This window comes from Streptomyces sp. NPDC048504, assembly GCF_043200035.1.
Lineage (GTDB): Bacteria > Actinomycetota > Actinomycetes > Streptomycetales > Streptomycetaceae > Streptomyces.
The window spans coordinates 95,318-136,402 of record NZ_JBICXA010000025.1 but is presented as its reverse complement, the minus strand read 5'-3'; the positions used below and the strand labels follow the sequence as shown (position 1 = coordinate 136,402).

General features: G+C 68.9%; 40 protein-coding genes. 22 read left to right on the top strand and 18 right to left on the bottom strand.

What is annotated here, in order from left to right:
• Positions 1-52 precede the first annotated feature (52 nt).
• Positions 53-793 carry an LAGLIDADG family homing endonuclease gene (locus ACGFY9_RS44950; protein WP_393764323.1) on the bottom strand — a complete coding sequence of 247 codons (741 nt, stop codon included), beginning with the start codon at positions 791-793 and terminating at the stop codon, positions 53-55.
• 421 nt (positions 794-1,214) lie between these two features.
• On the opposite strand from ACGFY9_RS44950, the gene ACGFY9_RS44945 reads away from it, so the two are divergent.
• The gene (locus ACGFY9_RS44945) at positions 1,215-2,582 is read left to right on the top strand and encodes a hypothetical protein (RefSeq protein ID WP_393764321.1); all 1,368 of its coding nucleotides are present in this window, start codon (positions 1,215-1,217) and stop codon (positions 2,580-2,582) included.
• Between the two features lie 26 nt (positions 2,583-2,608).
• On the opposite strand, the gene ACGFY9_RS44940 is transcribed toward ACGFY9_RS44945, so the two are convergent.
• From ACGFY9_RS44940 to ACGFY9_RS44930, 3 genes are all read right to left on the bottom strand, one after another.
• Positions 2,609-2,803 carry a hypothetical protein gene (locus tag ACGFY9_RS44940; protein WP_393764319.1) on the bottom strand — a complete coding sequence of 65 codons (195 nt, stop codon included), beginning with the start codon at positions 2,801-2,803 and terminating at the stop codon, positions 2,609-2,611.
• Positions 2,803-3,579: an SDR family NAD(P)-dependent oxidoreductase gene (locus ACGFY9_RS44935; protein ID WP_393764317.1), complete on the bottom strand. Its 777-nt coding sequence runs from the start codon at positions 3,577-3,579 to the stop codon at positions 2,803-2,805. The genes ACGFY9_RS44940 and ACGFY9_RS44935 overlap by 1 nt, the downstream gene beginning before the upstream one ends.
• A gap of 93 nt (positions 3,580-3,672) precedes the next feature.
• Positions 3,673-4,008 (bottom strand): YnfA family protein, encoded by a 336-nt coding sequence (locus ACGFY9_RS44930; protein ID WP_327402149.1) that lies wholly within the window; start codon positions 4,006-4,008, stop codon positions 3,673-3,675.
• Between the two features lie 125 nt (positions 4,009-4,133).
• Here ACGFY9_RS44930 and ACGFY9_RS44925 point away from each other — a divergent pair, with 125 nt between their 5' ends.
• From ACGFY9_RS44925 to ACGFY9_RS44915, 3 genes are all read left to right on the top strand, one after another.
• A complete protein-coding gene (locus ACGFY9_RS44925; protein WP_393764316.1) occupies positions 4,134-4,619 on the top strand; it encodes a hypothetical protein in 486 nt (161 codons plus the stop codon).
• A gap of 110 nt (positions 4,620-4,729) precedes the next feature.
• Complete coding sequence (locus tag ACGFY9_RS44920; protein WP_393764331.1) at positions 4,730-5,203, top strand: MarR family winged helix-turn-helix transcriptional regulator; 474 nt, start codon at positions 4,730-4,732, stop codon at positions 5,201-5,203.
• Positions 5,204-5,353: 150 nt separating this feature from the next.
• On the top strand, positions 5,354-5,902 hold the full coding sequence (locus ACGFY9_RS44915) for a hypothetical protein (protein WP_393764314.1): 549 nt from the start codon (positions 5,354-5,356) through the stop codon (positions 5,900-5,902).
• On the opposite strand, the gene ACGFY9_RS44910 is transcribed toward ACGFY9_RS44915, so the two are convergent.
• The 3 genes from ACGFY9_RS44910 to ACGFY9_RS44900 form a co-directional block, all read right to left on the bottom strand.
• Positions 5,871-6,569 carry a response regulator gene (locus tag ACGFY9_RS44910; protein ID WP_393764312.1) on the bottom strand — a complete coding sequence of 233 codons (699 nt, stop codon included), beginning with the start codon at positions 6,567-6,569 and terminating at the stop codon, positions 5,871-5,873. The two genes, ACGFY9_RS44915 and ACGFY9_RS44910, sit on opposite strands and share 32 nt — an antisense overlap.
• A complete protein-coding gene (locus ACGFY9_RS44905) occupies positions 6,566-7,741 on the bottom strand; it encodes a sensor histidine kinase (RefSeq protein ID WP_393764310.1) in 1,176 nt (391 codons plus the stop codon). Before ACGFY9_RS44905 ends, ACGFY9_RS44910 begins: the two co-directional genes overlap by 4 nt.
• Before the next feature lie 307 nt (positions 7,742-8,048).
• Positions 8,049-8,882 (bottom strand): DUF6597 domain-containing transcriptional factor, encoded by an 834-nt coding sequence (locus ACGFY9_RS44900; RefSeq protein ID WP_393764308.1) that lies wholly within the window; start codon positions 8,880-8,882, stop codon positions 8,049-8,051.
• 104 nt (positions 8,883-8,986) lie between these two features.
• Here ACGFY9_RS44900 and ACGFY9_RS44895 point away from each other — a divergent pair, with 104 nt between their 5' ends.
• The 4 genes from ACGFY9_RS44895 (at position 8,987) to ACGFY9_RS44880 (ending at position 13,096) form a co-directional block, all read left to right on the top strand.
• Complete coding sequence (locus tag ACGFY9_RS44895; RefSeq protein ID WP_393764306.1) at positions 8,987-10,108, top strand: LLM class flavin-dependent oxidoreductase; 1,122 nt, start codon at positions 8,987-8,989, stop codon at positions 10,106-10,108.
• Entirely contained in the window at positions 10,105-10,701 is a 597-nt protein-coding gene (locus ACGFY9_RS44890) for an FMN reductase (protein ID WP_393764304.1), read from the top strand. The genes ACGFY9_RS44895 and ACGFY9_RS44890 overlap by 4 nt, the downstream gene beginning before the upstream one ends.
• A gap of 196 nt (positions 10,702-10,897) precedes the next feature.
• Positions 10,898-11,650 carry a response regulator transcription factor gene (locus ACGFY9_RS44885; RefSeq protein ID WP_393764302.1) on the top strand — a complete coding sequence of 251 codons (753 nt, stop codon included), beginning with the start codon at positions 10,898-10,900 and terminating at the stop codon, positions 11,648-11,650.
• Entirely contained in the window at positions 11,651-13,096 is a 1,446-nt protein-coding gene (locus ACGFY9_RS44880; protein ID WP_393764300.1) for an ATP-binding protein, read from the top strand.
• A 41-nt stretch (positions 13,097-13,137) separates the two neighbouring features.
• Here the strand turns inward: ACGFY9_RS44880 and ACGFY9_RS44875 are convergent, their stop codons facing one another.
• The 3 genes from ACGFY9_RS44875 to ACGFY9_RS44865 form a co-directional block, all read right to left on the bottom strand.
• Entirely contained in the window at positions 13,138-14,517 is a 1,380-nt protein-coding gene (locus tag ACGFY9_RS44875) for a histidine-type phosphatase (RefSeq protein ID WP_393764298.1), read from the bottom strand.
• A 431-nt stretch (positions 14,518-14,948) separates the two neighbouring features.
• A complete protein-coding gene (locus tag ACGFY9_RS44870; RefSeq protein ID WP_393764296.1) occupies positions 14,949-15,770 on the bottom strand; it encodes an SAM-dependent methyltransferase in 822 nt (273 codons plus the stop codon).
• Between the two features lie 464 nt (positions 15,771-16,234).
• Complete coding sequence (locus tag ACGFY9_RS44865; protein WP_393764294.1) at positions 16,235-17,281, bottom strand: aldo/keto reductase; 1,047 nt, start codon at positions 17,279-17,281, stop codon at positions 16,235-16,237.
• A gap of 131 nt (positions 17,282-17,412) precedes the next feature.
• Between ACGFY9_RS44865 and ACGFY9_RS44860 the strand changes: the two genes are divergently transcribed.
• Positions 17,413-17,964, top strand: a complete 552-nt coding sequence (locus ACGFY9_RS44860) for a TetR/AcrR family transcriptional regulator (RefSeq protein ID WP_393764292.1) — start codon at positions 17,413-17,415, stop codon at positions 17,962-17,964.
• A gap of 19 nt (positions 17,965-17,983) precedes the next feature.
• Here the strand turns inward: ACGFY9_RS44860 and ACGFY9_RS44855 are convergent, their stop codons facing one another.
• Positions 17,984-19,036: a LacI family DNA-binding transcriptional regulator gene (locus ACGFY9_RS44855; protein WP_393764291.1), complete on the bottom strand. Its 1,053-nt coding sequence runs from the start codon at positions 19,034-19,036 to the stop codon at positions 17,984-17,986.
• A gap of 148 nt (positions 19,037-19,184) precedes the next feature.
• Between ACGFY9_RS44855 and ACGFY9_RS44850 the strand changes: the two genes are divergently transcribed.
• The 4 genes from ACGFY9_RS44850 (at position 19,185) to ACGFY9_RS44835 (ending at position 23,427) form a co-directional block, all read left to right on the top strand.
• Positions 19,185-20,303, top strand: a complete 1,119-nt coding sequence (locus ACGFY9_RS44850) for a substrate-binding domain-containing protein (protein ID WP_393764289.1) — start codon at positions 19,185-19,187, stop codon at positions 20,301-20,303.
• A gap of 111 nt (positions 20,304-20,414) precedes the next feature.
• A complete protein-coding gene (locus ACGFY9_RS44845) occupies positions 20,415-21,449 on the top strand; it encodes an ABC transporter permease (protein ID WP_393764287.1) in 1,035 nt (344 codons plus the stop codon).
• Positions 21,446-22,240 carry an ATP-binding cassette domain-containing protein gene (locus ACGFY9_RS44840; protein ID WP_393764285.1) on the top strand — a complete coding sequence of 265 codons (795 nt, stop codon included), beginning with the start codon at positions 21,446-21,448 and terminating at the stop codon, positions 22,238-22,240. Before ACGFY9_RS44845 ends, ACGFY9_RS44840 begins: the two co-directional genes overlap by 4 nt.
• 86 nt (positions 22,241-22,326) lie before the next feature.
• Complete coding sequence (locus ACGFY9_RS44835; protein WP_393764283.1) at positions 22,327-23,427, top strand: aldose 1-epimerase; 1,101 nt, start codon at positions 22,327-22,329, stop codon at positions 23,425-23,427.
• 525 nt (positions 23,428-23,952) lie between these two features.
• Here the strand turns inward: ACGFY9_RS44835 and ACGFY9_RS44830 are convergent.
• The 6 genes from ACGFY9_RS44830 to ACGFY9_RS44805 form a co-directional block, all read right to left on the bottom strand.
• Positions 23,953-24,468 (bottom strand): hypothetical protein, encoded by a 516-nt coding sequence (locus ACGFY9_RS44830; RefSeq protein WP_393764281.1) that lies wholly within the window; start codon positions 24,466-24,468, stop codon positions 23,953-23,955.
• A gap of 57 nt (positions 24,469-24,525) precedes the next feature.
• Positions 24,526-27,984 carry a type ISP restriction/modification enzyme gene (locus ACGFY9_RS44825; protein WP_393764280.1) on the bottom strand — a complete coding sequence of 1,153 codons (3,459 nt, stop codon included), beginning with the start codon at positions 27,982-27,984 and terminating at the stop codon, positions 24,526-24,528.
• A 206-nt stretch (positions 27,985-28,190) separates the two neighbouring features.
• Positions 28,191-28,544 carry an ASCH domain-containing protein gene (locus tag ACGFY9_RS44820; protein ID WP_393764278.1) on the bottom strand — a complete coding sequence of 118 codons (354 nt, stop codon included), beginning with the start codon at positions 28,542-28,544 and terminating at the stop codon, positions 28,191-28,193.
• Positions 28,541-29,662 carry a hypothetical protein gene (locus tag ACGFY9_RS44815; RefSeq protein WP_393764276.1) on the bottom strand — a complete coding sequence of 374 codons (1,122 nt, stop codon included), beginning with the start codon at positions 29,660-29,662 and terminating at the stop codon, positions 28,541-28,543. The genes ACGFY9_RS44820 and ACGFY9_RS44815 overlap by 4 nt, the downstream gene beginning before the upstream one ends.
• A gap of 67 nt (positions 29,663-29,729) precedes the next feature.
• Positions 29,730-30,158: a hypothetical protein gene (locus tag ACGFY9_RS44810; protein WP_393764274.1), complete on the bottom strand. Its 429-nt coding sequence runs from the start codon at positions 30,156-30,158 to the stop codon at positions 29,730-29,732.
• The gene (locus ACGFY9_RS44805; protein WP_393764272.1) at positions 30,158-30,574 is read right to left on the bottom strand and encodes a hypothetical protein; all 417 of its coding nucleotides are present in this window, start codon (positions 30,572-30,574) and stop codon (positions 30,158-30,160) included. The genes ACGFY9_RS44810 and ACGFY9_RS44805 overlap by 1 nt, the downstream gene beginning before the upstream one ends.
• A 179-nt stretch (positions 30,575-30,753) precedes the next feature.
• Between ACGFY9_RS44805 and ACGFY9_RS44800 the strand changes: the two genes are divergently transcribed.
• The 3 genes from ACGFY9_RS44800 to ACGFY9_RS44790 are packed head-to-tail and all read left to right on the top strand — an operon-like array spanning position 30,754 to position 33,189.
• Entirely contained in the window at positions 30,754-31,737 is a 984-nt protein-coding gene (locus tag ACGFY9_RS44800) for a hypothetical protein (RefSeq protein ID WP_393764270.1), read from the top strand.
• Positions 31,734-32,423 carry a YdcF family protein gene (locus ACGFY9_RS44795; RefSeq protein WP_393764268.1) on the top strand — a complete coding sequence of 230 codons (690 nt, stop codon included), beginning with the start codon at positions 31,734-31,736 and terminating at the stop codon, positions 32,421-32,423. The genes ACGFY9_RS44800 and ACGFY9_RS44795 overlap by 4 nt, the downstream gene beginning before the upstream one ends.
• Before the next feature lie 28 nt (positions 32,424-32,451).
• Positions 32,452-33,189: a WbqC family protein gene (locus ACGFY9_RS44790; RefSeq protein ID WP_393764266.1), complete on the top strand. Its 738-nt coding sequence runs from the start codon at positions 32,452-32,454 to the stop codon at positions 33,187-33,189.
• A gap of 66 nt (positions 33,190-33,255) precedes the next feature.
• Here ACGFY9_RS44790 and ACGFY9_RS44785 read toward each other — a convergent pair whose 3' ends face one another.
• Complete coding sequence (locus ACGFY9_RS44785; protein WP_019061278.1) at positions 33,256-33,693, bottom strand: hypothetical protein; 438 nt, start codon at positions 33,691-33,693, stop codon at positions 33,256-33,258.
• Between the two features lie 651 nt (positions 33,694-34,344).
• Between ACGFY9_RS44785 and hemL the strand changes: the two genes are divergently transcribed.
• The 6 genes from hemL to ACGFY9_RS44755 all read left to right on the top strand — a co-directional run.
• A complete protein-coding gene (hemL, locus tag ACGFY9_RS44780) occupies positions 34,345-35,652 on the top strand; it encodes a glutamate-1-semialdehyde 2,1-aminomutase (RefSeq protein ID WP_393764329.1) in 1,308 nt (435 codons plus the stop codon).
• Positions 35,649-36,335 carry a histidine phosphatase family protein gene (locus ACGFY9_RS44775; protein ID WP_393764264.1) on the top strand — a complete coding sequence of 229 codons (687 nt, stop codon included), beginning with the start codon at positions 35,649-35,651 and terminating at the stop codon, positions 36,333-36,335. The genes hemL and ACGFY9_RS44775 overlap by 4 nt, the downstream gene beginning before the upstream one ends.
• A gap of 147 nt (positions 36,336-36,482) precedes the next feature.
• Entirely contained in the window at positions 36,483-37,787 is a 1,305-nt protein-coding gene (locus tag ACGFY9_RS44770; protein WP_393764263.1) for a hypothetical protein, read from the top strand.
• An 89-nt stretch (positions 37,788-37,876) separates the two neighbouring features.
• Complete coding sequence (locus ACGFY9_RS44765) at positions 37,877-38,479, top strand: TlpA family protein disulfide reductase (RefSeq protein WP_393764262.1); 603 nt, start codon at positions 37,877-37,879, stop codon at positions 38,477-38,479.
• 6 nt (positions 38,480-38,485) lie between these two features.
• Complete coding sequence (locus tag ACGFY9_RS44760) at positions 38,486-39,247, top strand: cytochrome c biogenesis protein CcdA (protein WP_352111894.1); 762 nt, start codon at positions 38,486-38,488, stop codon at positions 39,245-39,247.
• A gap of 3 nt (positions 39,248-39,250) precedes the next feature.
• Positions 39,251-41,085 (top strand): cytochrome c biogenesis protein ResB (locus ACGFY9_RS44755; protein WP_393764260.1); only part of this gene is annotated, 1,835 nt, incomplete at its 3' end.

The window sequence follows — 41,085 nt, the reverse complement described above, 5'->3', positions numbered from 1 at the left end:
TTGAGACGTCAGACATCTCGATCAACAGCCCGGGGGCCTCGCTCGTTGCGCTTCACCGGCCATCACCTGATCGGTGGCCAACTCGAAGAAGCTCATTGTTCAGTTCGAGGAGTACTTGGTCTTCGTGAGCCGTCCAGCGGCGGCGGTCCGGTGCGACCCTCATGTCTGCTGGGCGCACCCAGTCGGCCAGGGAATTGGCTGCCGCCTGCTTGCGGTTCAACGACAGGCAGCCCGGGTAGTAGAGGTGTGCGCTCAGCGCTTGGGCCGCCTCCGTCCAGTAGAGGATGTTGTAGATGCCGTCGCGGGTGTTGCGCTTGATGGCTCGTTCGACGCCGGTGATCTTTCCTGCGTAGAAGCACAGGTAGGAGCCGATTTCGGTGCTGGCCGTGGTCAGGGACACGAAGGGTAAGCCCTTGCTCGTGTACCCGACTGATCCGTCGGCATCGATGATCCCCCGGAGGTAGTCGCGGTGCGAGAACGCGACATGGGGCGGGGTGATCGACTTGGACTTGCGGCCGTAGGACAAGCCAAGTTCGTTGAGCTTGGTCCGAGCCTCAAGAGAGCACAGAGTCCACGTGACCGAGTGGTGGGTCTCGGCGAAGTTCGTGGAACGGGTGCGCTCGGTGACGCTGCTGTTGTACGGCGTCAGCTTCTGGAACTCGCGCAGGAGATCAATGTCTCGGACGTTGATCTCGACGGACAACTTGCCCTTCTGCCCGACGCCTTGCTGTAGATGTCCATCCGCCTGCAGGAACCCGAACATGTACGCGTACTCAGGGGCCGTCAGGTCCATGAACTGGTGAGCGATAGGCTCGCAATCAGCCACAGGGAAGCTCCACTTCCGTGCTGGTCAGGCCCTCGTTCGGGATTGCCGTCCCGGGCGGGGGCCGTCGTGTTGATGTTGTGGCGCGAGCCTAGGTCGACTGTTCGAGCGCCGCGCGGGTGATCGACACGGTTCACCCGTGTGGGCTAACCGAGGGGGGTGTGGAAAGTCAAGGTGGCGGCCGCTCTGAGATCGCTCTGAGGTCTCTTTGATGCCGCTGTGAATTCGCCTCCTATTACTGGGAATTCCAGCCCACGTCGCACGTCAAAATGCATACGCCATTCGCGAAAGCATTGATTGCACGCGCCCCTCATTGCTGCCCTCGAAATTCACTGTGATGCTGCCCGGCAGTTGGTCCCACCCTCACCCGCAGCGTCTCGGAGGACAGCACATGCTTGAGCGGCACCAGAACCAGAGTGAGTTGAGCCGGCGGGCCGTGGTGGCGGCCGGGGCGGTCACCGTGCTTGCGGCGACCGCCCTCGGTACTGCCACCTCCGCGCAGGCCGCCACGAAGGCCGCCGACGGGCTGAAGGTCGGTGCCGGCAAGGCCGCGTTCACGCCCGGTGCCTCGCTGTTGCCGCTGGACAACTTCACCGCCGTGCACGACGACCTCAACGTCCGTGTCCTGCTGGTGGAGTCCGGGTCCCGCCGTATCGCGCTGGCCGTGCTGGATCTGACCTCGATCAGCGCGGAGGCGATCGCGCTGATGCGGGACGCCATCACCGCGGCCTCGGGCGTGACCGCCGCGAACATCATGGTCACCGTCACGCACTGCTTCTCCGCGCCGCATGTGCAGGCGAGTTCGTCCTCGGCCGGTGCCGCCGCGTATGTGCAGAACATCGTCGCCGCCACCAGGTCCGCCGTCGCCGACGCCGTCAAGAACCTCCAGGACGCCGAGGTCGGCTACGGCTCCGGCCGGGTTGACGTCAACGTGAACCGCAACGTCCTCACCGCCGACGGCTATTGGCTCGGGGTGAACGAGCAACTGCCCTCGGACAAGGGCGTGTACGTCGCCCGCTTCAACGACCTCGACGGCAACCCGATCGCCGTCCTGGCCAACTACAACGTGCAGTCGTGCGTGATGCAGGACTCGGTCATGGCCGACGGCACCCTGCCGATCACCGCCGACCTCGCCGGCGCGGCCATGACGCACGTCGAGACGCAGTACCCCGGTGCCGTCGGCTTCTGGCTGGTGGGCGCGTGCGGTGACCAGTTCCCGGCGTACCGGTCGAAGCGGTACACGATCGACAAGGACAAGGGCTGGACCTACGGCGTCGATCTGCACGACGCCGGATTCGCGCTGCTGACCGCGCAGGGCGAGCGGCTCGGGAACGAGATCGTGCGGGTGGCGCAGGGGATCGGCAAGTACGAGAGCGGCAAGCAGGTCGTCGTGCGGCTCGTCACCGACGACATCACCACCACCCAGGTCACCGGCCCGCAGGCCAGCGCACCCACCAAGACCGTCACCTTCACCCCGACCGGCACCGCCCAGGTGCCGATCTGGGTCTTCCAGGTCGGCAAGGGCGTCTTCGCCGGTGTGGAACCGGAGTTGTCCACCACGACCGCGAACGCGATCCGTGAGAACTCGTCCTTCTCCAGCACGTTCGTCATGTCGATGTTCGAGGGCGGCGCCAAGAACATGCCCGACAAATGGAATTTCGACCACGTCACCTATGAGGCGGTCGACGGCTTCTACATCGAGGGCACCGCGGAGAAGGTGGCCAGTCGCATCGGGCGCATTATCAATTCCCTGAACTGAGGCAGGGGGGAACCGGCGGGGAAAACCTACTTGTTCGGTGCGTGCATCACCGCGTAGATCATCACGAACGCGACGAGGTGGATGCCGAAGAGGAAGTAGCCGAGGAAGTACCAGACCTTGCGCTCGTTCCTGGTCTCCTCGGCCAACCGGCGCTTGTCCAGGGCCTCTTGGGAGTTGTCCGGGCCAACTGGACCGGCCGGGGTGCCCTCTTGGTCGGGCATCACAGCTCCCGGTGGACCTTGGTGTTCGAGGCCTGGGCGCGGGGGCGGACGACGAGGAGGTCGATGTTGACGTGGCTGGGGCGGGTGACCGCCCAGGTGATGGTGTCGGCCACGTCGTCCGCCGTGAGGGGCTCGGCGACGCCCGCGTAGACCTTCGCCGCCTTCTCCGCGTCGCCGCCGAAGCGGGTCAGCGCGAACTCGTCTGTCTTGACCATGCCGGGCGCGACCTCGATGACCCGCACCGGGGTGCCGACGATCTCCAGCCGCAGCGTCTCGGCGAGGACGTGGGCGCCGTGCTTGGCGGCGACATAGCCCGCGCCGCCCTCGTACGTGCCGTGTCCGGCGGTGGAGGAGACGACCACGACCGTGCCGTCGCCGCTCGCGGTGAGGGCGGGGAGCAGGGCCTGGGTGATGTTCAGGGTGCCGAGGACGTTCGTCTCGTACATCGTGCGCCAGTCGGCGGGGTCGCCGGTCGCGACCGGGTCGGCGCCGAGCGCGCCGCCCGCGTTGTTGATCAGGACGCCGATGGTCTTGAAGGCGGTCGCGAACTCGTCGACGGCGGCCCGGTCGGTGACGTCCAGGGCGTACGCCGTGGCCTGGCCGCCGGTCGCGTTGATCTCCTCGGCGAGTGCCTCGATGCGGTCCTTGCGACGGGCGGTGAGGACGACGCGGTAACCGGCCGAGGCGAGCCGGCGGGCCGTGGCGGCGCCGATTCCACCGCTCGCCCCGGTGACGACCGCGATACGGGAGGCGGCGGACGGTGCGGCGGTGGCCATGGGCTGCTCCTCGGGACGGATCAACGAGATCGTGTGGACGAGATCGTGTGTACGACTCCGTCCAGGATAGGGGGCCGGTTCCGGGGGGTCGGGTCAGTTCCCCCTGGGCGCCCACATGATCACGGCCATCCCGGCCAGGCAGATCAGGGCGCCGGTGATGTCCCAGCGGTCGGGCCGGTAGCCGTCCGCGACCGCGCCCCAGGCCAGCGAACCGGCGACGAAGATCCCGCCGTACGCCGCGAGGATGCGGCCGAAGTGGGCGTCGGGCTGGAAGGTGGCGACGAAGCCGTAGACCCCGAGGGCCATGACCCCGCCGCCGATCCAGAGCCAGCCGCGGTGTTCGCGCACCCCCTGCCAGACCAGCCAGGCGCCGCCGATCTCGAAGACGGCGGCGACGACGAAGAGGGCTGCGGAGCGGAGGACGAGCATGGCCGCCATCAGATCACGCGCGCTGTCACCTGATGGAGGGCGCCTGTCGCGCGCTCCGCGTGGGATACATCCGTACGACCACGGTGGCGTGGTGCAAGGGCGCGGCGTACTGAGGAGCGGATGGCATGCGGGTACTACGGGTACTACGGACTCTCGCTGTAGGGGGTGCCGCGCTGGCGGTGATGGGCGCGGCCCCGGGGCTCCCGGGTCGCCCGGACCTCCCCGGCCCGGAGGCGGATCTCGCCTACCACGGCTCCGCCACCATGACCGGCGGCCGGGTCGACGTCCGGTTCACCCCGCGCAACCACGGTCCGGCCGCGGTGCCCGACGCGACCGTACGGCTGCGCTGGTCGAAGCCGCTCGCGGACGCGCAGACGCTGCCGGAGGGGTGTGCGCGGTCGGGGGAGCGGGTGGTGGTGTGCCGGACGGGGGCGCTGGCCGCGGACGCGGTGGGCGAGCGGATCGAGGTGCGGGTACGGCTGCGGGACGCGTCCTCCGAGGTGCTGCTGGAGCTGGACACGGTGTGGGGCGGGGGCGCGGTGGACGGGAACCGGGCCAACGACCAGCAGCGGGTGCTCGTCCTGGACACCGGTGACACCTACTACTTCTGAGCCACACCCGTAGGACCGAGGAGCCACGCCCGCGAGCGCGTCGTACGATCTCGATCTCCGCACGGCACGTACGGCGCGTGCGGAACGGCACAGGCGACGAGGGGTACGACATGTCCGGGAACGCGCGGGCGCGGCTGCTGGACGAGTTGTCCTCCGTATCGCGCCGGTACATGGCGTCGTACGCCCTGTTCAACCAGGCCGTCGCCGACCGGCTCGGGCTGCACCCCACCGATCTGCAGTGTCTGAACCTGCTCACGCTGGAGGCCGGGCCCGTGACCACGGGCCGGGTCGCCGAGCTGACCGGGCTGACGACCGGGTCGGCGACGCGGCTCGTGGACCGGCTGGAGCGGGCGGGGTACGTCGTGCGGGAGCGGGACGCGGAGGACCGGCGGCGGGTGCTGGTGGCGACCGTGCCGGAGAAGATCACCGAGTTCGGGCGCATGTGGAACCGGCTCGGCGGCGGCTGGTTCACCCTCTTCGACGAGCTGGGCGACGCCGAACTCGCCGTGATCGTCGGCCACATGAGGCGGACGGTGGAGTTCAGCGGCCGGCAGATCGCGCGGCTGCGCGCGGGCGAGGTGTAGCCCTGAGAGCCCCCTATGGGGAGGCTCCACCTCGCGTCTCCACCCGGAAATCCACCCGTGGGTCCGGGAGCTTTCGCGGCTTCGGCAGGAGAGTCGGACTCAGGAAAACGCGAGGCGGGGACACCGCCGGAGACCGAGGAGTGCGACGTCATGACGGACATGGAGCAGGCGCTGACGATCAGCGGGGGCATCTTCGCGGTGATGATGCTGACGCAGTACGGACGCCGGAAGTACGACCTGCACAAGGTGCTGATGCCGATCGGCACGGTGTCCGCGGTCGGCTACTTCTATCTGAGGGGGATGCCCACCCAGCACGTCGACGTGGTCGTCTATCTGGTGGGCGCCGCGATCGGACTGGCCTGCGGTGCCGTCGCCACGTTCACGACCGGCGTGGAGCGCGACCCGGCCTCGGGCCACGTGCACACCCGGTGCGGCGCGGGGTTCGTGGCGATCTGGACGGCGGTGGTCGCGCTGCGCGTCGCCTTCATCTACGCCGCCGAGCACAACACCTGGTTCCGCGACCACCTCGGCACGTTCATGGCCGAGCACCAGATAGTCCAGGACGCCATCGCCCCGTTCTTCGTCATCATGGCGCTGGCCATGGTCCTCACCCGGGTGTTCCTGCTGCTGGCCCGTGTGCGGTTCCTGGCGCCGGCGGGGGCGGCCCTCACCCAGGGGTCTTCACCAGTCCGTGGATGAACGCGTACTTCACGGCATGCGCCCGGTCCCGCAGATGCGCCTTGGAGAAGAGGTTGTTGATATGAGTCTTCACCGTGGCCTCGCTCACCACCAGCCGCTCCGCGATACCCCGGTTGGTCAGGCCCTCACCGATCAGCGTGAGGACCTCGACCTCCCGGGGCGTGAGATCCGGGGCGAGTCCGGCGCCCGGCCGTTCGACGGGGGCACCGCCCCGCGCGGCGGCGGCGACGAGCCGGTCCCGTACGGCGGGGTCGAGCACGGACTGCCCGGCCGCCGCGACCCGCACCGCGCGGGTGATGTCCTGCCGGCCGGACTCCTTGGTGAGGTAGCCGCGGGCACCGGCACCGAGCGCGGCGAGGATGTACTCCTCGTCGGCGAAGGTGGTGAGCACGACGACGGCGACCTGCGGGAAGCGCTCGGTGACCAGCCGGGTGGCCTCGACCCCGTCCATCCGCGGCATGTTGAGATCCATCAGGATCACGTCCGGGGAGTGCTCCTCGGCGGCGAGCACGGCTTCCCCGCCGTCCTTCGCCGTCGCCACGACCTCCACACCGGGCTGCAGATCCAGTACGGTCGCCAGCGCCTCGCGGACGGCGGTCTGGTCGTCGGCCACGACCACCCGTACGACGGCCTGCCGGTCGCCCTGCCCTTGCCGCTCGTCGCTCATCCCGGGATCACCACGCGCACTCGCCATCCTCCTGCGTCCTCGCCGTCCACGACCGGCCCGGCCGTGACCGTGCCGCCCACCAGGTCGAGGCGCTCGCGCATCCCGACAAGACCCATCCCGCTCCCCGCACCGGCCAGGGGCCGCGAGCCTTCCGGGGGCGCGGAGTTGACCACCTCGAAGACGGTCTCCTCCGGGAGGTGCTCCCGTCGCTCCACGTACTCCAGGCGCATGCGGACCGGGGCGCCGGGCGCGTACTTGTGCGCGTTGGTCAGCGCCTCCTGGGCGCAGCGCACGATCACCTGGGCGAGGCGGACGGGCAGTTCACGCCGCGGCCCGTCGACGGTCAGCGTACCGGCGTCGGACACGGAGCCGAGCATGGACCGCAAGGTCTCCACCAGCGGCAGCGCGTCCTCGCGCAGGTCCCCGACCGTGCGCTGCACCTCGGTCAGCCCCGAGCGCACCAGGCTCTGCGCCCGCTGGGCCGCCTGCCGGGCCCGTTCGACGTCACCGGACTCCAACAGGGCGTCGGTGACCTCCAGTTGCATGTTCACCCCGGCCAGCGAGTGGGCCAGCACATCGTGCACGTCCCGGGCGATCCGGGCCCGCTCGGCGAGCGCCTCGGCCCGCGCCTCCGCCCGCGAGGCCAGCTCCGCCTGCTCGGCGGCGGCCCGCGCGGAGCGCAGCGCGGCGGTGTGGGCGCGGTTGGAGAGCCCGACGAGCACGCTGACGCCGGTGAAGGCGCCCACGATCCACGAGGCGCCGTGGTTGCCCCACGGCAGGAGCAGCACCCCCGCGCACAGGGCGCTGGTGCACGCGGCGAAGGGCAGCGAGAGGCGGCTGTCGAGGCGGTATCCGGCGTGGCCGGTGGCGAAGTACGCGAACAGGGCCGACGCCCCGGAGCGGTCCAGTCCCATCAGCGCGGCGGCCCCGGCCGACCAGACACACAGCACCGCGAACTGCGGCCCCGGCGCGAGCCGCCCCTCCGGGATCAGCCGCGTGCACGTCATCAGCGAGACCAGGACCAGCAGACACAGCACGGCGAGCCCGGTCCCGGCGAACCCGATGGGCCGCACCGCGACCGCGCCGACGACGATGGCGGCGACGGTGCCGAAGACCTGGACGGGGTTGTTGTCCGCCGTGAACCACCGAGTAGCGCGCTGAGTCCGGTTCACCGGGGGCTCTCTTCCCACTCTTCCCGCTGTTGCTGTGACGGCCGCTGTTCCGGGGACTGCGACTGCCGCCGCCGTCCGACCGCTGCGAAAGCTACCAGCGTGCGGGTGTGCCCGTCGGCGCTGGTTACGGCCGCAGCGTCGATCGCGTCGGCCAGTTGCCGCACCGCGTCGAGCGAGCCGCCGGCGCTGCCCGCCTCGGCCGGTTCGATGTCGCCGATGGTGGCGTCGTAGATGCAGGTACAGGTAAATGCGGCTGAGGGGCCCCTCGCCGGTCAACCGGATTAACGGGACTGGCGCCGCGGCGTGGTCAGTGCGCGCCCTGCACGCCCTGCGCGTACGCCGTCGGTGTCACCCCGACCGTCGCTGTGAAGTCCCGGACCAGGTGGGCCTGGTCGGCGTAGCCGAGGTCGGCGGCGAGCCCCGCCCAGTCCACGGGCTCCTCGGCTCCCGCCCGCTCCAGGGCCTCGTGGATGCGGTAGCGCAGGATGACCCACTTGGGGCCGACGCCGACGTACGCGGCGAAGAGGCGCTGCAGCAGCCGTACGGACAGGCCTTCCGCCCGGGCGAAGTCGGTCACGCGGCGGATCGTGCGGTCGGTGCGGATGCGGTCGACCAGGGCGGTCGCGAGGTCGGCCTGCGGGTCGGGCCGGGGGCCGAGGGTGAGCAGGAAGGCGTCGAGCGCGGCGACGCGGGCGGTCTCGTCGGGCGGGTCGAGGACCGTGGCGGGGTCGATGTCCGGGAACACGCCGGGCTGCCGGACCCGCTGCCCGGTCCACTCCGACACCGGGCGGTCCGGGGCGACGGTACGGAAGGCGCCGGGCCGGAACTTGATGCCACAGACGCGTCCCCGCCCCTCCAGCTTCTGCGCGAAGAGGCCGTCAGGGATGCCCGCGATCTCGACGAAGGCGTCCTCGCCGGCCAGCCGCTGGAAGACGATGTGCACGGCCGGGTGCGGGACGACGTGGGAGACGTAGGGCTCGGTCAGGTCCCAGTCGATCAGCCAGTAGTGCTCGATGTACGGGCGGAGGGCTTCGGCGGGTTCGGGGCGGCGGAAGTGCACGCGGGTGAGGAGTTCGGCGGGGTCGACGATTCCGCGGGTGTCGTCGGCTGTCCTCCGGGTGTCGCGGTGCGGGGCGGCCATGTACGGATCGTAGAACCGCCCACTGACAGTGCGCGGAATATGTGTGAGGGGGTGGCCGTTGGAGGGTATAGTTGAATAATCAACAACCTGGAGGGTGAACGACCATGCAGTTCGGGATCTTCAGCGTCGGCGACGTCACACCGGACCCGACCACCGGACGGACGCCGACCGAGCGTGAGCGCATCAAGGCCATGGTCGCCATCGCGCTGAAGGCCGAGGAGGTCGGGCTCGACGTCTTCGCGACCGGTGAGCACCACAACCCGCCGTTCGTGCCCTCGTCGCCCACCACGATGCTCGGCTACATCGCGGCGCGGACCGAGAAGCTGATCCTCTCCACCTCCACCACCCTCATCACCACCAACGACCCGGTGAAGATCGCGGAGGACTTCGCGATGCTCCAGCACCTGGCCGACGGCCGGGTCGACCTGATGATGGGCCGCGGCAACACCGGCCCGGTCTACCCCTGGTTCGGCCAGGACATCCGCCAGGGCATCAACCTCGCCATCGAGAACTACGCCCTGCTGCGCCGCCTGTGGCGCGAGGACGTCGTGAACTGGGAGGGCAAGTTCCGCTCCCCGCTCCAGGGCTTCACGTCGACGCCGCGTCCGCTGGACGACGTACCGCCGTTCGTCTGGCACGGCTCGATCCGCAGCCCCGAGATCGCCGAGCAGGCCGCCTTCTACGGCGACGGCTTCTTCCACAACAACATCTTCTGGCCGGCCGACCACACCAAGCGGATGGTCGAGCTGTACCGGGAGCGGTACGCGCACTACGGCCACGGCACGGCGGAGCAGGCGATCGTCGGCCTCGGCGGCCAGGTGTTCATGAGGAAGAACTCCCAGGACGCGGTACGCGAGTTCCGCCCGTACTTCGACAACGCTCCGGTCTACGGCCACGGGCCCTCCCTGGAGGACTTCACCGACCAGACCCCGCTGACCGTCGGCTCCCCGCAGGAGGTCATCGAGAAGACCCTCGCGTTCCGGGACTACGCCGGTGACTACCAGCGCCAGCTGTTCCTGCTGGACCACGCCGGGCTTCCGCTCAAGACGGTCCTGGAGCAGCTCGACCTGCTCGGCGAGGAGGTCGTGCCGGTGCTGCGCAAGGAGTTCGCGGCGAACCGCCCGGCGGACGTACCGGAGGCGCCGACGCACGAGTCGCTCAAGGCCGCCAAGTCCGCCAAGTCCGCCGAGTCTGCCGAGTCCGTTCAGGAGGTGACCGTCGCATGAAGCTCGTAGTCGTCTCGGCGGGGCTGAGTGTTCCGTCGTCCACGAGGCTGCTGGCCGACCGGCTGGCGGCGGCGGTGGACCGGCGGACCCCCGTCGACATACAGGTCGTGGAACTGCGCGACCTCGCGGTCGAGATCGCCCACAACCTCACCAACGGCTTCCCCGGCAAGAAGCTGGCGGCCGCGCTCGACGCGGTGACGGAGGCGGACGGCCTGATCGCCGTCACGCCGGTGTTCTCGGCGTCGTACAGCGGACTGTTCAAGTCCTTCTTCGACGTGCTGGACAAGGACGCGCTGACCGGAAAGCCGGTACTCATCGCGGCGACGGGCGGCAGCGCGAGGCACTCCTTGGTTCTGGAACACGCCCTCCGTCCCCTCTTCGCCTACCTCCGAGCCGTGGTCGTCCCGACCGGGGTCTACGCCGCCTCGGAGGACTGGGGCGCGGAGGGCCTGCCGGAGCGGATCGAACGGGCGGCGGGGGAGCTGGCAACTCTGATGCAGGGCTTGTCGACAACGCGCCCGGCGAGTGAGCCGACGGTCGTACCGTTCACGGACCAACTGGCGGCGCTGAACATCAGCCCGTCCGGCGTTTGAGGACGAGGCCCCTTCAGGGCCGATGGGGGTCTGGGGGCGCAGCCCCCAGGGACGGTCACCCCGAGGCACCCGACCGTGAGAAGACGGTAGGAGCAAGCCCCGGGTTGCGCCCACCTCGGTGAGAGCCAGGTAAAAAGGGTGATCGTAGACCTGCCCCCACCGGTCAACCGCCGGAGGCCTTGGCACACTGGGTGCCGTGCCCCAGACTGTGCTGCTCGCCGAAGACGACCGTGCCATCCGTCATGCCCTGGAGCGGGCCCTGACCCTGGAGGGCTACCAGGTGACCGCGGTCGCCGACGGTGTCGAGGCGCTCGCGCAGGCCCACCGCACCCCACCGGACGTGCTGCTTCTCGACGTGATGATGCCCGGCATCGACGGCCTCCAGGTCTGCCGGGTGCTGCGCGCCGAGGGCGACCGCACCCCGATCCTGATGCTGACCGCGCTGGTCGAGACGGCCGACCGCATCGCCGGCCTGGACGCGGGCGCCGACGACTACGTGGTGAAGCCCTTCGACGTGGAGGAGGTCTTCGCGAGGCTGCGAGCCCTGCTCCGCCGCACCAGCCCGGTCCCGGCGAACGGCGTCCCCGGCGACGTACTCCGGGACGAGCCGCAGTCCCCGTCGCCGTCCTCGCCGTTCTCCTCCTCCGACAAACAGATCACAGCGGCCGGCCTCCGCATGGACCTCCAGGCCCGCCGAGTCTGGCGCGCCGAGCGTGAACTGGAGCTGACCCGGACCGAGTTCGAGCTCCTCGAACTGCTCGTGCGCAACGCGGGCATCGTCCTGGACCACTCCACGATCTACGACCGCATCTGGGGCTACGACTTCGGCCCCGGCTCCAAGAACCTCGCCGTCTACGTCGGCTACCTGCGCCGCAAGCTCGACGAGCCCGGCGCGCCGCAGCTGATCCACACGGTGCGTGGCGTGGGTTACGTGCTGCGGGAGGACTGAGTGGGCCGCCTGCGGCGGTTCGTGGCCACCAGGCGACCCAGACTGGTTTCACTCCGCACCACCTTCGTGCTGTCCTTCGCGGCGGTGACGGCCGCCGTCACGCTGCTCGTCGGCGTGCTGTCGTACGGCGCGGCGGCCCGGCTGGTCCGGGTCGACCAGGAGTCCGTGTTCGACCAGGTCGTCCAGGATCTGCAGGACGAGGTGCGGACGCACCAGATGACGACCGATGACTTCTCCTCGTCCGCGCCCGGCCACGACATCGTGCGGCCGGCGCGTACGGATGTGCAGGTGCTCGGGCGGGACGGCGGTGTCCTCGACAGTGGGAGCCCGGCGCTGCCGGTGACCGGCGACGACCGGGCGATCGCGGGCGAGCGGGTGGCCGGGAAGACGGTGGAGCACAAGGACGTCGCCGTTGGCGAGGACGTGTACCGCATCGCGACCGTCTCGCTCGGCGCCGGGCGGGGCGCGGTGCAGGTGGCGCAGGAGTTCAGCGACACGGAGGATCTGCTGCGGGCGTTGCAGCAGCGGACGTTCGTGCTGATGGCGGCCGTGGTGGTGCTGGCCGGGCTGTGCGGCTGGTGGCTGGCGCGGCGCATCACCCGGCGCCTCATCATCCTCACCGCCGCCGCCGAGGACGTGGCTCGCACGCGTCGGCTCGGCGTCCAGGTCCCGGTCACCGGCTACGACGAGGTGGGCCGCCTGGGCAGGGCCTTCGACCGGATGCTCGGCCGCCTCGCGCAGTCGGAGGAGGACCAGCGCCGCCTGATCCAGGACGCGGGCCACGAACTCCGCACCCCGCTCACGTCGTTGCGCACGAACATCTCCCTGCTGCGGCGGATCGACGAGCTGCCGCCCTCCACGCGCGAGGAACTGGTCGCCGACCTCTCGCAGGAGGCCCGCGAACTCACCGACCTGGTCAACGAGTTGGTGGACCTGGCGGCGGGCCAGTCCGACACCGAACCGCCTCAGCAGGTCGACCTCGCCGACATCGCGGAGGACGTGGCGGGCCTCGCCCGTCGCCGCACCGGCCGTGACATCACCGTCCGCGCGAGCGGCGACACGACGACCGACGGCCGCCCCGGCATGCTCCAGCGCGCGATCTCCAACCTCGTCGAGAACGCGGCCAAGTTCGACCGGGCGGGCCAGACCCCGATCGAGATCTCGGTCTCGGGCCCGGCCCGCCCGGGTACGGTCCGCGTCGAGGTCCTCGACCGGGGCCCCGGAGTCTCGGAGACCGACCTCTTCCGCATCTTCGACCGCTTCTACCGCGCGGCCGACGCCCGTTCCCTCCCCGGCTCGGGCCTCGGCCTCTCGATCGTCCGCGAGGTGGCCCTGGCCCACGGGGGAGCGCCGTTCGCGCTGCGGCGGGAGGGCGGCGGGGCGGTGATCGGGTTCACGGTGGGCGGCGTGACCGGGCCGGGAACCGGGCCACGCGGCCGGGGCTGAGGAACTGACGGGCTCGGGGCGGGAGTTGATCAGCCGCCGGGTCAGCCGTTGGAGGCCGTGCGGCCGAAGCAGCGCTCCAGCTCGTTCAGGTCGTAGAACTTGCTGCCCTTCGAGACGGGACGGCAGCCGGCCTTGAAGGCGGTCTCCTTCTCGTTGTAGAGCATGCGGACGAGGTAGGTGTCGCCCTTGCGGAACACGTCCCACTGGATGTTGGAGCCGAGGGGCGCGACGGCCGCTCCCCGCCACGGGTTGCTCGCGTAGGTGTACGGCTGGTCGGCCGTGACGCCCTTCGTACTCCCCGGCAGGCCCATCAGCGCGGCCAGCGGGATGATCTCCTCGGCGTGGGTGAAGCGGAGTTCGGCGCCCAGGTCGCTCGTGCCGTCGCGCTTGGCCTCGGCCTTCTTGAAGAAGTCGTCGAGCAGGACGCCCGCCATCTTGTACGTGATGTCGCTGTCCGCGAAGCCCGGCCCCTTCTCGTAGAAGTCCTCGGCGTCGGAGATGTACCCGAACCAGTCGGCGTCGCGCGCCGAGATGTACCGGTCCATGCCCCAGCCCTTGCCGCCCGGGCTCTCCTCGCTCATCGCGGGGGCGATGGCGTACAGGTTGTAGACGGCGGTGGCGGCCTCGACGTCCGTGCCGATCGACGCGAACTCGCCCGCCGTGATCCGGTCCACGAACGCCGGCTTGAAGAGCTTCTTCAGTACGGAGCGTGCGGCACGGTGGGTGGCCGGCTGGTCGGTGATGGACTTCAGGGCGGCCGCGAGGCGCTTGTCGTTGGCGATGTAGTCGCGGTAGGCGGCGCCGCCGTCGGCCTTGTGGAAGTAGAGGAGGTCCTTGTCGGTACGGGTCGCGCCGATGAGGGAGGTCAGGTCGGGGTCGGTCTGCGCGAGCGCGGCGCCGTAGAGGTTGGCGCTGTCGACGGCACGGCCCTGACCCGAACTGACGACGTCGATGGGCTCCTTGTTCTTCGCGATCGACGCGAAGAGGGTCGGCAGCCGCTTCTCCATCCGTACGGCGGTGTCGTGCATCTCCTCCTTGCCGCGCGCGCTGAGGTTCCCGTAGCCGACGGTGCTCATGGCGGCTTCCAGGGCCTGCGCCTTCGGCCCGAACTCCCGCCCCTTGGCGGTGAGTTGGCCCTCGGCCTGCGCCTTGTCCAGGAGCGCGAGGATCAGGTCGCCGTCCGAACCGTCGGTCGCGGAACGGGATCCGTGCCGCGACACGTTCTCGGTGAAGACGGGGGTGAAGCCGGCCGGGACCTTCTGGTACGAGCGGGAGTTCTGCTCCGGCTGGTACACGGCCTTCGTGCCGTAGCTGTCGATGTGGGCGTCGCTGCTGCCGTTGCCGGGGGCGGCCTGGGCGGCGAAGGGGGTGGCCAGCAGTGCGGTCATGCCGAGGACCAGGGCGGGGGTGACACGTCTCATGAGGCGCATGGTTCGCGGGGGACGTGAACGGCGGGTGCACTGGGGGTGACCCCGGGGGCCTGGCTTTCGCGGCGCTTCGGCGGTGCTTTGTCGGCGCTTGCCGGTTGTGCGTCGCGAGTGGACCAGCAGGCTCGGTCGGGCCGAGTGGGGGCGGGCGTCCGGTGCGGGGGGTCGGTGGAGGCTGGGGGTAAATCTAACCCCCGTCAACCTGGTGACCGGTTAGAAATGACCCCAGCCTGCGGAGAGGCGGACATGTTGTCCGGACGCGGGCCGGATTCGGGCTGGAGCCGCGCTCCAACGCCTGTCCCTGCCCGAGGAGTTCAGCCCTCCCGGAAACCCCGCGCGACACGAGCACCGTGCTGGGCTTCGCGTTGCCGGGCCGGGAGGGCAGGACGGTCACGACAGGTGACTGAACTGGGGGGCGCCGGTGGCTAGTTGTCCTTGCGGGCCACCCCGCCGTAGATGCCGATCGGTGCGGCGCCCGGGGCGGGAGTCTCCTCGGGCCGCCAGTGGGTGACGCGGACCAGGCCCGGGTCCACGAGGGTGAAGTCGCCGAAGAAGTCCAGGACTTGGGCGTGGGTGCGGAGGTTGAGGGTGGCGGTGGCCCGGTTGTAGACGGACGCCGCGTCGTGCCGGCCGTCCTCGTGGACGTCGCCGGTGGCGTGCGACAGGACGAGGTAGGAACCGGCCGGCAGGGCGTCGCGCAGGGTGGCGACGATGCCGTAGGGGTCGTCACCGTCGGTGGACAGGAAATGGACGACGGCGACCAGCAGAACCGCAACCGGCTGGTCGAAGTCGATGGCCTTGCGGACCTCGGGGTGGTCGAGGATGGAGCGGGGGTCGCGCAGGTCGGCCAGGATGACGGAGGTGTCGGTGTCCTCCATGAGGGCCATCGAGTGGGTGCTGACGATCGGGTCGTTGTCGACGTAGACGATCCGCGTGTTTGGGGCGATGGCGTGCGCGATCTGGTGCACGTTCGGCTCGGTGGGCAGGCCGGTCCCGATGTCGAGGATCTGCCGCACCCCGCCCTCCTGGACGACGTGCCGGACGGCCCGGTGCATGAAGCGCCGGTTGGCCCGCACGCCCTCCCGCACCTCCGGCGCCGCCTTGATGAACTGCTCGGCGGCCTCCCGGTCGACCTCGTAGTTGTCCTTGCCGCCGAGGAAGTAGTCGTACATCCGGGCCGGGTGGGGCTTGCTGGTGTCGATGATCAGTGGCTGCGCGCCACTGCCGTCCCCGCTGGGAGAGGTCATGAGGCCAGGCTCCGTCTTGAAGAGTCGCTGTCAGATCATCATCCTGACACGCCTGCCGTCGGGCTCAGGGCCACACCGGGCAATACGGTTCCCGAAGTTCCGAGGTGTTTCCGCCGCCCGTGGGGAGTGTTCTCACGCCCCCGTGGCCAGGCCGCGCGCGAGGAGGCTCTCCGCGGTGTCGGCGATGGTGTCGGCGACGGGGCGGGGCGTCCATCCGAGGAGGCGTTGCGCCTTCGCTCCGGTGGCGTCGAAGTCCTGGACCAGTTGCGGACGCAGCGCGCGCAGCTGGGGGTTGAACCGGCCGAGGAAGCGGGCCAGGGGCAGGGAAAGTTCGCGCGCGGAGGGCGGGCCAGCTCCCGATGAAACCGGATCCGCCGGTCACCAGTACCTGTGTCATCGATGTCTCCTTGAGGCGTGACGCGTAAGCGAGTTGGGTACGGGCGGGGACTCGTCCCTCGGTGTCACTACAGCGCCATACCGGGTATGCGGGCCCGGATCGCGTCGAGTTCGGCCTCGTCGGACACGCCCTGCCAGTCGTGGCGAGGCGTGTACGGGGCCTCCAGTTCACGCACCTCGTCGTCGGTCAGCTCGACGTCCAGGGAGGCCACGGCATCGTCGATCTGCCCGATCGAACCGGCCCCGACCAGGGGCGCGGTGACGACGGGCTGGTGGCGCAGCCAGGCCAGGGCGATCTGCGCGCGGCTCACGCCGTGCGCCTCTGCGACCTTTCCGACGGCGTCGACGATCGCGTGGTTGGAGGCCTCCTCGGCCGGCGAGTAGAGCAGGTCGGCGTAGGCGCCGTCGGTGGCGGAACGGTTCGTGGCCCGCGCGTCGTCCCAGGCGCGGGCGAGGCGGCCACGGGCCAGGGGGCTCCAGATGATGGTGCCGACGCCCTCGTCCAGGCACAGCGGGATCATCTCCCGCTCCTCCTCACGGGCGAGCAGGTTGTAGTGGTCCTGCATCGACACGAACCGCGCCCAGCCGTGCCGCTCCTGGAGGTGCAGCGCCTTCGCGAACTCCCAGGCGTGCATGGACGAGGCCCCGAGGTAGCGCACCTTGCCCGCCGTGACGAGGTCGCTGAGGGCTTCGAGGGTCTCCTCCAGCGGGGTCGCGTGGTCGTTGCGGTGCACCTGGTAGAGGTCGATGTAGTCGGTGCCGAGGCGGCGCAGCGAGTGGTCTACCTCGGTCATGACCGCCTTGCGCGACAGGCCGCGGCCGTTGGGGCCCGGGCGCATCGGGTGCCGGAGCTTGGTCGCGATCACCACGTCGTCGCGGTCGGCGAAGTCCTTGAGGGCGCGGCCGAGGATCTCCTCGCTGGAGCCGTTCGAGTACAGGTTGGCGGTGTCGAAGAAGTTGATGCCGGCTTCGAGGGCGTGCTTGATCAGGGGGCGGCTGGTCTCCTCGTCGAGGGACCAGACGGGGTGGCCGCGGTCGGGCGCGCCGTAGGTCATGGCGCCGACGGCGACCGGGGAGACGTCGAGGCCGGTGCGGCCGAGCTTTATGTAACGCACGAGGGAGCTCCTACAATGGGGAACGAGAGCAAACGGAGAACTCTCCGGTTGACCCCTGTGACGTTAGCGGAGAACTCTCCGCTTAGCAATCGGGCGACCGCCCGCCAGGGGGACGTATGCCAGGAGGACCCATGACCGACGCCGCGCCGCAGCGCTCCGACGCGCTGAAGAACCGGGAGGCGATCCTCCAGGTCGCCCACGACGCGTTCGCCGAGTCCCCGGGCGTCTCGCTCAACTCGATCGCCAAGCGCGCCGGGGTCGGCGCCGGCACGCTCTACCGGCATTTCCCCACGCGTGAGGCGCTGATCCTGGAGGTCTACCGCCTCGACGTGGACCGCCTCGTCGGCTCCGTGCCGGAGGTCCTCGCCGCCCATGCTCCGCTGGACGCGCTACGGCAGTGGTTCACGACCCTCGCGGCCTACGTCCGCCTCAAGCACGGCCTCGGCGACGCGCTGAACACGGCCGCCGCGCAGGAGGTCGTCAGTACGACGTCCGTTGCCGTCACGGCGGCTGTCGGTCGGCTCCTCGACGCGTGTGAATCCGCCGGAGCGGTACGGCCCGGCCTCGACCCCACCGACGTGATCATGCTCCTGAGCTGCCTGTGGCGTACGCCCGACAACCCCGAGGGCGTGGCCCAGGCAGACCGCCTGATGGAACTGGCGATCGACGGCTTCCGGCCGTAGAACGCCTTCTGGGAGACCGTCAGTTCGACGCCCTCGCGGGGATCTCGCCGGATCCCCGCTCGATCAGCCGGGTCGGAATGGTGACGGAGCGGGTGGGTGACTGGTCGCCGTCCAGTCTGCGGAAGAGCATCTCGGCGGCTGTCCTGCCCAACTGCTCGACGTCCTGGGCGATGACGGAGATACCCGGGCTGAGGATGTCGGCCAGGGGGAAGTCGTCGAAGCCCACGTGGGCGACGGTGTCCTGGAGACCGAGTGCCCGCAGTGCGCGCACCGCCCCTATGGTGACGAGGTTCTGGCTGGTGAACAGCGCGGTGGGCGGGTTCGGCAGCGCCAGGAGCCGCTCGGTCGCGGCGATCGCGGATTCCTCGCTGGCCCCGGTGTGCCGGACGATCTCGTCGTCGTACTCGATGTGCCCGACTTCGAGGGCGTGCCGGTAACCGTCGAAACGCTGGGCGGCGGTGGAGATGGTCGCGCGGTCGCCGAGGTAGGCGATGCGGCGGTGGCCGGCCTTCAGCAGGTGGTTGACGGCGGTGAGGGCGCCCTTCCGGTTGTCGGAGACGACGGTGTCCGCGTCGAGCAGGCTGGGCTCGCGGTCGACGAAGACCATGCGGGTGCCCGAACGCTGCTCGCTGATCAGATAGCTGTGGTCGCGGCCGGCCGGCACGATCACCAGGCCGTCGACCCGCCGGTCGATGAGAGCACGGGCCAACTCCCGTTCCCTGGCCGGGTCCTCGTCGAGGCTTCCGACCAGCACGAGCACTCCGCGCCCCCGTGCCACGTTCTCCACGGTGCGGGTCAGGGCCGCCGAGAACGGGTTCGCCGAGTCCTCGACGAGCATCCCGATCGTGGCCGTACGGCCGTCCCCGCGGCGCAGGCTGCTGGCGGTCAGGTTCGGCCGGTAGCCCAGTTTGTCGGCCGCCTCACGCACCCGGGCGGCGATGGCCGGATCGACGGTGGGCACCTCGTTGACCACGCGGGAGACCGTCTTGATGGCGACGCCTGCCAGAGCCGCCACCTCGCGCATGGTGGGGCGGCTGCGCGGGGACGGCGACGGCGGCTCGCCCAGGGTCATCGTTGTCTCCAACTGATTCTGCGTTACCGACTCGTTGCCGACGCATGTTTACCAGTGTCTTGACGCGCTCGTCCATACGGGCCCACTATCCCGTCGAGTCAACGTTGTCTCAGCGTCGACCAAGGGCCGGCTCGAAAGGGATCACGCCATGAACCTCTCCTCCACCCAGACATCGGGCCTCCGCAGCCGACGCGCCCGGGCGGCAGCCGTCGGCGTCACCATCTGCCTCGGCGCCACCCTCGCGGCCTGCGGTTCCTCCGACTCGGGCTCATCGTCGTCCGGCAGCGGGAAGGTGGGTGTGTCACTGATCCTGAAGACGCTGAGCAACCCGTACTTCGTGAGCATGGAGAAGGACGCCAAGACGCAGGCCACCAAGGACAAGGTGAGCCTCACCGTGGCGGCGGGCACGTCGGACGGCGACACCCAGACCCAGATCACCGCCATCGACAACGCCGTCTCGCGCGGCGACAAGGGCATCCTGATCACCACCAACGGCGACGCGGTGAACACCGCGCTGAAGCGCGCCAAGCAGGCCGGCCTCTTCGTGATCGCCCTGGACACCGCACCGAACCCGGCGAACGTCGCGGACATCACCTACGCGACCGACAACGAGCAGGCGGGCAAGCTCGACGGCCAGTACGCGGCGGCGGCCCTGAACGGCAAGCCCGCGGTCATCGCCATGCTCGACCTCTTCAACAACCAGGTCGTCTCGGTGGACATCGACCGCGACCACGGCTTCCTGGAGGGCATGGGCATCGACCCGGGCAGCAAGACCGAGAACGGCAAGGAGGCCAAGTCCGGGAAGTACACCGGCGGCTCGGGCGGCACGTACACGATCGCCTGCCACCAGCCCACCCAGGGCGCCATCGACGGCGGACGCACCGCGATGGAGAACTGCCTGTCGGCCAACCCGAACATCAACGTGGTCTACGCCATCAACGAGCCGGCGGGCGAGGGCGCGTACAACGCGCTGAAGGCGGCGAACAAGGAGAAGAGCGTCGCGATCTACGCCATCGACGGCAGCTGCTCGGGCCTGAAGAACGTCACCAGCGGCAAGTTCGCCGCCGACGCCGTGCAGTACCCGGGCAAGATGGCCGCCCTCGGCGTCAGCTCCATCGCGAAACTGGCCCGCGGCGGCAGCAAGCCCAGCGTCACCAACGGCAAGTCGTTCTACGACACCGGCACCGCGCTGGCCGCCGCCAAGTCCATCGGGGGGCTGACGGTCCAGTCCCCGGCGCAGGCCGCTTCCGCCTGCTGGGGCAGCTGACTTGGTCGGCCGGGTGGGCCGCCGGTACAAGTACCGGCGGCCCACGCACACCACACGAGCTCACCAGTCGTATGAAGGCCCGCACGAGGGACAGAACCGGAAGGACCCCCTGTGACCACCCACGTGGACAGTGAAGCGACACCGGCGCCGGCGGAGGACTTCCTCAACCGGCCCGCCACGCCGGCCCAGCGCATCCAGTCGGTGCTGCACCGTCAGCCGGCACTCAGCCCGGCGATCGTCCTGGTGCTCGCCGCCATCGTGTTCTCCCTGGTCAACGACCGCTTCTACGCGTTGCAGAACCTGTCGCTCGTCGCCCAACAGGTGGCCGTCATCGGCTCGTTGGCCGTCGGCCAGACCGTCATCATCCTCACGGCCGGCATCGACCTGTCCATCGGCGCGGTCATGGTGCTCGCCTCGCTGCTGATGTCGAAGCTCGTCGCGGACAACGGCGTGCCGGGCGTGCTGGCCCTGCTCGCGGGAGCGGCCGTAGCCATCGCCGCGCAGGCCGTCAACGGACTGCTGGTCACCAGGATCAAGCTGCCACCGTTCATCGTCACGCTCGGCACCCTCAGCATCTTCACCGCGATCACGCTCATCTACGCCAAGGGCCAGACCGTCTCCCTGCAGCCCGGCAACATCCTCATGTGGAGCGCGGACACCGTCTCCATCGGGCAGTTGAACCTGACCACCGGCGTCCTGCTCATGATCGCCCTGTACGCGGTGATCGGCTACGCGCTGCGCTACACCGCCTGGGGCCGGCACCTGTACGCCGTGGGCGACGACATCGAGGCCGCCCGCCTGGCCGGCATCTCCGTCAACCGGGTGCTGCTGAGCGCCTACGTGGTCGGCGGTTTCGCCATCGCCGTGGGCGCCTGGATCCTGGTCGGCCGGGTCGGCGGCGGCGACCCGAACAGCGGCCTCAACGCCAACCTGCAGTCCATCACCGCCGTCGTCATCGGCGGCACCAGTCTGTTCGGCGGACGCGGTGTGGTGCTCGGCTCGCTGATCGGCGCGCTCATCGTCCAGGTCTTCGTCAACGGCCTCGCACTGGCCGGGATCGACCCCAACTACCAAGTCCTGACGGTCGGCGTGCTGGTGATCGCGGCTGTCTCCGTCGACCAGTGGATAAGGAGCGTGAAGGCATGACGACTGCCCCCACTCCCACCGCCGCCCCCGTTCTCGAGGCCAAGGGCCTGGTCAAGGTCTTCGGCCGGGTCGTCGGCCTGAACGACGTCGACCTCACCCTCTACCCCGGCGAGGTCCTCGCCGTCATCGGCGACAACGGCGCCGGCAAGTCCACCCTGATCAAGTGCCTCTCCGGGGCGCTCGTCCCCGATCAGGGCAGCATCCTGGTCGACGGCTCCGAGGTGAACTTCAAACGCCCGCAGGACGCCCGCGAGGCCGGCATCGAGACGGTCTACCAGACCCTCGCCGTGGCCCCGGCGCTGGACATCGCCAGCAACCTGTTCCTCGCCCGCGAGATCCGCCGCAAGGGTGTGCTCGGATCGGTGTTCCGCATGCTCGACACCGGCGAGATGAGGCGTCAGGCGGCCGACCACATCAAGCGGCTGGGCATCAGCACCCTGCAGAACATCAACCAGGCCGTGGAGACCCTCTCCGGCGGCCAGCGCCAGTCGGTGGCCGTCGCCCGCGCGGGTGCCTTCGGCGGCCGGGTCGTCATCCTCGACGAACCCACCGCCGCGCTGGGCGTCCGCGAGACCGGCCAGGTCCTCAAACTCGTCCGCGACCTGCGCGACCAGGGCCTCGGCATCATCCTGATCAGCCACAACATGCCCAACGTCTTCGACGTAGCCGACCGCATCCACATCCAACGCCTCGGCGGCTGCGCCGGGGTCATCACCCCGCAGTCGCACTCGATGGAGGACGCGGTGGCCATCATGACGGGGGCGAAGAAGCTTGTTCCGGAAGCCGGGTGACGGGGCGTGGCGGGGGTGAGGAGGCTTGTGGCGGAGGCGGGGTGACGGGTTATGGCGGGGGCGAGGACGCTCGTCCCGGACACGGGGTGACGGGCAGAGGCGGTACGGCGGACACGTACCGGATCGACGAAGGCCGCCTCGGCGACGAACCCACCGTGGCCGTCTCCGCACCGGACGGTGCCGTGCGCGTGGTCCTCGCCCTGCGCGGGGCGACACTGCTGAGCTGGCAGGTCGCACGCGGAGCGGCCGGGCAGCTCACCGAGCGGACCGAGCGGACCGAGCGGACCGAGCGGACTGAACGGACCGAACGGACTGAACGGGCTGAACTGACGGACGGCTACAGCGACGAGGCGGAACTGCTCTCGCAGGACGGCGTACGGGCGGGCCTCCTCGCCCCGTTCCCCAACCGCGTGGCGGACGGCCGCTACCACCACGGCGGCCGCGACCACGACCTGCTCCCCGGCCGCGTCGCGAACCACACAGTCTACCACGGCTTCGCGCGCGAGGCGCCGTTCCGGCTCGTCGGGGCCACCACGACGGCCGACTCCGCGCGGCTGCTGCTGCGCACGACGAGCATCAGACCGGACAGGTACCCCGGTTACCCGTTCGCGCTCGACCTCGACGTGGAGTACACGATCGGCCGCCGCGAGCTGGGCATCGAGATCCGGGCGACGAACGTGGGGGAGACCACCGCCCCCTACGCGTCGGGCTGGCACCCGTACTTCACCCTGTCTCGCCCCCGCCCGATCGACGACCTGGTCCTGCAGATCCCCGCCGACACCCTGATCCGCACGGACGCGTCCCTCATCCCCCTGCCCGGAAAGGAGGCCCTGCTGCCCTTGGACCGTTGCCCCGACATGGACTTCCGTACGCCCAGGAAGCTTGGCGACGCCGTCATAGATGCCTGCTTCGCAGACCTGGCCCCCGGACCCACCGGCCGGACCGAGACGGTACTGAGCGACCCCGCGACCGGAGACGAACTACGGGTGTGGCAGCACGGCGGCTATATGCACGTGTTCACCGGCGACACCCTGGCCCGCGACCGGCGCACCTCCATCGCGCTGGAGCCCGTCGAGGTACCCACGGACGCCTACAACCGTCCGGAGCATGCCGACGCCCTGTCACTGGAGCCCGGCCGGCAGCGGGAATTCCGGTTCGGGGTCACGTATGAGCCCTCGGCGCGCTGAGCTGCGCCAGCGGCTTGGGGGCGGGCGCGGCGGTGGACCCTATGCGGACGGCCGGGGAGTCCGACGAACGTCAAGGGCCTTTCCTTGTACGGCCGTTCACTCGTCGCGCTCGGTGCCCTTCAGCGGGACCAGGGCGCGATCCACCAGCCGACCCTGTTTCCCCGGCTGTCCACGCCGGCCAACGGCTCCGGCAGCCAAGCTGCTCCGCGTCCCGGCACCAAAAAGGGCGGGGCCCGAAGACCCCGCCCACTACCGTCACCGGTGAACCCTCACCTCACGGCCACACCAAGCAGTACGGCTGATGCCCCGCCTCATGCAACCGATGGCTGAAGTCCTGCCATTCGTGCAGCGAATGGGAGGGGCGGGGTGGTGACCTGGGGCTTCTTGGTGAGATGTGTGCCGACCAGGGGAAACTCCTCTCCGTAGTTCTCACTGGTCGACGCCGTTTTCCAGGCTCGTGTGCCCTGGATGTGCCCTCGCAGGGTGGGGAGTTGGGCCAGCCATCTTCGATGCACGTGGCAATGGTCAGTGGCGTGGAAGCCGCCACAGATGCGTCGCTGCCCGGGCTCGGTCCGCAGGAGTCTCGCGGACGAGGTGGTACAGGTTCTCGAAGTACTCCTGCCAGCGGTTCGGATCTGGCATGGCGTTCTGCGCGCGCTTCGCACGCTCCGCCTGCACCAGCGGTTGCAGGGCCTCCCAGACGGAGATCACCGAACCTCCGAGGTATCCGGAGACGGGATCGATGTCCACCACCCCGTGAGCGACGAGAGCCCCGAGATTGTCGTAGAACCAGGCCAGTTCACGGACCAGGTCCCGGTCATCGTCCCGTAGCCCAGCCAGTCCGGCTGACAGGTCACAGGCAGGCAGCCGTTCGTGCACGACCTGCCGTGCCTGCGCCAGCCGCACACTTCGATGCTCGCGGAAGAGATCCACAAGAACCGGTAGCGTGTTGGCATGCTCGGTCAGCCGCAATTGTCGAAGCGAGACGACTCCGCTTACCGCCAGTGCTACCAGCGATACCACCAGTGCCGCGATCTCCAACTTTGTCTCCGCTAGCAGTTGTTGATGCAGCGCGGTAGCGGCTGCTGACGCTATTAATCAGGCCGGGCCGCGACGCCGCCGAGCGCGTGGGCCGGGGTGCGCAGGTGAGTGGGGCTTGGGCGGCGCGGTACCTGCGGGGTCGTTCGGGAGTGACAGGGGGTCGACGGGGCCTGGCGGTTGGCCATCGACCGTCTCCATGCCGGGCAGAAAGGCATGGTCCGGGCCGGTGTGAGCGTGCTGGGCGCGCTCAGGTACCGGGAGGATGCGGCGGCGGGTGAGTTCAGCGACGTCGATCAAGGGGGCGTTGACGATGCGGTTGAGGAGCTCTGCCTGCTGAGGTTCCAGGGCGGTGAGATGCCTGAGCACGGCAAGAATTTCGACGAGTTCCCGGCTCCAATCGGGTTCCCAGCGCTCGGGGCGCTCACGGTCGAGTTCACTGGTTACTTTGCCGGCGGTGCGGTCGCTGCGGTAGGCGAGCCAGCTGTCGAGTACGTTGCGGCCGCCGGTGGTGTAGTCGCGCATGCGTTGGGTCACACCGGTGAAGATGCCGCCCTCGATGACAAGTTGCTCGCTTTCGCTGTCGTAGCTGACGATCGAAGGGAGCGTTTCGGGCGCGACTTCTCGGGCGTACATGATCTCGGGGTGTAGGCGCCGCCACCAATTCGATGTGCCTGCTGGGCGGCCGTCGTCGGGATTGACGCAGCGTGCGCCAAACGTCGAGGCCCACAACACGTGGTGTCCCAGGCTGATGGCCTCGTGCCAGAAGCTGCGATCGGCGGTCAGGGGGATACGTACGCCGAGGGAGTTGAGGTCGTCCGCGTAGCGCTCGGTGAAGGCGGGGTGGGCAGTCACTGCGGCGATGTAGGCGAGCAGGTCCTCGGGGAGGACTTCATCGAGGCCGTAGGAGTTGGCGAGGTGGTGTAACAGTCCTGGGGTGACGTTGGGGGTGCGGTCGGCGTGCATGAGCGGCAGGACGCGGCCACCGTTTCCCTTGAAGTAGTCGTTGTCGGGAACGAGGGCGGTGAAAAGCAGTGCTGGGCCGGTCTGCAGACGTTGGGTGTGCTGTTCGACGACGAAGACCTGGCTGTCGACGTTGGCCTGCCACAGCTCGGGACGGGAGAAGTCGATGACACGGCCGTCGGGTATGAGCCATTGGCGATCCAGGGCTCTGCGCGCGATGCGTATCGGAGCAGGACAGGGGCCTTGTTCGATACGCAGAAGGATCGGCGGGTGGGGATGACCAGGGATCTGGACAGCTTCTTTGTCCAGGGTGCGGTCGCGGGTCTCTTTGAACAGTTCCTGCTTCGCGGAGGGGTCGCGCTCTTGAATGAGGCGGTTCCAGCGTCGCCGCAGGATGGTTCTGGACGGGCTGATGACCCAGTTCCGGTTGGGCTTGATGCCAGGCTTGCACCAGGGCATGAGCTCGGTGAGGGCAGGGAAGGTGTCCCAGCCGCTCTGGGAAGCGGGTGTGAAAGGGACAGGCCCGGCAGGCCGGGAAGTACGCCAGCCGGGACCGGTGATGTGCAGGTTGTGCAGTTGCTCGCCTTTGTTCTGGCGGGTGCCATGAACGGCCGTGTAGTGGACGGGGGCCAGTTCGTCTTGCCGCTCGCCTTGACGGCGGACGAAGATGGCGATGGCTAACTCCTGCTGGACTCCAGGAAAGAACCGGCTGTTGAGTGGGGGCCTTTTGGTCTCGGGCGTGAGGTCGATGACCCAGCCCTCGGTGCAGGTGCGCCTCAGATAGGAGCGCATGCCCTGGAAGCCCGCGCCGCGGATGAATCCGCCGGTGCTGACGAAGCAGACGATGCCGTGGCGGTGGTCGTCGTGTTGATCGAAAACTTTGTGGGTGGCCCAGCGCCAGAAGTAAGTGCACAGGCTTTTCAATTTGTTCTCGTAGACGCCTGCCGCACCACGCAACCGGAAGTCGTCCAGCGGCGGGGCACCGCGGCCCGGTGAGCCCTTCTCGATCCATCCGCCCTGGCCTTCTGCCTGTTCGCGGTGGGGAGGGTTGCCGATGACTACGGTGATGCGTTCGTTGCGCTGGATGGTGCTGGCTGCTTCGGCGTCATCACGTAAGGGCCCCCACAAGGCACCGTGGCGATCGAAGAGTTCACTGGGGCGCCATGGGTCGGCGAGGGTGTCGGCCAGATGCAGGCGCATGTCGCGCAGCCGTACTCGGGCATTGAGTTGGCGCAGCATCTGTCCGACGCGCATCTGAGCGACGGCGAAGGCGCCCATCTGCTTTTCGAACCCGATCAGCCGGCCAGCGAGTTCCTGAACGGATTCGGCACGGAAGCCCTCGTTGCCGCCCTCGGACTGCTTGCGGGCGACGAGGTCGATGATGCCGGTGAGGAAGGTGCCGGTTCCCATTGCCGGGTCGATGATGGACACACCGGGGTCGGCGAAGCCGTCTGGGCAATCCAGTGTGGTTGCCAGTACTTCGTCGACGAGGCGGATCATCTCCGTCACCAGTGGGGCTGGGGTGTAGTAGGTGCCGGAGTCCTTGCGCAGGTCGGCGTCGTACTCCTGCAGGAAGTGCTCGTAGAGATGGATGTGGAAGCCGGGGTCGCCGGCCAGGGAACTCCTCCAGTCGATGGCGTCAATGACGCGGACAAGCATGTCCAGGCTGTCGCGGAATTCTCCCTCGACCTGATCGGTGAGGATCTGCAAGGCGCGGCCCATGACGGAGTGCTCAGCCCCAAGACGCCGGCCTACCTCGTGCAGGCTCATACCGGCCAACGCGTTGCCGTTGGCGGTGTTGGAGCCGGCGAGCAGGAGAGCGAAAGTGACGGACTGGGCGTAGCGGTCAGCGAAGGTCGCCCGCTGGTCCCGGTCGTCTGTGGTTGGGAAGAGATCAACCTCAAGCGTGGAGGCCAGGTCGGTGAAAGGGCGCTGGTGACGCGGGAGGACCGCTTCAGCATCGAGGCGGTCGTGAACAGCATCACGCAGAAGAGTGCACAACGGGGCGACCTGGGCAACCACTTCCCGCATTGACGTCAGTGGTTGGGGCTGCCAGCCGAAGAACGAGGCAAGCATCGCCTCGAAGGCGGCCTCGCTTGCTACTGGAAGCCGTAGGCGGGAGCCGGCGCTGCGTAGATCGCCCTCGAAGTGGATGGTGTCGCCGTGCTGCCGACCTGAGCGGTACATGATCCATGTCTGACCGTTCGTGTAGATCAGGTTGGGCAGTTTTGCCATGCCTTCCCACTGGCGGCGGTCGCGTTGGTTCAGGCCGCCAGGATGGATCACGCTCTTGTCGGGGCTTTTCAGCTCGACATAGCCGACGATGTTGCGCGGTAACTTCCCGATCCGCACTGCCAGGTCGGGGCGTATCCGGTGCGCTGTGATTGCCACCTCGGCATGCAGGACCGCCTGTAGTCCCAGTACCCGTGCCGCGTCGACGAGAAGGGTTTCCACCGCTCGGCGGATCGCGGCTTCCTTCTGCCCGTGCAGCAACGCCTGTTTACACGTCGCACCGAAGTCGCTGACGATGCCCCGAAACCGGTCCTTGCGCTGCATCCTGCCCCCCGAGGCCAGCACACCCCCGCATGTTCCTCAACTCACAGTAAACACAACATCACTCCTCGTCGAGAGTGCTGTCCAAGGTGCCGAATACGAGTGTCCGTTCAGCGGCAGCCCACCGACGGTGAGCGTGTGCTGTGTGGGTTGTGGTGCTGGGCGGAAGGAGCGGGGCCGTGGCCCACCAAGGGGCTGGTCGCAGTGCGTTAGCCGATGAGTTCTATCCGGATGGCAAGGGCACCGAGAGCCTCCTTCTCGGGCGGGTAGATGGCCCGGATGTTGGCGAGTTGCTCGTCGCGGCTGGCGGTGGGGTTGACGTTGGCCGGCCCCTCACCGTCGAGCAGGGCCTCGAAGTCGGGGTACTCGGTCACGCGCTCGACCTCGACCTCGCAGGTCTCGTCCGTGCCCTTGATGCGGAACCGGATGACGTCACCGGCCGCGAGGTCGGCGAGGTGTGGGTATTTGACCCGTACCTCGATGGTCTTGGTGCCGGCGGCGACGAGGTCGAAGTACTGGCGGTAGAGGTTGAGTTCGCGGACACGTGGGGTGGTGTTGCTCATGGGGCGGGAATGCTCCTGGTCGCTGGTGCGGTGAGCAGGCGGCCGATCTCGGCTGCGGAGTACGAGCGGAAGAAGTGTCGAGGGTCGGACAGCAAGGTCTCGGCGGTAGCCAGTAGTTGGTCGGCGTATTCGGTGACGGTGCCTGGCCATCGCCGGGTGTCGAGCATCCAGTCGGCGGTGCCCTCGGGCAAGGGGGCGTGGCCTTCGCGGATGAGGGACTTGGAGAGTTTCGCGCCGGTGTCGGTGACGACTTGTGGGCAGAACAGGCGGGCGGGGAGCTGGGCACGGGTGAGGCCGACGGCCTGGAGGGCTTCGTCGACGAGGAGGGAGCCGAAGACCCAGTCGCCGCCCTTGACCATGACGTGCAGAGTTCCACCTGCCCCCGTGCTGGTGAGGGCGAGTTCCTTGACGAGGTTGCGGTACAGGGTGGCCAGGTCGAGGTAGGCGCCGGCGGTAGGCGTGATGGTGACCTGGTAAGGGCCGTGGTGGAGGCAGACGGCATCGACGTCGGCACCTTCTCGGTCGGTGAGGTGCACGCGCGTGCGTTCGGCGTGCTTCTCGGACCAACCGCAGCCGGGGTGTGGGCAGGGGATCCGAAGGTGTGGGGTGCCGGTGGAGGGGGCGAGCCACCAGCGGGCGGCGTCGATGCGGGGCAGGAGCCGTAGCCAGGTGCGGCGGAAGTGTTCGCTTGCCTGCTGCTGGGTGTAGGTCTCGACGCGGTGCGGGATGCCCAAGCGCCGGGAGAGAGCCGTGAACAGGGGTTGGTACAGGGCGGCGACGAGGTCGGTCAGGGCCTGGTTGCCGAGGGCTTGGGCGTAGGCGCGTTGGTAGCGGTGACCGCTGGCCGGGTCCGTGAACAGTTCGTACGGGGCGTTGTCGAGGGCGCTGAAGAGGACCTCGGTCGGGATGCCGAAGCGGTCGCGCAGGCGGGCCGCCATGGCGAAGGCGAGCGACTGGACGAGCGAGGTGCCGATATGCGGGGCGCCGTTGATCTGGGTGCCGACGACCAGCACGATCCTCTCGGGCGGAGCGGCCAGGATGCGTGGCGTCAGGACGTCCTCGGCGCGGAGAAGGGCGTTGGCGAGGACGGTGTTCGGTGAGACGAGACGGGCCGTCATGAATGTCCCCTTGCGGTCAGGCCGGACGGAAGTAGGTGTTGCCGGGTTCGGCGGGACGTGCCCGGCACTAGAGACCAGCGGCAGAGCGCGCTTCTTCCTGGGCACCGGTGACGTACGGGTGTTGGAGCGTGGCGCGGAGGGCTTCCGGGTCGGTGAGGGTGTCGTCGTTCGGTAGCTCGCACCAGCCGCCGAACCAGTCGTCGAGCCGCTCCATGCCGGGTGCGACGAGCCAGGAGTTGGTGGAGAGGTGCCGTACCGGCAGGTCGTGCCAGCGGTCGGCGGTGCCGGTCGCGATGGCGTAGTAGAGGCGCTCGTTGGGCCCGTCGTAGAGCACCGGGCCGATCGGCGCACCGGTGCCGCGAAGGTGGGCCAGGGCCAGGAAGCCGGTCTCGGCAGAGGTGCGCACGAGGTCCCAGCCGTCGCCGACCTTCAGCAGACGCAGTCCGTGCACGTCGCTGACCATGGGTGCGCTGCGCAGCGCGTCACGCACGGACATCATGTATCCCTCTGCGGCTGGAAGTTGGGGCTTATGCCGAGGGAAGGTGCGCATGCCGTAACCGACTTGAAGGAGCGCACCACGATCAGACGGGTGCCCGTTGCGGCTATCCGCCGCTTCCGCTCTCTGCCGAAGCTCCTGGGGCCGAGGTGGCTGAGGGCGGGGACCACGGCGCCGTAGATGTCGGGTAGTTCGAGGGCGTCGAGCAGCCCGACGAAGGCGGGGGAGCGGCTGGCCACCGTGGCGTCGCGGTCGGTGAAGACGCCGCAGAGGGCCAGTTCGTGTCGGCGGCAGTAGTCGGTGAGGCAGTCGACGAGCGCCGCATGGCGGACCGGGCCGCCGGTGACGTGTCGTAGGTAGCCGAAGACCTGTGGGAAGGCGACGCGTCGGCGTTCCGTGATGAGTTCGTCGTCCATGTCCACAGCGTCGGTCGGCGTGAACGGCCTTGAAATGACCTGCTGTTGTACTTCCGTTGCACTTCCCGCCCCACGTCGTCACCGAGAGTGCTTCCATACGTGACGGAGGGAGGTAATCAGTGGTCAGCGTGCAGCAGTGGACGGGCAGGGAAGCGAGCGCCCTTCGTGCTGCCTTGCGTATGAGCATGCGGGCTTTCGCCGAGCACCTCGGCGTCGCGCTGCGTACGGTGGCCAAGTGGGAGAGCCTGGGGGCCGAAACACAGCCCCGGCCCGACACCCAGGCGATCCTCGACACCGCGCTCGCTCGTGCCGACGCTGCCGCCCATGCCCGGTTCGAGGCGGTGCTGTTCCCAGAGCGGAAGAGTGTGCGGCCAGCGGACTACGAGACCTGGACCGAGGACATCGAGCGCGCCGTGGTCTGCGTCAGCCGTCAGGACTTCCCCTTCGCCTCCACTCTGTTGAACCGCTGGTTGGGGAGCCACGATCCACGCGGCCTGGACGTCAAGGGCCTTTATTTGTACGGCCGTTCGCTCGTCCTGCTCGGTGACCTTCAGCGGGACCAGGGCGCGGTCCTCGGCCCGCTGTCGGCCCGCCAGTCCTACCTGACAGCCCGCGGCATGTTCACCGAACTCGACATCCCGCGCCGGGTGGCGCAGATCGAGCTGTCCCTCGCCGTCGTACAGGAGATGTCAGGTCAGCTCGACGCTTCCGCCCGCCACTACGAACTCCTCGCCGCAGACGGGCGGTTGAGTCGGCGTGACCGTGCTCGTGCCCGACTCTGGGTCGGTACGGCTCTGAGCAAGGAGGGCAACAACGAGTACGCCACCAACGTCATGGCTGCTGCCACCCGCGAGTTCGAGGAACTCGGTGAGCCGGAGGACTGGTCCGTGGCGCACCAGAAGCTTGCGCTCGCCCATCGTGGCGCCGGCGACCTGAAGCAAGCCCTGCACTACATCGACATCGCGCGCGCCACCGGCACAGTCGACTCCCCGATGCAGCGGGTGCGGTTGGACACCGCGTACGGGCACATCCTTCTGTCGGATGCGGCGACCCGGAATGATGGGCTGTCCGTCCTCGATCAGGCGGCACAGGTGGCCCGGCAGTTCGGGCTGAGCCACCAGTCGCGCAGTATCGAGGGCATCCGAGAGGGCCAGCAGGGATGAGCCAGGGAGTGCCAGTGCCGGAGCACCAGCAGCGTCAGATCACCGACGAGCAGTTCCACGACGCGACGTTGATCTGGGACTACCACCAGATGGGGCACGAGTTGCGGCCTTGCTCAGCGGCGATCGGTCTGGGCAGCCACGACCTGGGTGTCGCCACGACAGCCGTAGATCTCTACCGCGCCGGCCTCTTCCCCGTCGTGGTGTTCAGCGGCGGCAACAGCCCCACCACCCGCGCCCGTTTCCCGCGCGGCGAGGCCGTCCACTACCGGGAGCATGCCCTGAGTCTGGGCGCACCGGACGAGGCGATCCTGGTCGAGTCCAAGGCGGCGAACACCGGCCAGAACATCACCCTCTCCCGGGAGTTGCTGGCGGAGGCGGGCGTGGAGGTGGAGTCGCTGCTGCTGATCTCCAAGCCGTACATGGAGCGCCGCTCGTACGCGACCTGCCGCAAGCTGTGGCCCGAGGCCGAAGTCGTATGTGCCTCCGAGCCGTTGGAGTTGGACGACTACATCAAGTCCATCGGCGACGAGAAGCTCGTTGTCGACATGCTCGTCGGGGACCTGCAACGGGTGATCGACTACCCGAAGTTGGGGTTCGCCGTCGAGCAGGACGTATCGGGGGATGTGTATGACGCTTACGAGCGCCTCCTGGGCGCCGGCTTCGACAGCCGCCTCATCAACAGCTGACACACGTCGACTTGGGGCGAGCGGCGGGGTGTGCGCGATCCACCAGCCGAACCTGTTTCCCCGGCTGTCCACGCTGGCCAAGCTGTTCGCCGCTGACCGGTGGATCGTCCTCGACGATGTTCAGTTCGCGCGCCGGGATTACCAGCACCGCGCCCGGCTCGCGGCCCTCGACGACCCGAGCCGGCAGCAGTGGCTCACGCTCCCCACTCACCTGCCCAACGGACGCCCGACGGTCATCAAACAGGCGTTGCTCGTCGAGCCGCGCCGGTCTCGCCGAACGGTCAGTCTCCTGGTTCGCCAGTACTACGGCCGTAGCCGCTACTGGCCTGTCGTGCGTGAGGTCTTGGACGTGGTCCTCGATCGGTTCGAGAACACGGACCGCGTGGCGGGCCTCGCGAGGACATCGACCGTTGCCCTGCTCACTGCCCTCGGCTGGAGCGGTGAGGTACTGGAGAGCAGCGCGATCCCGACCCGCCAGGGCCGGTCCGAGCGGCTGGCCGACCTCGCCGTAGCGACCGGCAGTACCCACTACCTGTGTGGCACCGGCGGCCTGCGCTACCTCGACCACCAGCCGTTCGCCGCCCATGGCATCACTGTTCTGCCCTTCCACACACCTGTGGGTACGGGCGACCGGGTCTGGCAGTTGGCCCGACGGGTGAGCAGCCTCTGGGGGTTGAGCGAGATCGGCCCGAGTGAACTGGCGTCCAGGTTCGCTGTGGAACGAGAAGGCCATCTCCTTGGAATCCCCACTCTGGGCGGCTGGTAGTTGCGTCCAGGGACATGAAAAAGGCGGGGTCCGAGAACCCCGCCACACACACCACAAACCCTCAGCTCAAGGCCACACCAAGCAATAAGGCTGATGCCCCGCCTCATGCAACCGATGGCTGAAGTCCTGCCACTCGTGCAGCAGTTGGTACACATTGAACGCATCCCGAGGCCCACCCCGGTCCGGCACCGTCGACCAGATGAACGCCGCCGCGCCGACCGCTTCCTCGCCGATTCCGCGGAGCGGGTCGACGACGGTCATCGGGAGTTTGACGACCGCGTAGTCGGGGTGGAGGACCACCAGTTCCAGCGGGGGCACCTTGTTGAGCGGGACGCCCTCGATGCCGGTGAGGACCATCGCGGCCATCGTCTCCGGCTTGATCTTGGTGAACATGCCGTTCATCCCGAGCTCGTCGCCGCCGAGTTCCTCGGGGCGCATCGAGATCGGGACGCGGGCCGCGGTCGCGCCGTCGGGCGCGCCGAAGTATTTGTACGTCACCCCCACCCGACCACCATTCCTGCTCCCCGCCCGCAACTGATCGATCCGACGTTCGATACGTCGCTCATCCCGATCCGACTCACCCGAAACCGAACCTGAGCCCGAGCCCATGCCGGATCCCAAGCCGTTTCCCGCACCCGCACCCGCACCCGCACCCGGACCCAAGCCAGGCCCGCCCCGCCGTGCCTCGGCGGCTTCCTCCTCGTCACGCCGGTGCTTCCCCCGCCGGGCACGCCGAGGACCCAGGTCGTCAGTCCCCTCGCCCAGTCCGCCACCGCGATGCATATCTCCACCCGACTGCTTTTCCAGGACGCGTGACCCTCGCCGCGCAACCCGATCATCGTGTCAGTGACCTCCCCCACGGCCGCCCGCCGAAACGTGCGCTGAAACACCTGTCCGCAGGATCTGCGCAAGCCCTGAACACCGTCGCCCGCATGAGCTGTGTGTGTCTGTGTGTATCAGGTCCCAGTCTCGCAGACGGGTGGGGGCCCCTGCCCGGTCTCCCGCCGCCTACCCTGAGGAGGTCACTGAGTCACCGGAGCCCCAGCTCATCCCGAGAAGTCCGAGAAGCCGGAGAAGTCGCAGGTCATGACCGAAACGCCCAGCGGAACGCCCAGCGAAACGCCCAGCGGAGGGGCGAGCGGGGCGCCGCACGCCCTGCCTTATCCATACGACGCACCCGTCTCGCAGGCTCTCTTCGACCGTGCGTCGGTCGTCACACCGGGCGGCGTGAACTCCCCGGTGCGCGCCTTCCGCGCCGTCGGCGGCACGCCCCGGTTCATGGTCTCCGGCAACGGCCCCTATCTGACGGACGCGGACGGGCGCGAGTACGTCGACCTCGTCTGCTCCTGGGGTCCCATGATCCTCGGGCACTCCCAGCCCGACGTGATCGCCGCCGTCCACGACGCCGTCTCGCGCGGCACCTCCTTCGGCACCCCCGGCGAGGGCGAGGTCGCGCTCGCCGAGGAGATCGTCGCCCGCGTCGAGCCCGTGCAGCAGGTACGGCTCGTCTCCAGCGGGACCGAGGCCACCATGTCCGCCATCCGGCTCGCCCGCGGGTTCACCGGGCGGCCCAAGGTCATCAAGTTCGCCGGGTGTTACCACGGTCACGTCGACGCCCTGCTCGCCGCCGCGGGCAGTGGTGTCGCCACCTTCGCGCTGCCCGACACCCCCGGCGTCACCGGCGCCCAGGCCGGCGACACGATCGTCCTGCCGTACAACGACCTCGAAGCCGTCAACGAGGCCTTCCATCGGCATCCCGGTGAGATCGCGTGCGTTATTACCGAGGCTTCGCCGGGGAACATGGGCGTCGTGCCGCCCGTCGCCGGGTTCAACCAGGGGCTCAAGGACGCCTGCTCGAAGAACGGTGCCCTCTTCATCTCCGACGAGGTCATGACCGGGTTCCGCACCAGCAAGGCCGGGTGGTTCGGGATCGACGGGGTCCGTCCCGACCTCATGACCTTCGGCAAGGTCATGGGCGGCGGTTTCCCCGCCGCCGCGTTCGGCGGGCGCGCCGACATCATGGCGCACCTCGCCCCCGCCGGGCCCGTCTACCAGGCCGGCACCCTCTCCGGTAACCCCGTCGCGACCGCCGCCGGCCTCGCCCAGCTGCGGCTCCTCGACGACGCGGCCTACGACGCGATCGACGCCGTATCGGCGCAGATCCAGTCGCTCGTCACCGAGGCGCTCAGCAAGGAAGGTGTCGCGCACCGGCTGCAGAACGCCTCCAACATGTTCTCCGTGTTCTTCACCGACCGGAGCGTGCGCAACTACGAGGACGCCAAGGCGCAGGAGTCGTACCGCTTCACCGCGTTCTTCCACTCGATGCTGGCGCAGGGTGTCTATCTGCCTCCCTCGTCCTTCGAGTCCTGGTTCGTTTCCACGGCCCACGACGAACGGGCCATCCAGCGGATCGCCGACGCCCTCCCGGCAGCGGCCCGAGCGGCGGCGGAGGCCACCCGATGAGCAGCAGTGACAGTGACATCACCGTCGTCCACGTGATGCGGCACGGTGAAGTCGCCAATCCGGACGGGGTGTTGTACGGCCGTCTCCCCGGCTACCACCTCTCCGAGCTGGGGCGGCAGATGGCCGACCGGGTCGCCGAGCACCTCTCCTCCCGCGATGTCACGCACGTCGTCGCCTCCCCGCTGGAGCGCGCGCAGGAGACCGCCACGCCGATCGCCAAGGCGCACGGGCTCGACCTCGCGACCGACGGGCGGCTCATCGAGGCCGACAACGTCTTCCAGGGCAAGACCTTCGGGGTCGGCGACGGGGCGCTGAAGAAGCCCGACAACTGGAAGTACCTCGTCAACCCGTTCAAGCCGTCGTGGGGTGAGCCCTACGTCGACCAGGTCGTCCGGATGGTGGCCGCGCTGGACGCCGCCAAGGACGCCGCGCGCGGTCACGAGGCGGTGCTGGTGAGTCATCAGCTGCCGATCTGGATCGTGCGGTCGTACGTCGAGCGGCGCCGGCTGTGGCACGACCCGCGCAAGCGGCAGTGCACGCTCGCGTCCCTGACGACCTTCACCTACCGCGGCGACAAGATCGTGTCCGTCGGCTACACCGAGCCGGCCCGCGATCTCGTCCCGGCTCATCTCCTCGCCGGCGCGAAGCCCGTCAAGGGCAAGGACAAGGCGTTCGGCGCCTGACGAACACGGGGTGACCACTCGTCAGGGGCAGGTCTCGTGACGGCTCTGTGACATTTGTTTCGCAACCCACATCGTTCACGGCGAACTTTCTCGTCCGTCGCGTCCTCTCACAGGTAGACCACAGAGGACGCGACGGATGGGGAAGCAATGCGGAGTCTCACTCGACGGGGAGCGCTCGGAGTCGGTGCGGGCGCCGCGGCGGCCGTAGGACTCGCGGGGTGCGGGACGCTCGGCTCGGACGGGGCGAAGCCCTCCTCCGGCGGCTCCGGGAAGGGCTCCTCCGGCGGTCCCACCAAGTCCCTTGAGCCCCGCGCCAAGCTCATCGGTGACGGCTCCACGTCCTTCACCGGCGCGCAGCCCAAGCAGCCCGCGAAGCCCGTGCCGCTGGAGCCGGGGCAGACCCCGCCGCAGTTCGTGATCTTCTCCTGGGACGGCGCGGGCGAGGTGGGCAACGGCCTGTTCCCCCGCTTCCTCGACCTCGCCAAGCAGCACGGCGCGAGCATGACCTTCTTCCTCTCCGGCCTGTATCTGCTGCCCGAGTCGAAGAAGCGCCTCTACAACCCGCCGAACAACCCGCGCGGCGCCTCCGACATCGGCTACCTCACCGACGAACACGTCAAGGCGACCCTGACCAACGTCCGCCGCGCGTGGCTGGAGGGCCACGAGATAGGCACCCACTTCAACGGCCACTTCTGCTCCGGCTACGGCACGGTCGGCAACTGGACGCCCCAGCAGTGGCGCAGCGAGATCGACCAGGCCAAGTCCTTCGTCAAGGAGTGGCGCACCAACACCGGCTGGCACGACCTGCCGTCCCTGCCGTTCGACTACGAGAAGGAGCTCGTCGGCGGCCGTACGCCCTGCCTGCTGGGCCAGGACAACCTGCTGCCCACCGCCCGCTCCCTCGGCTGGCGCTACGACGCCTCCTCGCCCGGCGGCCGCCAGGTCTGGCCCGTGAAGCGCAACGGCGTCTGGGACTACCCCCTCCAGGCCGTCCCCTTCCCCGGGCACAGCTTCGAAGTCCTCTCGATGGACTACAACATGCTGGCCAACCAGTCCGTCAACTCCACCAACGCGCCCGCCTACAACTACCCGGGCTGGCGTACCCAGGCCGCGCAGGCCTACATCTCCGGTTTCCAGCGCGCGTACGAGTCGAACCGCGCCCCCTTCTTCATCGGCAACCACTTCGAGCACTGGAACGGCGGCATCTACATGGACGCCGTCGAGCAGGCCTTCAAGCACATCGCCCAGCTGAAGGAGAAGGGCGAGGACGTACGCATGGTCTCCTTCAAGCAGTTCACCGACTGGATCGACGTGCAGAAGCCCGAGGTACTGGCCCAGCTGCGCACCCTCGATGTCGGCCAGGCGCCGGCCGGCGGCTGGAAGTCCTTCCTGGCCGCGAGCTCCAGCACGTCCTCGTCGGCCTCCTCCACGGCCACCGGAGACGCCGCCTGAAATGCCGTCTGAAATGCGGTTTTCCACCCGCCGTACGCCGTTGAGGGGGGCGCGCAAGATCCTCAGAACGGGCATGCGAAACTTTTCACATGAGTGCCGCCAGCCGCGCCCTTAGCCGCGCCGTCCTGTCGACCGCCGGTGTAGCCGTCGCCGCGTTGGTGCTGTCCGCGTGCAGTTCCGGAGGCACCTCCGGAGGTTCGGGCAACACCAACTTCATCACCGGCTCCGACGGCATCGCGACCGTCAAGAAGGGCGACCGCCAGGCCGCCCCCGACCTGTCCGGCAAGACCATCGACGGCAAGACCCTCAACACCGCCGACTACAAGGGCAAGGTCCTCGTCGTCAACGTGTGGGGCTCCTGGTGCTCCCCGTGCCGCGCCGAGGCGGACAACCTCGTCCAGGTCGCGAAGGCCACGGCGAACAAGGACGTCCAGTTCGTCGGCCTCAACACCCGCGACACCAGCACCGAACCGGCCGTCGCCTTCGAGAAGAAGTACGCCGTCCCGTACCCGAGTCTCTACGACCCGACGGGCCGGCTGATGCTCCGCTTCAAGAAGGGCACCCTCAACCCGCAGGCCATCCCCTCCACGATCGTCATCGACCGGGACGGCAAGATCGCGGCACGCGCACTCCAGGCACTCAGCGAGGACAAGCTGCGCGAGATGCTCGACCCGGTCATCGCGGAGAAGTGAGCTGACGTGCTGCTCGCGGCGGTCACCGACCCCAACACCACAGTCCGCAGCGGAGCTTTGCTCCTCGCGCTGCCGATCGCGGTCCTCGGCGGACTCGTCTCCTTCTTCTCCCCGTGCGTCCTGCCGCTCGTCCCCGGCTACCTCTCCTACGTCACGGGAGTCACCGGCACCGACCTCGGCGACGCCCGCCGCGGCCGGATGGTCGCGGGCGCTTCCCTCTTCGTCCTGGGCTTCACCGTCGTGTTCGTCTCCGGCGGAGCCCTGTTCGGCTTTTTCGGGCAGACGCTCCAGGAGAACAAGGGCGTCCTGACCAAGGTGCTGGGCGTGCTCATGATCCTCATGGGTGTGTTCTTCATGGGGATGATGCCCTGGCTCACCCAGCGCGAGTTCCGCTTCCACAAGCGGCCGACCACCGGACTCATAGGAGCACCGCTGCTCGGCGCGCTCTTCGGGATCGGCTGGACCCCGTGCATCGGCCCGACCCTCGCGTCGGTGCAGGCGCTCTCCATGGACCAGTCGAGTGCCGGTCGCGGCGCCATACTCACCGTCGCGTACTGTCTCGGCCTGGGTGTCCCCTTCGTCCTCACCGCGGTCGCGTTCCGCAAGGCCCTCGGTGCCTTCGGCTGGGTCAAGCGCCACTATGTCTGGGTGATGCGCGTCGGCGGCACCATGATGATCGTGACCGGCGTGCTGCTGCTCACCGGCGCCTGGGACGCGCTGGTGCAGGACATGCAGGGCTGGTCCGACGGCTTCACTGTAGGGATCTGATCGATGAGCAAGACGACCGCCGACTCGCCCGCCGAGACGCCCCGGGCCGACCCCGCCGGCGACGACCAGGACCTCGGCGCCGCGGGCTCCCAGCTCTCCACGGCCCCCATCGAGACGGCCATGCCCGGCTCCTTCGGCGGCAACCGCAGGCCCGGCCTGACCGGCTGGCTCGCCTGGACCGGCCGTGAAGTGCTCGGCTGGGCGCGCTGGTTCTGGCGGCAGCTGACCTCGATGCGGGTCGCGCTGATGCTGCTGTTCCTGCTGTCGCTCGGCGCGGTCCCCGGCTCGCTGATCCCGCAGTCCGGCACCGACGCGCTGAAGGTCTCCGAGTTCCAGGACGCACACAAGACGCTCGGGCCGATCTACCAGAAGCTCGGCCTCTTCCACGTCTACGGCTCGGCCTGGTTCGGCGCGATCTACATCCTCCTCTTCGTCTCCCTGATCGGCTGCATCATCCCGCGCACCTGGCAGTTCGTCGGCCAGCTCCGCGGCCGCCCGCCGGGCGCGCCCAAGCGGCTCAACCGCCTTCCCGCGTACGCCACTTGGCGCACCGCCGCCGAGCCGGACGAGGTCCGCGAAGTCGCCCTCGCGGCGCTGAAGAAGCGCCGCTTCCGCGCCCACATCGCCGGAGACGCCGTCGCCGCCGAGAAGGGCTATCTGCGCGAGACCGGCAACCTCCTGTTCCACCTCGCGCTGATCGTGATGCTGATCGCCTTCGCCTGGGGCCAGCTCTTCAAATCCGAGGGCGACAAGCTGATCGTCGAGGGCGACGGCTTCTCCAACACCCTCACCCAGTACGACGACTTCAAGTCCGGCAACCTCTTCAGCGACGACGACCTCGTGCCGTTCAGCTTCAACCTGAAGAACTTCGTCGGCACCTACGAGCGCACCGGCCCCAACCGCGGCACCCCGAGCACGTTCCAGGCCGACATCACCTACAGCCTGGGTGCCTACGGGAAGTCCGAGAAGCACACGATCAAGGTCAACGAGCCGCTGGAGATCGGCGACTCGAAGGTCTACCTCGTCAGCCACGGCTACGCCCCGGTCGTCACCGTCCGGGACGGCAAGGGCAACGTGGTCTTCCACCAGGCCGTGCCGATGCTGCCGATCGACTCCAACGTCACCTCGCAGGGCGCGATCAAGGTCCTCGACGGCTACAAGAACTCTCAGGGCGTCGCCGAACAGCTCGGTTTCGCCGCCCTGTTCGTGCCGACGTACGCCAAGGGCAGCGGCACGATGTTCTCCCAGTACCCCGGGCTCGACTACCCGGTGCTCAACGTGACCGGCTACCACGGCGATCTCGGCGTCAACTCGGGCATCCCGCAGAACGTGTACCAGCTGGACACCAAGAACCTGAAGCAGTTCAAGACCGCCAAGGGTGCCATCCTCAAGTCCCAGCTGCTGCCCGGCGAGACGATGACGCTGCCGAACGGCGCCGGGTCGATCACCTTCGACAAACAGATCAAGGAGTGGGCGGGCTTCCAGGTCGTCCAGCAGCCCGGCACCACCTGGGCGCTGGCCGGCGCGCTCACCGCGATCGTCGGTTTGGCCGGCTCCCTGTTCATCCAGCGCCGCCGCGTCTGGGTGCGGGCTACGCGCGGCGCTGACGGGGTGACGGTCGTCGAAATGGCCGGACTCGGCCGCAGCGAGTCCGCGAAACTCCCCGAGGAACTCGGTGACCTCGCGGGGCTCGTGCACGACCGGGCCCCGACGAAGACGGACGGGGGCTCGGCGAAGTCCGACGGGGGCTCGACCACGTCCGACACCGGCTCGACGAAGACCGACGGGCGCTCGACCAAGTCCGACACCGGCTCGACCAAGTCCGACACCGGCTCGAC

What these genes read in the sequence shown, in the direction of transcription:
- ACGFY9_RS44820 (WP_393764278.1), bottom strand. Translation starts at nt 28,544, where the DNA reads ATGAGCAACACCACCCCACGTGTCCGCGAACTCAACCTCTACCGCCAG.
- ACGFY9_RS44810 (WP_393764274.1), bottom strand. Translation starts at nt 30,158, where the DNA reads ATGTCCGTGCGTGACGCGCTGCGCAGCGCACCCATGGTCAGCGACGTG.
- ACGFY9_RS44870 (WP_393764296.1), bottom strand. Translation starts at nt 15,770, where the DNA reads ATGACCTCTCCCAGCGGGGACGGCAGTGGCGCGCAGCCACTGATCATC.
- ACGFY9_RS44915 (WP_393764314.1), top strand. Translation starts at nt 5,354, where the DNA reads ATGACGGACATGGAGCAGGCGCTGACGATCAGCGGGGGCATCTTCGCG.
- ACGFY9_RS44900 (WP_393764308.1), bottom strand. Translation starts at nt 8,882, where the DNA reads ATGGCCGCCCCGCACCGCGACACCCGGAGGACAGCCGACGACACCCGC.
- ACGFY9_RS44875 (WP_393764298.1), bottom strand. Translation starts at nt 14,517, where the DNA reads ATGAGACGTGTCACCCCCGCCCTGGTCCTCGGCATGACCGCACTGCTG.
- ACGFY9_RS44800 (WP_393764270.1), top strand. Translation starts at nt 30,754, where the DNA reads ATGAGCATGCGGGCTTTCGCCGAGCACCTCGGCGTCGCGCTGCGTACG.
- ACGFY9_RS44910 (WP_393764312.1), bottom strand. Translation starts at nt 6,569, where the DNA reads ATGAGCGACGAGCGGCAAGGGCAGGGCGACCGGCAGGCCGTCGTACGG.
- ACGFY9_RS44890 (WP_393764304.1), top strand. Translation starts at nt 10,105, where the DNA reads ATGAAGCTCGTAGTCGTCTCGGCGGGGCTGAGTGTTCCGTCGTCCACG.
- ACGFY9_RS44815 (WP_393764276.1), bottom strand. Translation starts at nt 29,662, where the DNA reads ATGACGGCCCGTCTCGTCTCACCGAACACCGTCCTCGCCAACGCCCTT.
- ACGFY9_RS44825 (WP_393764280.1), bottom strand. Translation starts at nt 27,984, where the DNA reads ATGCAGCGCAAGGACCGGTTTCGGGGCATCGTCAGCGACTTCGGTGCG.
- ACGFY9_RS44765 (WP_393764262.1), top strand. Translation starts at nt 37,877, where the DNA reads ATGAGTGCCGCCAGCCGCGCCCTTAGCCGCGCCGTCCTGTCGACCGCC.
- ACGFY9_RS44930 (WP_327402149.1), bottom strand. Translation starts at nt 4,008, where the DNA reads ATGCTCGTCCTCCGCTCCGCAGCCCTCTTCGTCGTCGCCGCCGTCTTC.
- ACGFY9_RS44935 (WP_393764317.1), bottom strand. Translation starts at nt 3,579, where the DNA reads ATGGCCACCGCCGCACCGTCCGCCGCCTCCCGTATCGCGGTCGTCACC.
- ACGFY9_RS44895 (WP_393764306.1), top strand. Translation starts at nt 8,987, where the DNA reads ATGCAGTTCGGGATCTTCAGCGTCGGCGACGTCACACCGGACCCGACC.
- ACGFY9_RS44925 (WP_393764316.1), top strand. Translation starts at nt 4,134, where the DNA reads ATGCGGGTACTACGGGTACTACGGACTCTCGCTGTAGGGGGTGCCGCG.
- ACGFY9_RS44770 (WP_393764263.1), top strand. Translation starts at nt 36,483, where the DNA reads ATGCGGAGTCTCACTCGACGGGGAGCGCTCGGAGTCGGTGCGGGCGCC.
- ACGFY9_RS44860 (WP_393764292.1), top strand. Translation starts at nt 17,413, where the DNA reads ATGACCGACGCCGCGCCGCAGCGCTCCGACGCGCTGAAGAACCGGGAG.
- ACGFY9_RS44940 (WP_393764319.1), bottom strand. Translation starts at nt 2,803, where the DNA reads ATGCCCGACCAAGAGGGCACCCCGGCCGGTCCAGTTGGCCCGGACAAC.
- ACGFY9_RS44840 (WP_393764285.1), top strand. Translation starts at nt 21,446, where the DNA reads ATGACGACTGCCCCCACTCCCACCGCCGCCCCCGTTCTCGAGGCCAAG.
- ACGFY9_RS44805 (WP_393764272.1), bottom strand. Translation starts at nt 30,574, where the DNA reads ATGGACGACGAACTCATCACGGAACGCCGACGCGTCGCCTTCCCACAG.
- ACGFY9_RS44775 (WP_393764264.1), top strand. Translation starts at nt 35,649, where the DNA reads ATGAGCAGCAGTGACAGTGACATCACCGTCGTCCACGTGATGCGGCAC.
- ACGFY9_RS44945 (WP_393764321.1), top strand. Translation starts at nt 1,215, where the DNA reads ATGCTTGAGCGGCACCAGAACCAGAGTGAGTTGAGCCGGCGGGCCGTG.
- ACGFY9_RS44795 (WP_393764268.1), top strand. Translation starts at nt 31,734, where the DNA reads ATGAGCCAGGGAGTGCCAGTGCCGGAGCACCAGCAGCGTCAGATCACC.
- ACGFY9_RS44850 (WP_393764289.1), top strand. Translation starts at nt 19,185, where the DNA reads ATGAACCTCTCCTCCACCCAGACATCGGGCCTCCGCAGCCGACGCGCC.
- ACGFY9_RS44855 (WP_393764291.1), bottom strand. Translation starts at nt 19,036, where the DNA reads ATGACCCTGGGCGAGCCGCCGTCGCCGTCCCCGCGCAGCCGCCCCACC.
- ACGFY9_RS44950 (WP_393764323.1), bottom strand. Translation starts at nt 793, where the DNA reads ATGGACCTGACGGCCCCTGAGTACGCGTACATGTTCGGGTTCCTGCAG.
- ACGFY9_RS44920 (WP_393764331.1), top strand. Translation starts at nt 4,730, where the DNA reads ATGTCCGGGAACGCGCGGGCGCGGCTGCTGGACGAGTTGTCCTCCGTA.